Source organism: Oceanobacillus saliphilus (assembly GCF_023522835.1).
GTDB lineage: Bacteria > Bacillota > Bacilli > Bacillales > Amphibacillaceae > Oceanobacillus > Oceanobacillus saliphilus.
On sequence record NZ_JALCZU010000007.1, the window covers coordinates 57,672 to 115,342 of the forward strand.

63 protein-coding genes, 1 tRNA gene, 1 pseudogene and 2 riboswitches (2 of these 67 cut by a window edge) are annotated in these 57,671 nt (G+C 39.0%); of the genes and pseudogenes, 38 read left to right on the forward strand and 27 right to left on the reverse strand.

From position 1 onward, the window contains the following. The 8 genes from MN204_RS12475 to lipA form a co-directional block, all read left to right on the forward strand. Positions 1-573, forward strand: partial view of an anthranilate synthase component II gene (locus tag MN204_RS12475; RefSeq protein WP_249871418.1) — the 3' portion only. The gene continues 30 nt to the left of window position 1, outside the view; only the last 573 of its 603 coding nucleotides appear in the window; its start codon lies beyond the left edge, outside the window; the stop codon is at positions 571-573. Continuing rightward, the gene (gene trpD / locus MN204_RS12480) at positions 557-1,582 is read left to right on the forward strand and encodes an anthranilate phosphoribosyltransferase (RefSeq protein ID WP_249871419.1); all 1,026 of its coding nucleotides are present in this window, start codon (positions 557-559) and stop codon (positions 1,580-1,582) included. Before MN204_RS12475 ends, trpD begins: the two co-directional genes overlap by 17 nt. Beyond that, the gene (gene trpC / locus MN204_RS12485; RefSeq protein ID WP_249871420.1) at positions 1,583-2,368 is read left to right on the forward strand and encodes an indole-3-glycerol phosphate synthase TrpC; all 786 of its coding nucleotides are present in this window, start codon (positions 1,583-1,585) and stop codon (positions 2,366-2,368) included. After that, entirely contained in the window at positions 2,369-2,980 is a 612-nt protein-coding gene (locus MN204_RS12490) for a phosphoribosylanthranilate isomerase (protein WP_249871421.1), read from the forward strand. A gap of 6 nt (positions 2,981-2,986) precedes the next feature. Then, complete coding sequence (gene trpB / locus MN204_RS12495; protein ID WP_249871422.1) at positions 2,987-4,186, forward strand: tryptophan synthase subunit beta; 1,200 nt, start codon at positions 2,987-2,989, stop codon at positions 4,184-4,186. Continuing rightward, positions 4,186-4,977 (forward strand): tryptophan synthase subunit alpha, encoded by a 792-nt coding sequence (gene trpA / locus MN204_RS12500; protein WP_249871423.1) that lies wholly within the window; start codon positions 4,186-4,188, stop codon positions 4,975-4,977. The genes trpB and trpA overlap by 1 nt, the downstream gene beginning before the upstream one ends. A 126-nt stretch (positions 4,978-5,103) precedes the next feature. Next, positions 5,104-5,208, forward strand: a riboswitch (TPP riboswitch). A 118-nt stretch (positions 5,209-5,326) separates the two neighbouring features. Beyond that, the gene (locus tag MN204_RS12505) at positions 5,327-6,142 is read left to right on the forward strand and encodes a lipoate--protein ligase family protein (RefSeq protein ID WP_249871424.1); all 816 of its coding nucleotides are present in this window, start codon (positions 5,327-5,329) and stop codon (positions 6,140-6,142) included. A gap of 20 nt (positions 6,143-6,162) precedes the next feature. Continuing rightward, the gene (gene lipA, locus MN204_RS12510) at positions 6,163-7,107 is read left to right on the forward strand and encodes a lipoyl synthase (RefSeq protein ID WP_249871425.1); all 945 of its coding nucleotides are present in this window, start codon (positions 6,163-6,165) and stop codon (positions 7,105-7,107) included. Positions 7,108-7,456: 349 nt separating this feature from the next. On the opposite strand, the gene MN204_RS12515 is transcribed toward lipA, so the two are convergent. Beyond that, positions 7,457-7,669 (reverse strand): YczO family protein, encoded by a 213-nt coding sequence (locus MN204_RS12515; protein ID WP_249871426.1) that lies wholly within the window; start codon positions 7,667-7,669, stop codon positions 7,457-7,459. Positions 7,670-7,797: 128 nt separating this feature from the next. Between MN204_RS12515 and MN204_RS12520 the strand changes: the two genes are divergently transcribed. Further along, positions 7,798-8,133, forward strand: a complete 336-nt coding sequence (locus tag MN204_RS12520) for a thioredoxin family protein (protein ID WP_249871427.1) — start codon at positions 7,798-7,800, stop codon at positions 8,131-8,133. A 53-nt stretch (positions 8,134-8,186) separates the two neighbouring features. On the opposite strand, the gene MN204_RS12525 is transcribed toward MN204_RS12520, so the two are convergent. Genes MN204_RS12525 through MN204_RS12540 form a run of 4 tightly spaced genes read right to left on the reverse strand, consistent with a single transcriptional unit; the run spans position 8,187 to position 11,315 of the window. Further along, positions 8,187-9,398, reverse strand: coding sequence for a hypothetical protein (locus MN204_RS12525; protein WP_249871428.1), 1,212 nt, complete (start codon positions 9,396-9,398; stop codon positions 8,187-8,189). Positions 9,399-9,413: 15 nt separating this feature from the next. Next, positions 9,414-10,244, reverse strand: a complete 831-nt coding sequence (locus MN204_RS12530) for a hypothetical protein (RefSeq protein WP_249871429.1) — start codon at positions 10,242-10,244, stop codon at positions 9,414-9,416. Then, a complete protein-coding gene (locus tag MN204_RS12535; protein ID WP_249871430.1) occupies positions 10,241-10,930 on the reverse strand; it encodes an ABC transporter ATP-binding protein in 690 nt (229 codons plus the stop codon). Before MN204_RS12535 ends, MN204_RS12530 begins: the two co-directional genes overlap by 4 nt. A 10-nt stretch (positions 10,931-10,940) precedes the next feature. Beyond that, the gene (locus MN204_RS12540; RefSeq protein ID WP_249871431.1) at positions 10,941-11,315 is read right to left on the reverse strand and encodes a GntR family transcriptional regulator; all 375 of its coding nucleotides are present in this window, start codon (positions 11,313-11,315) and stop codon (positions 10,941-10,943) included. An 807-nt stretch (positions 11,316-12,122) separates the two neighbouring features. Here MN204_RS12540 and MN204_RS12545 point away from each other — a divergent pair. After that, positions 12,123-12,884 carry an exodeoxyribonuclease III gene (locus MN204_RS12545; RefSeq protein ID WP_249871432.1) on the forward strand — a complete coding sequence of 254 codons (762 nt, stop codon included), beginning with the start codon at positions 12,123-12,125 and terminating at the stop codon, positions 12,882-12,884. A gap of 51 nt (positions 12,885-12,935) precedes the next feature. Here the strand turns inward: MN204_RS12545 and MN204_RS12550 are convergent, their stop codons facing one another. The 3 genes from MN204_RS12550 to MN204_RS12560 form a co-directional block, all read right to left on the reverse strand. Beyond that, positions 12,936-13,886, reverse strand: a complete 951-nt coding sequence (locus MN204_RS12550) for an MBL fold metallo-hydrolase (protein WP_249871433.1) — start codon at positions 13,884-13,886, stop codon at positions 12,936-12,938. 155 nt (positions 13,887-14,041) lie between these two features. Further along, the gene (locus MN204_RS12555; RefSeq protein WP_249871434.1) at positions 14,042-15,397 is read right to left on the reverse strand and encodes a tripartite tricarboxylate transporter permease; all 1,356 of its coding nucleotides are present in this window, start codon (positions 15,395-15,397) and stop codon (positions 14,042-14,044) included. A 2-nt stretch (positions 15,398-15,399) separates the two neighbouring features. Continuing rightward, positions 15,400-15,669, reverse strand: coding sequence for a hypothetical protein (locus MN204_RS12560; RefSeq protein WP_249871435.1), 270 nt, complete (start codon positions 15,667-15,669; stop codon positions 15,400-15,402). Between the two features lie 165 nt (positions 15,670-15,834). Between MN204_RS12560 and MN204_RS12565 the strand changes: the two genes are divergently transcribed. From MN204_RS12565 to MN204_RS12590, 6 genes are all read left to right on the forward strand, one after another. Beyond that, positions 15,835-16,449, forward strand: coding sequence for a spore coat protein (locus tag MN204_RS12565; RefSeq protein ID WP_249871436.1), 615 nt, complete (start codon positions 15,835-15,837; stop codon positions 16,447-16,449). A 163-nt stretch (positions 16,450-16,612) separates the two neighbouring features. Beyond that, positions 16,613-16,783, forward strand: coding sequence for a YfhD family protein (locus tag MN204_RS12570; protein WP_249871437.1), 171 nt, complete (start codon positions 16,613-16,615; stop codon positions 16,781-16,783). Positions 16,784-17,000: 217 nt separating this feature from the next. Next, on the forward strand, positions 17,001-17,456 hold the full coding sequence (locus tag MN204_RS12575) for a YueI family protein (RefSeq protein ID WP_249871438.1): 456 nt from the start codon (positions 17,001-17,003) through the stop codon (positions 17,454-17,456). Between the two features lie 172 nt (positions 17,457-17,628). Next, positions 17,629-17,877 carry a DNA alkylation repair protein gene (locus tag MN204_RS12580; RefSeq protein WP_249871439.1) on the forward strand — a complete coding sequence of 83 codons (249 nt, stop codon included), beginning with the start codon at positions 17,629-17,631 and terminating at the stop codon, positions 17,875-17,877. 103 nt (positions 17,878-17,980) lie between these two features. Next, complete coding sequence (locus MN204_RS12585; RefSeq protein WP_249871440.1) at positions 17,981-18,505, forward strand: type 1 glutamine amidotransferase domain-containing protein; 525 nt, start codon at positions 17,981-17,983, stop codon at positions 18,503-18,505. 22 nt (positions 18,506-18,527) lie between these two features. Then, on the forward strand, positions 18,528-19,670 hold the full coding sequence (locus MN204_RS12590) for a conserved virulence factor C family protein (RefSeq protein ID WP_249871580.1): 1,143 nt from the start codon (positions 18,528-18,530) through the stop codon (positions 19,668-19,670). Positions 19,671-20,188: 518 nt separating this feature from the next. Here the strand turns inward: MN204_RS12590 and panF are convergent. The 3 genes from panF to MN204_RS12605 form a co-directional block, all read right to left on the reverse strand. Further along, positions 20,189-21,631, reverse strand: coding sequence for a sodium/pantothenate symporter (gene panF / locus MN204_RS12595; protein WP_249871441.1), 1,443 nt, complete (start codon positions 21,629-21,631; stop codon positions 20,189-20,191). Between the two features lie 6 nt (positions 21,632-21,637). Beyond that, complete coding sequence (locus MN204_RS12600; protein ID WP_249871442.1) at positions 21,638-21,919, reverse strand: YhdT family protein; 282 nt, start codon at positions 21,917-21,919, stop codon at positions 21,638-21,640. A gap of 238 nt (positions 21,920-22,157) precedes the next feature. Further along, positions 22,158-25,865 carry a 5'-nucleotidase C-terminal domain-containing protein gene (locus MN204_RS12605; protein WP_249871443.1) on the reverse strand — a complete coding sequence of 1,236 codons (3,708 nt, stop codon included), beginning with the start codon at positions 25,863-25,865 and terminating at the stop codon, positions 22,158-22,160. A 366-nt stretch (positions 25,866-26,231) separates the two neighbouring features. Here MN204_RS12605 and MN204_RS12610 point away from each other — a divergent pair. From MN204_RS12610 to MN204_RS12620, 3 genes and pseudogenes are all read left to right on the forward strand, one after another. Then, positions 26,232-26,366: pseudogene (locus tag MN204_RS12610) on the forward strand (SulP family inorganic anion transporter); the annotation flags it as partial. Positions 26,367-26,401: 35 nt separating this feature from the next. Further along, positions 26,402-26,758, forward strand: a complete 357-nt coding sequence (locus MN204_RS12615; protein WP_249871445.1) for an STAS domain-containing protein — start codon at positions 26,402-26,404, stop codon at positions 26,756-26,758. Positions 26,759-26,772: 14 nt separating this feature from the next. Beyond that, complete coding sequence (locus MN204_RS12620) at positions 26,773-27,192, forward strand: universal stress protein (protein WP_249871446.1); 420 nt, start codon at positions 26,773-26,775, stop codon at positions 27,190-27,192. A gap of 138 nt (positions 27,193-27,330) precedes the next feature. On the opposite strand, the gene MN204_RS12625 is transcribed toward MN204_RS12620, so the two are convergent. Next, positions 27,331-27,654 carry a DUF4870 domain-containing protein gene (locus MN204_RS12625; RefSeq protein ID WP_249871447.1) on the reverse strand — a complete coding sequence of 108 codons (324 nt, stop codon included), beginning with the start codon at positions 27,652-27,654 and terminating at the stop codon, positions 27,331-27,333. Between the two features lie 149 nt (positions 27,655-27,803). On the opposite strand from MN204_RS12625, the gene MN204_RS12630 reads away from it, so the two are divergent. The 9 genes from MN204_RS12630 (at position 27,804) to MN204_RS12665 (ending at position 32,856) form a co-directional block, all read left to right on the forward strand. Beyond that, positions 27,804-27,876, forward strand: a tRNA-Ala gene (locus MN204_RS12630). Positions 27,877-28,267: 391 nt separating this feature from the next. Further along, positions 28,268-28,384, forward strand: a riboswitch (TPP riboswitch). An 83-nt stretch (positions 28,385-28,467) separates the two neighbouring features. Continuing rightward, on the forward strand, positions 28,468-28,953 hold the full coding sequence (gene thiW / locus MN204_RS12635) for an energy coupling factor transporter S component ThiW (RefSeq protein ID WP_249871448.1): 486 nt from the start codon (positions 28,468-28,470) through the stop codon (positions 28,951-28,953). A gap of 15 nt (positions 28,954-28,968) precedes the next feature. Continuing rightward, the gene (locus MN204_RS21300; RefSeq protein ID WP_306798698.1) at positions 28,969-29,106 is read left to right on the forward strand and encodes a hypothetical protein; all 138 of its coding nucleotides are present in this window, start codon (positions 28,969-28,971) and stop codon (positions 29,104-29,106) included. Then, positions 29,070-29,645 (forward strand): thiaminase II, encoded by a 576-nt coding sequence (gene tenA, locus MN204_RS12640; RefSeq protein WP_368858666.1) that lies wholly within the window; start codon positions 29,070-29,072, stop codon positions 29,643-29,645. Before MN204_RS21300 ends, tenA begins: the two co-directional genes overlap by 37 nt. Continuing rightward, positions 29,642-30,460: a bifunctional hydroxymethylpyrimidine kinase/phosphomethylpyrimidine kinase gene (gene thiD / locus MN204_RS12645; RefSeq protein WP_249871449.1), complete on the forward strand. Its 819-nt coding sequence runs from the start codon at positions 29,642-29,644 to the stop codon at positions 30,458-30,460. Before tenA ends, thiD begins: the two co-directional genes overlap by 4 nt. Continuing rightward, entirely contained in the window at positions 30,444-31,199 is a 756-nt protein-coding gene (gene thiM, locus MN204_RS12650) for a hydroxyethylthiazole kinase (protein WP_249871450.1), read from the forward strand. Before thiD ends, thiM begins: the two co-directional genes overlap by 17 nt. A 14-nt stretch (positions 31,200-31,213) precedes the next feature. After that, positions 31,214-31,834, forward strand: coding sequence for a thiamine phosphate synthase (gene thiE, locus MN204_RS12655; RefSeq protein WP_249871451.1), 621 nt, complete (start codon positions 31,214-31,216; stop codon positions 31,832-31,834). Between the two features lie 265 nt (positions 31,835-32,099). Continuing rightward, entirely contained in the window at positions 32,100-32,588 is a 489-nt protein-coding gene (locus tag MN204_RS12660; RefSeq protein WP_249871452.1) for a hypothetical protein, read from the forward strand. 67 nt (positions 32,589-32,655) lie between these two features. Then, a complete protein-coding gene (locus MN204_RS12665; RefSeq protein ID WP_249871453.1) occupies positions 32,656-32,856 on the forward strand; it encodes a hypothetical protein in 201 nt (66 codons plus the stop codon). A gap of 610 nt (positions 32,857-33,466) precedes the next feature. Here MN204_RS12665 and MN204_RS12670 read toward each other — a convergent pair. Both MN204_RS12670 and MN204_RS12675 read right to left on the reverse strand, forming a co-directional pair. After that, positions 33,467-35,020 (reverse strand): BCCT family transporter, encoded by a 1,554-nt coding sequence (locus MN204_RS12670; RefSeq protein ID WP_249871454.1) that lies wholly within the window; start codon positions 35,018-35,020, stop codon positions 33,467-33,469. Positions 35,021-35,404: 384 nt separating this feature from the next. Next, on the reverse strand, positions 35,405-36,223 hold the full coding sequence (locus tag MN204_RS12675) for a squalene/phytoene synthase family protein (protein WP_249871455.1): 819 nt from the start codon (positions 36,221-36,223) through the stop codon (positions 35,405-35,407). 340 nt (positions 36,224-36,563) lie between these two features. Here MN204_RS12675 and MN204_RS12680 point away from each other — a divergent pair, with 340 nt between their 5' ends. Then, positions 36,564-37,754 (forward strand): MFS transporter, encoded by a 1,191-nt coding sequence (locus tag MN204_RS12680; RefSeq protein WP_249871456.1) that lies wholly within the window; start codon positions 36,564-36,566, stop codon positions 37,752-37,754. Positions 37,755-37,825: 71 nt separating this feature from the next. On the opposite strand, the gene cuyA is transcribed toward MN204_RS12680, so the two are convergent. Both cuyA and MN204_RS12690 read right to left on the reverse strand, forming a co-directional pair. Next, complete coding sequence (gene cuyA, locus MN204_RS12685) at positions 37,826-38,821, reverse strand: D-cysteate sulfo-lyase (RefSeq protein WP_249871457.1); 996 nt, start codon at positions 38,819-38,821, stop codon at positions 37,826-37,828. A gap of 269 nt (positions 38,822-39,090) precedes the next feature. Next, entirely contained in the window at positions 39,091-39,249 is a 159-nt protein-coding gene (locus MN204_RS12690; RefSeq protein ID WP_249871458.1) for a hypothetical protein, read from the reverse strand. 200 nt (positions 39,250-39,449) lie between these two features. Here MN204_RS12690 and MN204_RS12695 point away from each other — a divergent pair, with 200 nt between their 5' ends. Genes MN204_RS12695 through thrB form a run of 3 tightly spaced genes read left to right on the forward strand, consistent with a single transcriptional unit; the run spans position 39,450 to position 42,687 of the window. Beyond that, entirely contained in the window at positions 39,450-40,751 is a 1,302-nt protein-coding gene (locus MN204_RS12695) for a homoserine dehydrogenase (RefSeq protein WP_249871459.1), read from the forward strand. Further along, a complete protein-coding gene (thrC, locus tag MN204_RS12700; protein WP_249871460.1) occupies positions 40,748-41,809 on the forward strand; it encodes a threonine synthase in 1,062 nt (353 codons plus the stop codon). The genes MN204_RS12695 and thrC overlap by 4 nt, the downstream gene beginning before the upstream one ends. Continuing rightward, a complete protein-coding gene (gene thrB, locus MN204_RS12705) occupies positions 41,806-42,687 on the forward strand; it encodes a homoserine kinase (protein WP_249871461.1) in 882 nt (293 codons plus the stop codon). The genes thrC and thrB overlap by 4 nt, the downstream gene beginning before the upstream one ends. A 179-nt stretch (positions 42,688-42,866) precedes the next feature. On the opposite strand, the gene argF is transcribed toward thrB, so the two are convergent. After that, on the reverse strand, positions 42,867-43,832 hold the full coding sequence (argF, locus tag MN204_RS12710) for an ornithine carbamoyltransferase (RefSeq protein ID WP_249871462.1): 966 nt from the start codon (positions 43,830-43,832) through the stop codon (positions 42,867-42,869). 170 nt (positions 43,833-44,002) lie between these two features. Here argF and MN204_RS12715 point away from each other — a divergent pair, with 170 nt between their 5' ends. Together MN204_RS12715 and MN204_RS12720 are read left to right on the forward strand one after the other, a co-directional pair. Continuing rightward, a complete protein-coding gene (locus MN204_RS12715) occupies positions 44,003-44,323 on the forward strand; it encodes a winged helix-turn-helix transcriptional regulator (RefSeq protein WP_249871463.1) in 321 nt (106 codons plus the stop codon). 18 nt (positions 44,324-44,341) lie between these two features. Continuing rightward, positions 44,342-45,265 carry a DsbA family protein gene (locus MN204_RS12720; RefSeq protein WP_249871464.1) on the forward strand — a complete coding sequence of 308 codons (924 nt, stop codon included), beginning with the start codon at positions 44,342-44,344 and terminating at the stop codon, positions 45,263-45,265. 51 nt (positions 45,266-45,316) lie between these two features. On the opposite strand, the gene MN204_RS12725 is transcribed toward MN204_RS12720, so the two are convergent. The 5 genes from MN204_RS12725 to MN204_RS12745 form a co-directional block, all read right to left on the reverse strand. Beyond that, complete coding sequence (locus MN204_RS12725; RefSeq protein ID WP_249871465.1) at positions 45,317-46,513, reverse strand: class I SAM-dependent rRNA methyltransferase; 1,197 nt, start codon at positions 46,511-46,513, stop codon at positions 45,317-45,319. Between the two features lie 61 nt (positions 46,514-46,574). Continuing rightward, positions 46,575-47,141 (reverse strand): GNAT family N-acetyltransferase, encoded by a 567-nt coding sequence (locus MN204_RS12730; RefSeq protein ID WP_249871466.1) that lies wholly within the window; start codon positions 47,139-47,141, stop codon positions 46,575-46,577. 142 nt (positions 47,142-47,283) lie between these two features. Continuing rightward, positions 47,284-47,580, reverse strand: coding sequence for a DUF3219 family protein (locus MN204_RS12735; protein WP_249871467.1), 297 nt, complete (start codon positions 47,578-47,580; stop codon positions 47,284-47,286). An 82-nt stretch (positions 47,581-47,662) separates the two neighbouring features. After that, complete coding sequence (locus MN204_RS12740) at positions 47,663-48,094, reverse strand: acyl-CoA thioesterase (RefSeq protein ID WP_438804706.1); 432 nt, start codon at positions 48,092-48,094, stop codon at positions 47,663-47,665. Positions 48,095-48,652: 558 nt separating this feature from the next. Next, on the reverse strand, positions 48,653-49,150 hold the full coding sequence (locus tag MN204_RS12745) for a GNAT family N-acetyltransferase (RefSeq protein ID WP_249871468.1): 498 nt from the start codon (positions 49,148-49,150) through the stop codon (positions 48,653-48,655). A 215-nt stretch (positions 49,151-49,365) separates the two neighbouring features. Between MN204_RS12745 and MN204_RS12750 the strand changes: the two genes are divergently transcribed. Further along, entirely contained in the window at positions 49,366-49,818 is a 453-nt protein-coding gene (locus tag MN204_RS12750; RefSeq protein WP_249871469.1) for a YaiI/YqxD family protein, read from the forward strand. A 324-nt stretch (positions 49,819-50,142) separates the two neighbouring features. On the opposite strand, the gene hflX is transcribed toward MN204_RS12750, so the two are convergent. From hflX to MN204_RS12775, 5 genes are all read right to left on the reverse strand, one after another. Next, on the reverse strand, positions 50,143-51,402 hold the full coding sequence (hflX, locus tag MN204_RS12755; RefSeq protein ID WP_249871470.1) for a GTPase HflX: 1,260 nt from the start codon (positions 51,400-51,402) through the stop codon (positions 50,143-50,145). Between the two features lie 348 nt (positions 51,403-51,750). After that, positions 51,751-52,458 (reverse strand): polyprenyl diphosphate synthase, encoded by a 708-nt coding sequence (gene uppS / locus MN204_RS12760; RefSeq protein WP_249871471.1) that lies wholly within the window; start codon positions 52,456-52,458, stop codon positions 51,751-51,753. Positions 52,459-52,478: 20 nt separating this feature from the next. Next, the gene (locus tag MN204_RS12765; RefSeq protein ID WP_249871472.1) at positions 52,479-53,945 is read right to left on the reverse strand and encodes a DUF4153 domain-containing protein; all 1,467 of its coding nucleotides are present in this window, start codon (positions 53,943-53,945) and stop codon (positions 52,479-52,481) included. A gap of 102 nt (positions 53,946-54,047) precedes the next feature. Beyond that, positions 54,048-54,677: an HAAS signaling domain-containing protein gene (locus MN204_RS12770; protein WP_249871473.1), complete on the reverse strand. Its 630-nt coding sequence runs from the start codon at positions 54,675-54,677 to the stop codon at positions 54,048-54,050. Further along, positions 54,674-55,006, reverse strand: a complete 333-nt coding sequence (locus MN204_RS12775; protein ID WP_249871474.1) for a PadR family transcriptional regulator — start codon at positions 55,004-55,006, stop codon at positions 54,674-54,676. Before MN204_RS12775 ends, MN204_RS12770 begins: the two co-directional genes overlap by 4 nt. A 694-nt stretch (positions 55,007-55,700) precedes the next feature. Here MN204_RS12775 and MN204_RS12780 point away from each other — a divergent pair. From MN204_RS12780 to MN204_RS12790, 3 genes are all read left to right on the forward strand, one after another. Further along, the gene (locus tag MN204_RS12780) at positions 55,701-56,432 is read left to right on the forward strand and encodes an ABC transporter ATP-binding protein (RefSeq protein WP_249871475.1); all 732 of its coding nucleotides are present in this window, start codon (positions 55,701-55,703) and stop codon (positions 56,430-56,432) included. Further along, a complete protein-coding gene (locus tag MN204_RS12785) occupies positions 56,429-57,196 on the forward strand; it encodes an ABC transporter permease (protein ID WP_249871476.1) in 768 nt (255 codons plus the stop codon). Before MN204_RS12780 ends, MN204_RS12785 begins: the two co-directional genes overlap by 4 nt. Before the next feature lie 325 nt (positions 57,197-57,521). After that, on the forward strand, positions 57,522-57,671 hold the 5' end (the start) of the coding sequence (locus MN204_RS12790; RefSeq protein WP_249871477.1) for a MarR family winged helix-turn-helix transcriptional regulator. Its footprint extends 285 nt past the window's final position; only the first 150 of its 435 coding nucleotides appear in the window; the start codon lies at positions 57,522-57,524; the stop codon falls past the right edge of the window.

A 57,671-nucleotide genomic window follows, 5' to 3' on the forward strand; every position in this document is an offset into this window, starting at 1 on the left:
TTCACCTATAACCTTTACCAATATTTCACGGAACACAATGTCGAGGTAATGGTAGTTAGGAATGACAAAATCACAATAGCCGACATTCAGCAGTTAAGCCCTGAAGCAATCATCATCTCACCAGGTCCAGGATTGCCAGATAAAGCAGGTATTTGTATCGAAACGGTACAAAATTTTTATAAAACAATACCGATATTGGGAATATGTCTCGGTCACCAGGTAATCGGTGAGGCACTTGGTGGCAAAGTCAGACCTGCAAAACAAATAAAGCACGGGAAAACTTCCCTTGTAGCACATAATGACTCCGGAACTTTCAACTATTTGCAAAACCCTGCAGAAGTCATGCGCTATCATTCTTATGTTATCGATCATAAAACACTACCCAATGAGTTGGAAGTAGTTGCGAGCTCCATCGATGATGATGAAATCATGGCAGTAAAACATCGGGAATATCCATTATACGGACTTCAGTTCCATCCGGAATCAATTGGTACGGTTGCCGGAAAGCAAATAATCCAGAACTTTTTATTAGAAATTAGAAAGGGGATTTCTGCAGATGAAACAGTATCTTAAGAAAGTAATTAATGGTGAGAATTTAACAGTAGAGGAAATGAAGGAAGTAGCCAATTACTGTTTTACAAATGACGTGACCGAATCTGAAATTGCTGCACTTCTTACTGCTCTTCAGGCAAAGGGAGAAACCGCAGATGAGGTTGCAGGTCTTGTCGATGTCATACGAGGGAAATCTTCTTTCCATACGGGTCCGATATCGGATGCAATTGATAACTGCGGTACAGGTGGCGACCAATCCTACAGCTTTAATATTAGCACTACTTCTGCATTTGTCATGGCTGGAGCTGGCCTAACCGTTGCCAAGCATGGGAATCGGAGCATTTCCAGTAAAACAGGAAGTGCAGATGTACTAGAGCATTTAGGTGTCTCTCTTTATTTTACGAAAGAACAAGTAGAAGAAATCCTACTTGAAAATAAGATTGCTTTTCTTTTTGCACCACACGTACATGAAGCATTGAAACCTTTTTCAATTGTACGCAAAAATCTCGGATTACCAACTATATTTAACACAATTGGACCACTGACAAACCCAATTGAACTCGATACACAATTAATGGGCGTTTATCGTAAGGAGATGCTTCCAATGGTAGCTGAAGCATTAAATAAATTAGGTAGACGTCGTGCAGTAGTAGTTACTGGAGCAGGTTCCATGGATGAAGCTTCTCTTGCAGGTGAAAATCATCTAATTATCCTGGACAAAGGAAAACTTACTCCGATCACGTTAAATCCTGAGGAGGTTGGTTTGCCAGTATACTCCAATGAGCAAATCCGAGGTGGAGATGCGAAGAAAAATGCAAAAATTCTCCTTTCTGTTCTGAATGGGGAGCAAGGCGCCTATTTAGATACCGTACTATTAAATGCGGGGCTTGGCATCTTTACGAACGGCAAAGCAGCAACAATCAAAGACGGGATAGAACTTGCACGCGAAAGCATCCAGTCCGGAGCAGCGCTAGCGAGATTACAGCATCTAGTCGATTACAGCAATAACATTCCAAGTGAGGTGTATTAAATGACTTTCCTAGATAAAATTTTAACTGAAAAGGCAAAAGAAATTGTGCAATTAATCCATATTCCTTTATTGGAAGGAAATCAAAAATCCGTTCCTACTTTTAAAAGCAAGGTTGCAGCTTCTTCCAATATGACTATTATCGCTGAAATAAAACGCTCCTCCCCTTCCAAAGGAGCAATCGATATGGAAGTAGACCCTGTCAAACAGGCAAAACAGTATGAAGAATCGGGTGCAGCAGCCATTTCTGTGCTAACTGACAAACCCTTTTTTAACGGTAGTATGGAAGATTTGCAAGCAGTTAGAGAAGCGGTTAACCTTCCCATTCTATGTAAGGACTTTATAATCGATTCCATTCAGATAGATCATGCTAAAGCTGCTGGTGCCAATATTATTCTGCTTATCGTTGCTGCACTATCCGATGAACAATTTAAAAGACTCTATAACTATGCAACCGAACTAGATTTGGAAGTTCTGATTGAAGTCCATAATGAGGAGGAAATGGAGCGGGCGCTGGAAGTGAATCCAGAAATCATCGGAATTAATAATCGCAATTTAAAGACATTTGAAGTTGATATGCAGACAACCGAAAAACTTGCATCCATGATCAAGAATCCAGAAACCATCCTAATTAGTGAGAGTGGAATGAAGACGACTAAAGATGTGCTACAGGCTGCAGATGCAGGTGCAACTGCTGTCCTTATTGGTGAAACATTGATGCGAGCGAAAAATGTGGAAGAAACCTTTCAACAATTTCAAATTCCGTTACCTGTGAAGGGAGTGGGATAAATGTTTGTAAAAATCTGTGGAATAACAACCCAGGAAGCTGCAGATGCCGCAGTAGAAGCTGGTGCGGATTTTATCGGATTCCTTTTTGCAGAAAGCAAGCGTAAAATTTCGCCGGCAGATGCTGCTTCAATCGCTGAAACCATTCCCGTTACTGTTAAGAAAGTTGGCGTATTTGTCAATGAAACCCTTGAAAATATGAAGCGGACAGCAGAGATAGTTGGGCTTGATGTGATTCAATTACACGGTGAAGAACCTTCTGAAGTAGCGGAGCAATTGCCATATGAAATTATAAAAGCATTCCCTGCTACAAAGGAAGCTCTTCAAAAACTGAACAACTATCCATGTCATTATTTCTTATTGGATACCCCAAGCAATAAACGCCGAGGCGGCAATGGGATTACATTTGATTGGAGTTTATTGGATACGCTGCAAGTAGACAGAAGTAAGATGATACTTGCCGGTGGACTGACACCTGAAAATGTCAACGATGGGATTAATAAAGTAGCTCCCGCGGGGGTCGATGTTTCAAGTGGAGTTGAAACGGACGGAAAAAAAGATATAACTAAAATTAATCTGTTTATTGCAAATGCTAAACAAACTAAGGAAGGATGATGTTTCATGACAGCTTATACCATGCCAGATAAAACCGGGAAATATGGAGATTTTGGAGGAAGATTTGTACCGGAATTGCTAATGCCCGCTGTAATTGAGCTGGAAGAAGCATACGAAACAGCAATAAAGGATCCCGATTTCATTAACGAATTAAACTATTATTTAAAGCAATATATCGGTCGGGAAACCCCATTATATTTCGCAGAACAAATGACCAAGCAATTAGGCGGAGCTAAGATTTATCTAAAACGGGAAGATCTCAACCATACTGGTGCACATAAAATTAATAATACAATCGGTCAGGCACTTTTAACTGCTCGAATGGGTAAGAAAAAGGTCGTCGCTGAAACAGGAGCTGGTCAGCACGGTGTGGCCACTGCAACTGTTTGTGCACTATTAGGCCTTGAGTGTATCGTTTTTATGGGAGAAGAGGACATAAAAAGGCAAAAACTGAATGTCTTCCGAATGGAATTATTGGGTGCAGAAGTAAGAAGTGTTTCCCAAGGAAGCGGAACACTAAAAGATGCTGTCAATGAAGCATTACGCTACTGGGTCAATCATGTGGAGGACACACATTATATTATCGGTTCTGTTGTCGGGCCACATCCGTTCCCTAAAATCGTCCGTGACCTGCAATCTGTCATTGGCTCGGAAACGAAAAAACAGATCATTGACCAAAATGGCAAGCTTCCCGAAGCGATTATTGCCTGTGTTGGTGGCGGAAGTAATGCAATGGGAATGTTTTACCCCTTTATTGAAGACAAAGATGTTAAATTATTTGGAGTCGAGGCTGGTGGTGCAGGCATCGAAACAAATCAACATGCTGCCACGTTAACCGGTGGAAATAAAGGTGTATTACACGGTACATTGACTTATCTGCTGCAGGATACGGATGGGCAAATTGAAGAAGCCTTCTCCATCTCTGCAGGTCTTGACTATCCTGGAGTGGGGCCAGAGCATAGTCATTTACATGAAACAAATCGTGTCACATACACATCGATCACCGATAATGAAGCACTAGAAGCATTTCAATATCTATCCAAAACAGAAGGCATTATACCGGCATTGGAAAGCGCACATGCAGTTGCATATGCAATGAAACTGGCAACCGAAATGAAACCTGAGGAGACGATTGTCATTTGTCTGTCAGGTCGTGGAGATAAAGATGTAGAACAAGTTAAAGATCGGATTGGAGGTATACAATAATGGGAAAAGCAAAACTGGAAAAAGCTTTACAGGCAAAAATAAATTCAAAAGAAAATATATTTGTTCCCTATATTATGGCTGGGGATGGCGGGCTTGAGATTTTAGAAGAACAAATAGATTTCTTACAGAAAAGCGGAGCATCAGCAATTGAAATCGGTATTCCCTTTTCCGACCCGGTTGCAGACGGACCAATTATCCAAGAGGCTGGAATACGCGCACTTAAAAATGGCACTACTTTAGCAAATGTTTTAGAGGTCTTAAAAGACTCCAATGAACGTCGCTCCATTCCAATTGTCGTCATGACTTATTTAAACCCTGTCTTCGTCTATGGAATTGAAAGGTTTGCTAAAGACTGTGTCGAAGCAGGTGTGGATGGTGTTATCATTCCTGATTTGCCGATGGAGGAGGAAAGCATCATCGCTCCTTCGCTAAGCAATCATGAAGTTGCATATATCCGACTTGCGGCAATGACAAGTCCACAAGAAAGAATAAGGGAACTGGCAAAAAGATCAGAAGGATTTCTCTATGCGGTAGCTGTTAATGGCACAACTGGAGAACGGACAGCACACGATAAAAAGGTAACATCCTATCTGGAAAACCTAAAAAAACAAAGTAATGTACCGGTTTTGGCGGGATTTGGAGTATCATCGACACAGCAAGCAAAAAATCTCGGTGCCCATTGTGACGGTGTCATTGTCGGAAGTAAAATCGTTCAACTTTTACATGAAGACCGTTTAAAAGAAATTAGAAGTTTAATAGAAGGAAGTATTTTATCTGAAATTACAAATTAGTATAATCAGTTTTTCCTATTATAGGAAAGAAAGATATAATTCTAAAAATTTACGTTAATAATTTCATTTATCTTTACATTCCCAATTATTAGAAGTAAACTTTAGTAGTAAAACAATTTAGAATTTCATAAGCACTGGGGGAGCTTTTTGCTGAGAAAGACTATTTATTGGTCTAACCCTTTGTACCCGATATAGATAATACTATCGTGGGGAATGTGCAGTCGTGTAAATTTATTAATCTTCAGCTTACGAAAAGACTGCAGTCTACTTCATGCAGTCTTTTTTTGGTTTAGAAATGTACAAGTTTTCTAGAGCAAAAGCGATTTAAAACTAAATGGAGGTGATGAAGATGAATAATCAATGGGCTTTCATTGATACCGGTTTTAATGATGCCGCAATCAATATGGCGTTTGATGAATGTTTGATTAATTGGCATCGTGAAGGAATAATCCCGCCAACACTAAGATTCTATGGATGGTCGGCACCAAGTTTATCTGTTGGTTATTTTCAGAAGGTAGAGAATAAAATTGATTTTGACGCGTTGCATCGCCATCAATGCCAATTTGTTCGCCGTCTAACCGGTGGCAGCGCAGTACTGCATGATGATGAGCTAACCTACAGTTTGGTTATTTCAGAAAGTGATCCGGATATCCCTTTATCTGTGCAGGAAGCATATTATGTTCTTTCAAAGGGAGTATTGGAGGGCTATAAAAATTTAGGAATTCCCGCTGAATATGCGATTGTTGACAAGCAATCAGGAAAAGAAAGAACTCCGATTTGCTTCGAAAAACCGGCATTCTATGAAATGGTTGCGGATGGGAAAAAGTTATCAGGTAATGCACAAACAAGAAAAAAAGGAGTATTACTGCAGCATGGATCCCTCCCAATAAGTATCGATACGGAGATGTTATTTGATTTATTCCTATTTCCATCAGAAAGAGCAAAGGAAAGGAAACGTAGTGCCTTTTCAAAGAAAGCGATTACGATAGACCAATTGACCAGTAAAAAGCACAATTTTGAAATGTTAAAGGGCGCCTTTAAAAATGGATTCGAGAAAGGTTTAAATATTGATCTCCATCCTTTGGAATTGTCGGAAAGCCAATGGGATGAAGTGAAAAAATTAGCAGAGGCAAAATATGAATTGAACGCATGGAATACCAACTAAAAACAAGGAGCGTGCTACCATTGGCAAAACAGGCAGAATATATTCGCAAACCAGAGTGGCTAAAGACAAAAATAAACACAAACGATTCCTATAAACAACTAAAACACCTGATGCGCGACAAAAGATTAAATACCGTTTGCGAAGAAGCGAAATGTCCAAATATATATGAATGCTGGAGTGAACGGAAAACCGCTACATTTATGATACTGGGTGATACTTGTACACGTGGATGCAGGTTCTGTGCAGTCAAAACTGGTCTTCCGAATGAACTCGATTGGGGAGAACCAAAGAGGGTTGCTGACTCCGTTGAAATTATGGGACTCAAACATGTTGTCGTAACTGCAGTCGCCCGTGATGATTTAGCTGATGGCGGAGCAGCAGTTTTTGCCAATACTGTTCGTGCCATCCGTGCACAACGCCCCGGATGTACTATTGAGATTCTCCCGTCAGATATGAAAGGAGATTATGATAGTTTACATACCTTAATGGACAGTAAACCAGACATTTTCAATCATAATATTGAAACGGTTCGACGATTGACAAAGCGTGTTCGAGCGATTGCAAAATATGATAGGTCTCTTGAGCTGCTTAAACGTGTAAAAGAAGTTGCACCACATACGCCAACAAAATCCAGTATAATGGTAGGACTAGGCGAAACGAAAGAAGAAATTATCGAAGCGATGGACGACTTGCTGGCTCATGACGTCGATATTTTAACCATCGGACAATACCTTCAGCCAACAAAAAAACATTTGAATGTGGAACGTTACTATCACCCGGATGAATTTGAAGAGTTGAAAGAAATTGCTTCGGAAAAAGGGTTTTCACATTGTGAATCAGGTCCGCTCGTTCGTTCATCCTATCATGCCGATGAACAAGTGAGCCAATCAGCAGCTCAAAGAAGGATTGACTATATGAAAGGTGTCGAAACTCAGGAAGATACGGAAGTTGATTTCAAATTTTAATATAGACTAGACGATCAAAAGACCCCATGCACCATTTGCTGGGGTCTTTCTCGGTAAAAGTAATTAGCTTGCCAACGAAACTTGCAAATGCCTATGTTTCCCTTATGGAGATTGGTAATTTTAAAAAGAAGAAGCCGATTATTATCAGCTTCTTAATTTCATGGGTTGTTGGCTAAATCTTAGACTCCAATTGTCTAGACTTATATTATTTATATGAAATAGCAAGAATGATTGTATCGTCATTTTAACCACTGTAAACGTACAATTTTTATTTTCATATAGACTCAATATTGATATTTATCACGCATAATCAGACATTTTTACCTCAACCTAGTGAATTTTCTCTTTATCATTTATCCTCTCTTTTGTTAAATTTCCGTTCACTTTGCGAATCATCTTTTGTCTTCTTCTTTTTCTTCTCATCTTCCATTTCAATTTTCAGGTCTTCCATTGGGATATCGTCTGCGAATTTTTGATTGTCAAATTTATCTAATTCTGTTCTTTCTTCTTCATTCCACTTCGTCTTTTCTTTGCCTGGTGATTTCTTATTGTGATTACTCATCTACATTCACCTCAATTATTTCGTTTTATTTTCTTTATCCTTTCTGACACCGTTATAAACATCTTTTCTGACTAAAATCTTGTTTATTGTTATACTAAGATCAGTATACTTCACACTGGAGGGTAACAATGAGGGAATTCGAGGAACTGACTTCGATTGATTCAGCAGAAAATTTTATAAAGGATAATAAACTGTCTTTTCTCTATATATCAAGGCCCAATTGTAGTGTTTGCCACGCATTGCTTCCACAGGTTCAGGAATTAATGGAAAAATATCCGGAGATAAAACTAGCTCACATAAACGCACAATCAGTTGAAGAGGTAGCTGGGAGATTTTCCATTTTTACTGTCCCTGTACTTTTACTCTTTGTAGAAGGGAAAGAATTTGTACGCGAAGCACGTATTGTACATTTGGATCTTTTTGAGGGAAAGCTTGATAAAATATACAAAAACATGGTTGGATAACGTATCCCACCATGTTTTTCACCTAGTTAGCTCTGATTATAGTTCTCACGCTTTTAACGGAATTCAATATCATAAATATACAAATCACTCATTCGCTGCTGATCGGAGTTATCCATTTCAATGGTCCCTTCAAATAACGTTTCTCCCGTATTAATATCCGCAATGAATATGCTGCCGCTCGCTGCAAATTTATAATAAGTATTGATTATATAAAGCTTTTCATCTTTAATTTTATAAAAAGAATCATATAATGGATCATTATTTGAGAAATTAAAGGTTTGATTTCTTTCTACTTCTTTGGTTGCTACGTTATAAATTACTATTTTCAGTTCTCCTTCATCTTCCTGTAAAAAATAGATAAATGCATCGTTAATAAATATTGGATAGGCATTCATTAAATAATCATTCGACAAATTTATTGGTTCAAGCTCATTTGTTCCAATATCGTATAGGAAAAGTTCTGCATCGGTTAGCTCATAATACGATTCCCTTTCATCGGACACTTCCTTATGAATTTCTCTTTTCAATAAGTAATTAGTTGTATCCGTTTCGTCCAAGTTTCCAGGAATATGGATCCCGGCAATTGTTTTCGGAGATGCATCTTCTGTATTTAAAATAACGTCATCGTTAACAAGTTTTTCAGCAGAAATATCGATACTGTACACATGCACCTCTGTTCTTTCCTTTCCGGCTTGACTATCATAGTATGAATTATTCGTAAGGATCTTCATCTCTTCATCAACATAAACAGCATAGATGTACATGGACTGATAATTATCATCAACGATAGAAATATCAAAAGAAGTTTCCTTTTTCGTTTCCTTATTCAAAATGCTAATATCAATGGAATGCGGCTGATAGTTACTGACTGACATGGAATCCATTCCGAGTTTAGCATAGGCCACAATGGATTCATTTTCAAAAAATGTACCCATTCCGTTATTTTTCCCTCTCATAAAATTGCGATAATTCTTCTGTAGCCGTTTCACTTCAGAACTTGTATAATTTCCGCTCAATTGCCTTAGGAAAGAGTCCCCACTAGCATACTCTGTACCGGATTCAGTGATTTCCAGATAATCAATCAGTCCTCCAGAACCGTAATGACCAAGTAGAGCTATCCGATCTAGCTCTGCTTCATTCCCACTTATTGTTTTTATATCAAATTCAGGCAGTTCACTTTTTGCAATACCCGTCTGAATATAAAACGTTCCTATTACGAGAACGGTAATTAGTACAATAGAAATTAATTTCCAATAACGTTTCATCTATAATCCTCCCACTCATATCCTAATTTTTTTGTTTAAAAGAAAATTACCTACCCAAACCGATAATCCCATGACAATGAGGCCTGTTACAAAGTGCAGAGCAAGCAATTCCAACGGATAGAAAAATTCGTATAGTATAGTAGATTGTAAAATCATTGGCATAAAGAATAGCACTACGGCAAATGCGCCATATATTAATCCAAATAAAATTCCCTTCCATCGGTAGCTTCTTTCAAATAATATTGCTGTAAAAACAATGAAGACAACCATTAATCCAGTTCCATAATTAATAATAAATTCTGTAATTGTCAGCGGAATTAAGATTGTCATATAATTAGTCATTAAAATCTCATAGATGGACATATCCGTTCTGAAATCAAGCGGCACCATCCATTTCAGCAGATTGATTTCTATTGGAAGCAATACGAGCTGCAGAGCGATTAAACCTAATACCATTAAAAAGATTACAGTTGCCTTTGACAGGTAAATATTAATACGGGCTGTAGGAAGCATTAATAATCGATATACAAAAGTGTTCTTTCCAAGCCAGTCACGATACCAGATAAAGAACACATAAATGAGTAATGATACGATAGAAAGTGCAATCGGCCCGTCAAACCAGATAGATTGTGTAATTTGATAAAAGGACATTGTCCCATACTGGTTGATAAATTCACTTCTGGACAGCATTTCCACATTAATGATCTCGCTGGCCATACGGAGATAACTATTCGCTTGTAATATTACACCGGCAATTTGGGAAAGTATGATTACTCCCGCCAATACCAAGTAGATTTTTATAAAACGGTTCAGTTCAAAATTAACGAGTTTAAAATACCTGCTCATCCTTGGTACACCTCTCTCATCACATCAACTACAGATTTCCCTTCATTTTCACGAATCTCTTCTGTGTTGAATTCTTTGGTCACAACCCCATTATCCAGCAGTACGACCTTATCTATTAAATGCTCAATATCATTAATCTCATGTGTTGTAATAATTACGCCCCGGTCTTCAACGAGATGGCTGGAAAACACATTTGCAATTTGTTCACGACTAAAAATATCAATCCCGGAAAAAGGCTCATCCATTAATAAATAGTCAACATCCATCGCGAGTCCGAGCAAGAGATTTACTTTAGCTGTATTTCCCTTAGATAATTCAGAAATACGGTCGTTTTCCTTCAGCCTAAAAAATTGAAGGATCTCATCTGCCCGTTTTTGATTCCAACAATCATAGAAATCAGCCATAAATTGCATCGCTTCTGATATCCTCATTTGAGGAAGCATGATGGTTGCATCTGGAATAAAGGTAATTTTTTCGTAGCTTTCCTTATGAATTTTCTCCCCATCAATTAATATTTCACCACTATTAATTGGTGTAAGTGCCATAATTGCATTCAGTATTGTTGTCTTTCCAACTCCATTGATTCCAATTAGACATGTGATTTGTCCTTTATCAGCAGTAAATGAAATCCCGTTCAATACTGTTTTGCTCCCAAATTTTTTTGTCAACTCTTTGACCTCAATCATAGATATTCCCCTACCTTTTCTCATCATCTTTATATTTTTCTTTAATTAATCCGACTAGCTCATCAACTGGAACATTAATTGGACGTATGGATGTAATAAACTGATCAACCGCTGTAACGATCAGTTCATTGCGCACTGTACCTATCATCTTTTCGTCCCTTGTAATCCTGCTTGGGTTGTTCCCCTCCGTAAATATCAATCCTTCTTCCTCCATTTCCTTGTAAGCACGTTGTGCAGTATTGGGATTAATCTTAAATTGATTTGCTAATTCGCGTCGTGATGGAATTTCCTGTCCGGGTTCAAATTTACCAGTAGCAATCTGTTCTTTGAAATGCCTGACTACCTGGACATATACAGGTTCTCGTTTGTTTAAACTCAGATTCATAGCCCGCGCTCCTATATTTTTCTTGTGATGTATATCCTCGGCGTATTAATACCTTCATACACAAATCGCGTAAGAGGTGTACTAACCACTTAATACGTTCTCATGGTGTATTATATTGTTAATACACTACGATGTCAATATATATTTTGAATTCATTATTCGACAATATATTTCCCGGGAAATTAAATTTCTACAAAAAACACTTATTATGAACCAACTTTCGCACTTACCTCGCATTTCATATGAACTCCGAATTAACTTAATTAATTACAATTGGATTTGATATAAGCTGTGACGCGGGATAAGTAGCTTCGGCTATCGCTCTGGGAAATACACTGCGCTTTCCACGGGCGGCTGGTGAGCAAACTTGCGCTAAAGCGCAGCGCCGTCTCACCGATGCCTCTCTTCCCGTAGGAGTCTCCGTGTATTTCCCAGAGCTATTTTTACACTTGCTGAGAAATTACCTGAATTCCAATACAATAAAAATCATCTCAGTTTTACCATTCCAGGCAAGCGGTGGGCAGTGAATACGGGCTGCGGTTGCCTGAGAAACTATTTTCGATTATAAGTGCTTTACATTTAACATTGAAGTTAAGTCGAATTTTCTATCAAATACGATGAAAGCCTAACAGTTAAAACTTAAGCTCTGTATCTCCAATCATTCTAATTCTACCAAGTCACATCTATCCATTTCACTATTGCTAAGCTACGTTATGATTAATAGATCCGTATTTTCGAAAAGACTCTCTCCTTTTCCTATGTTAAAATAAACAAACAGAACGAAATAGAGGGGAAATTAAATTATCTATGAAACTTGTATCTTGGAATGTAAATGGAATCCGTGCATGTGTAAAAAAAGGATTTCTAGATTATTTTCATGAAGTGGATGCTGATATTTTCTGTATTCAAGAATCAAAATTACAGGAAGGTCAAATCGAATTGGAGCTTGAGGGATATTATCAGTATTGGAACTATGCAGTAAGAAAGGGTTACTCCGGCACAGCTGTTTTCAGCAAGAAAAAACCTATACGCGTGAAATACGGATTAGGTCAGGAAGACTTTCAAGAAGAAGGAAGGATCATTACGCTCGAATATGAGGAGTTTTATTTGGTAAATGTTTATACACCAAACTCCAAAAGAGATCTTACACGGCTGGATTATCGGCTCGAATGGGAAGATGAGCTATTTAATTATTTAAAAGAATTGGATGCAGTAAAGCCTGTTATCTACTGTGGTGATTTAAATGTTGCACATCAAGAAATCGATTTGAAAAATCACAAAACGAATCATGGAAACTCTGGTTTCACTACGGAAGAACGAGGAAAAATGACACGATTACTGGAATCAGGATTTGTGGATACACTCCGCCATTTTTATCCCGACGAGGAAGATATTTATTCCTGGTGGTCTTATATGAAAACAATCCGGGAGAGGAATATCGGATGGAGAATTGATTATTTCATCGTTTCCGATAAATTAGTATCTTCCCTAAAGGATTCACAGGTACACTCGCTTGTTATGGGAAGTGATCATTGTCCGATTTTACTTGAAATAGAAGATATGGATTAAGTAGCTTAAATAAATAAGTAAAGCACCTATATTCTAAGGTGCTTTACTTATTTACTGCTTTAATTTTTTAAAGTAATCGACTATACCCAATGAACCGACCTGTAAGTCAAGATTAATAAGAATATATACTTCATGGTCATCGTCTATCCCTTTTTCCCTCAGATAAACTCTAATTTTCTCTAGTAGACGCTGTGAAACCGTATCATAGCCTCTTCCTTCAATGATGGCCTGTTCTCCTACCTCCATAAATACGTCAAGCCAGTCAGACACCTGATTCAAGGCTTCTACGGTTTTCTCCGTCATGCCAAAATGACCGTAATAAATTCTATCGAGATTTTTTTCGCGGAATCGGTTGATCGATGCCTCCATATCATTTGGGTTGAAATGATTTGGAGAAGTAGAAGGCAAAGTTAAATCGACACCATTTGGAACAAGCTGTTCATAACGTACGCCAGCTGTATCACCAGTGAACATTCCATTGCTTACAGGGTCATAAATACTTAAGTGGTGTTTCGCATGTCCAGGAGTGTCCCAAAATTCAAGCATACAATCCTGTCCAATTTCCAACGTATCCCCTTCCCCTTTTATCAGCAATCTATCCGCAGCAACTGGAATGATTGGATCAAATAATTCCGAAAAGCTTTCACCATATACCGCTCTCGCACCGGCAGCCAGTTTAGTAGGATCTATCAGATGTCTTTCACCCCTGGGATGTACAACTATTTTTGCGTTTGGACATTCTCTTATTAACAAACCAGCTCCACCTGCATGGTCCAAGTGAATATGAGTAAGGATAATGTACTTAACCTCGTCCAATGAATGGCCAAGTTCCTTCAAACCAGCCTTAATATACTTAACAGATGGGCTGGGACCAGTTTCCACTAGTGTCAGATTTTCTTCGTTAATCACATATATTCCGGTACGATTGGATACATCTAAATCAAAGCCATCGATTAAATGGATCCGATTATCTAATCGAATGGGATCTTTTTCCCGCTGCATTGTTCAACCTCCCCTTATTTTTAATCGTTTTAATTTATTATAAATTCATCATAGCATAATTCAAACAACTTTTAAAAAATTGGTTTTGCAGGTTTGTAAGTTTATCCTTTACGAACAAATAAACATCTTTAAGTAGAGGTAATAATGTAAAGCAGCTATAAAACGAGATTGCTTACAATCCAAGGTGCTGCATACAGTACCATAAACTGTACGCCATAATTAACTCCCCATCGATGTAAAATACCTGCAACAAGTCCAATCAATATGACACCACCGATATTAATTAATCCTGCATCCATATATGCAAGCATAATAACAAGTGCCAAAAAGACTCCAAGCAGAGCTTCATGAGGTATATACTTAAAGACGAATGTACAAATTTGCTGTGCATATTTTACCGTAACAAAATAAGTTATACTTATCGCAATAGCAGCACCAATTACTGTAGCAACAACAAAATCACTCATGGAAAGCAAATGATGAAGATTATGATCTTCCGAAAAGACAGGAGGTGCATTAAACAGCGCCATACCAGGTCCCAATGCTGTTGGCGATAATGGGACACCAATAGCAATTAAAGGTATTAATATACCCGAAATATAGGCAGCATTCGTAACACCATCCATACTGGAAATAGCCCTTGTTGCTCTTTTGATAGGATCCTTAATTCTGCTTGAAATTACCTCTCCAAGAAAGATCGTCATTCCCGCGGGACTCATAAAAAATGTGAATACTCCAAGTACCGATGCTAAAGCAGAGGAACCGGTCTCTTTTTTGTCCAATATCTTAAACGGGTTTGGAAATCCCTTCACCTTCTTTTGGCGCTTTAAAACAATATCATTTGTTGTTCTTCTTGGTAGATTTTTGCGAATGTCATTATTAAGTAATTCGAGCAGTTTCAATATAATAGGCCCTACTGTAATCCCAAGGAAAAAAGAAGTGAATACGGTCGTATCCTCAGGCACAGCTCCAATTCCCCAATACAAATGCCGCAGCCCTTGAATAAGCAGCGCAAAAGGAACAATTGAGAGCAGTGACAGCCATCTGTTTTTTGTCATTAGTGCCAGAAATACCGCTCCGGTAAAAAATATTTGGTTCGAATATTGAGAAATCGTATCACCAAAAGGAATAAGTAAATTAGCAAGCAATAAACTTAAAGGTACTGCAATAATCGTTCCAATTACCGATCCAGATGCCATTTTACGAATGCTTACATCCGGCATACCTTGATTTTTCAATACCATTGCGTGTTCAACCATCGGTGCAGATAAAACTCCCCCTGGTATACCAGCAATGGCAACCGGTATGGAATCGGTCAATTTTTTGGCGACAATCGCGGAAATGAAAAATGCCAAAACAGAAATCGGCTGCATTCCAGATAACACCAAGATTAGTGTAACCGGCATTAATACTGCAGTCTCATCTGTTCCAGGTGCTATACCAATGATGGTATAAAGTACTGCGCCAAAAATAGATACTGCGATTAATTCCATAATTAAAGATAAATCCATTTTTACTTCTCCTCGTCCTCAAATCTAAGTGTCCGTTTTGGCTTAATAATCATACTGCTGATCAGAAAACCGATGACAACCCCAGCCAATCCATACAGCAATGGTTTCTGCGGGTCATCCGGAGCAAGTAAATACCCTCCCATTGCTGATCCTGTACAAATAAGCATGCTTAACAGTAAATCCTTTATATTGACAACATCTTCCCAAACTTCAATATTATTAGCCTGTTCCAAATGATCGCTATCCTTATTTAAAGTCTTGTTCTCTCGCATGACCTATCCCCTTCATTGAATTTTTTTAAAAATATTCAATGGTAAGATTATAACGTTTTTTAATAGGAAGGGCAAAGTAGTTCTTTGCTATTCACATAATTGTAATGAATAACTTATTTTCTTTAGTAAAAAATATCATTGATTAAATAAAGGAGGTTTATCATATTGCTTAATGAACAACAAAACCAAAACTTACAGGGATCATCCCAAATGCCAGCTCAGCAGAGCCATGGTGGACACGAAATGTTTGATGTACATGAAGCAGTTTCAGGTCTCGTCGGAAGTATGGAACAATCTTTGCTTTATGAACAGCATATCCAGGACCCTGAATTGAAAACGATGCTTCAGAACCACAAAGCATATATGTCTCTAACGTATAATACGATTGTCGAAACACTAAAAACCGGTAATGAGCCTAGTGTCAAAACACAAACCTACAATATGGCACAGAGTAATGATGTCCTGTATGGTATGAAGCCATCACAACCAAAGACACCTGCCCAATCAGCTACCGAACTCAATGATCAGTGTATCTCTAGTTTTATGTTGGGGAATTTAAAATCATCAGCTACCGCTTTTACAATGACCGCATTGGAAACAACCAACCCGGTTTTAAGAAGAGTATTCGCAGATAGTGTGCCCCATATCATAGAAATGGCCTATGAGGTCTTCTTATACCAAAATAAACATCAGTATTACCAGGTTCCACAATTAAAACCGGAAGATATGCAAATTTATAGGAACAGCTTCTCCCCTACTCAAAATACAATGCAGCATTAGATTGAAGCGAAAGAGCCCTCACAATGTGTCGGGCTCTTTCACTATTTGGTTGGATATACGGGAGATTCATTTGACTTTAGAACTTATAAAAATTTGCATGTAATAAAGACGTTTATCGGCACATACTAACCATGTAACCCTTTATGAAAAAGAGGTGATTTACATGGGTAGAGACGATCATAACAATAGAAAAAACAATTATTTAGCGCAAACTCCAAAGAACCAAAAAAGCGATGGAATTGATGTCGAATTCTCCGAAGAATTTGCTGATGCCGACGATAGGGAAGCTCAGGAAAGAAGTCGTGCTGCAGATAAACGCGCACATAAAAAATAATTTTTTAGATGCTACTGAACACTTGTTGAATACAAATTGTTTTCGGTATAAATTTTGAAAATAAAACCGTGTGAAATCAAGGTTTTCAAATTGATTTCACACGGTTTTCATGTTTATAAGGTTTTGTCCCACTCTCATTGAATTTAGTTTATATTGGTAACTGAATTTAGAATGTTGTACATTAAGAATAACCTAACTACAAGAGGATGATTAGTCAATGAGCAATAAAAACGTTGATGATTATTTAACGGAAGGATTATATGGAACCCGCCTGCCTAAAGAACAAGAAAGGATTCAATTCCTTGGAACTTTACGGGAACGGATTGTCCTTGCACTTACTATCGGGCAAGTGATGAGTGATTCAGGTATAAGCAAGTTAGAAGAGGCAATAAGCGAAAATCCTAATGCAAAATTACTCATAAATGGGCATGTTCCCTACCGTTTTTTGAAAGCAGAAAAAGCATTAGCAAATAAATATAACATTCCGTATACAACGATTACCAACAAGGAAACGGATACCGATATTGGAGCCGTTCTAACTTATGACCATGCAATTGATAAAGAAAATATTTTCATTGAAGATGAAAAATCTGACGACAATAAGGAAAAGATTGCTGATCAGGATGAGCAACACACATTCTTAAACAAAGTTAAAAAATGGTTCGGCTCTTAAGAAGCTCTTCCTATTCTAGCCAGAAGAGGAAGGGCTTCTTCCTTACTTTATTCTGGTCATTCATCAACTCTACGCCATGATAGATTAGCGCAGGGTTATTTTTATTCGGTTTGATTTATGCTGTCATAATGTCTGCAAAACATTGGAATACTAAACTTTGGAGGTGTTTAGTATGAATCAACCTTATCGATGTCCTAATTGCAAAACAAATCGTTCTAGGTTTAATATTATTGAACAAGTTGCAAAACCAGTGAAGTTGAATCCACAAACTGGTGAAATGATAACGGAATATACAAATGAAACCGTAGAAGTTTTCCATCATGTCTACAAAGGGCCAAAACACAAAATTCAATGTGCATCCTGTGGGCTTGTAGAGAATGAAAATACGTTTATACGTTTTGCAGAATACAATGGTCAGTAGTAGCCTGTTGCCTAAATAGCTGCTTATACTTCCACAGCATCTGGATCGAAATCTTTCTTCCCCTCTGTTACACTGTATATATTAACTTTATGGAGGGATTTGCATGCGACTGCAAGATAAAAAGGTTATTGCATTGGTTGAAAATGACTTTGAAGATCTGGAGCTCTGGTATCCCATTTTACGTCTGCAGGAAGAAGGGGCACAGGTTGACCTGGTAGGAAAAGAAGCAAACAAAACATACATTGGAAAATATGGTGTCCCTGCGGAATCAGCATATGCTTTTACCAATATAAAAGCAGATGACTATGATGCAATACTTGTCCCCGGCGGTTGGGCACCGGACAAATTAAGGCGCTATCCCGAAGTAATTCAATTCATTAAGTCGATGGATGAGGCAAAAAAACCAATCGGACAAATTTGCCACGCAGGCTGGGTACTGATATCTGCGGATATTTTACGAGGTAAAAAAGTAACCAGTACACCTGGCATTAAAGATGATATGACTAATGCTGGTGCAAAATGGAGCGATGAAGCAGTTGTAGTTGATGGTCATATTGTGTCAAGCCGCCGTCCACCTGATCTCCCACCATATATGAAAGCTTTTGCTGATAAGCTTGCAGATGAATAGATGAGGTACGGAGGTATAGATGATGAAAATTGTATCGATTGAACCAACACCAAGTCCACATTCCATGAAAATAAACGTAAATGAGGAATTACCAGCTGGTGAGAACTATAATTTTAACGAAAAAGACGACTTAGAAAATGCTCCGGAATATGTAAAACAGCTTTTTGAAATTGAAGGAGTCAAAAATATATACAGGGTTGTTGATTTTATCGCCTTGGCCCGAAATCCTAAGACTCCATGGGAAGAACTGCTACCAAAAGTACGTGAAGTTTTAGGCGCTGAAGTGGAAACGGAAAATGCTTCCCTAAAGGCTAATCCCAAAACGGAAGATGCCTTTGGAGAAGTTAAAGTCTTTGTGCAAATGTTTCGCGGCATACCAATGCAAGTCAAATTGGATGATGGCGATGAAGAGAAGCGCTTTGGACTACCTGAGCTTTTCACAGAGGCAGTCATCAAAGCTTCCCCTTCCTCACCCAATGTAATCATGGACAGAAAATGGATCGAGGTGCATCCACGCTATGGCTCTATGGATGAAATTGGCTCAGATGTTGTAGAGGAACTGTCCGCCAGTTATGACCAAGATCGGTTGGATATGTTGGTTAAACTGGCATTTGAAAACGAACACAGCTCTGATTCTAATTTAAGACAAGCTAAGAAAAGCATTACACTTGAAACACTCGATCACCCTGATTGGAAGAAGCGCTATGCGGCACTTGACAGACTCGACCCTTCTTTTGACGACTTACCACTGCTAGATAAGGCGTTGAAGGATGAAAAATCATCAATCAGAAGGCTGGCAACCGCATATTTAGGAATGATCGAAGAACCGGAAGTACTTCCATATTTATATAAAGCATTACAGGATAAGGCTGTTAATGTAAGACGTACAGCCGGGGATTGCATTTCCGACCTCGGATTTAAAGAAGCAATGCCAAAGATGGTCGAGTCGTTGTCTGACCCGAGTCGAATCGTACGTTGGAGAGCAGCTATGTTTTTATTTGAAGCGGGAGATGAAACAGCAATTCCAGCATTGGAGGCTGCAGCTGATGATCCAGAATTCGAGGTTCGGATGCAAATAAAACTTGCTTTGGAACGGATTAAAGGCGGAGAAGAAGCAAAAGGTTCCGTTTGGCACCAAATGACACAAGCGACAAACAGAAGCTGATTGAGTTAAAACTCTATCAGCTTTCTTTTTGGCATAGCACAATATATGTGAACTGCGACATAAGCGACCGCTCTAGGAAATACATTTACGGTTCACGTTCACGGGCGGTGGAGTCGGATTTGGAGTGCTCAGAAGCAGTTCTCGAGAGCTTGGATTCAAAAAAAGAATTCTAAGCAAGAACAACCGTTGATTTGAGATGAACTTTAAAGCGTATTCAGAACTTTTATAACAAGCGACAAAATTCTTCCTTAATCATTAACTATTACATCTGTATTAATTGGCAGCAACCTTCTAATCAGCTCTGGGGAATACACGGAGACTTCTGCGGGAGCAGAGGCATCGGTGAGTCAGCGCAGCGCTTTAGCGCAAGTTGGCTCACCAGCCGCCCGCGAAAATGCGCAGTGTATTCCCCAGAGCGGTTGCCTGAGATAATATTTCCCATTATCAGTTCTATAGATTTAACATAAATACCAAAAAAATAAGGAACCATTCCGATAAGAAATTGGTTCCTTTCCTAATTATCTTCCTGTAGTTGCAGCAATGCTTTTCCCAGAGGCCAAACTAAACCCAACATAAGCAATAAACGCCAATATAATGGAGGTAACTACAGAATGCATACCAAATGGCTGCGGGTAAAAATATTCAAAAAGGATATAACTGGAAACACCTGTTAGCATGGAAGCAATCGCCCCGTACTTATTCCCTTTTTTCCAATAGAGCCCCATCACAATCGGCCAAATAAATGTAGCCTCGAGACCACCCATTGAAAATAGATTCAGCCAAATAATTAAATCTGGAGGGTTCAGTGACATGACAATGACTATTATTCCAAGTATACCGGTAATCCACATACTTAGCCCTTTTACTCTGCTTTCCCGAGCTTGGGGTTCGATATAATTTAAATAAATATCCTTTACGATCGTTGAACTAACCAATAACAACAACGAATTCACGGTTGTCATGATGGCTGCCATCGGTGCTGCCAATATTATCCCCGCAAGCCAGTTCGGCAATACTTGCTGTGCGACGAGAGGCATAACAGTATCCCCAATTTCCACACCAGGCATTACAGGTCTTGCAAAGACACCGATTAAGTGCATATTCAGCATAATAAATCCAACTACGATGGTACTAATAAGAATCCCCCGATGCATCGATTTGGAATTTTTATAGGACATCGCACGGACAGCAATTTGGGGAAGCGCTACTACCCCTACACCGACCAATACCCAGAAAGAGGAAACATAGGCTGGAGTTAAATCACCATTTGATCCAAACGGTGTTATTAAATTAGGATTTTCTTCTGCAAGATCTGCAATAATGGAAGGAACCCCTCCCCCAGCTATAATCAACGCAATCAATAAGACTAACGTTCCGAGGAACATTACAACTCCTTGAAGTGTGTCAGTTATAGCCACCGCGCGGAATCCTCCTATAACAACATATACGATTACCGATATGGAAAAGATGAACAATGCTGTCATATAGGAAAAACCTGTCAGTGATTGTATTAACCGGCTCCCACCTATCCATTGTGCAGACATAGCGGAAAAAAGAAATAATAAAATACTGGCAGAAGACAAGATTACAACCCATTTGGATTGATATCGTTCTTTTAAAAAATCAACAATCGTAACAGCCTTGTATTTACGTGTAACAATGGCAAATTTCTTACCTAATATCATGAGGACAAAATAGCCTGTTGTTAACTGAGACATCGATAGAAGAACCCAGCCAAGCCCCTGATTATAAGCCGTTCCCGGACCACTCAGGAAGCTGCTGGCACTTCCATAAGTGGTTACCATCGTCATTGCTAGTACAAATCCACCAAGGCTCCGTCCTCCAAGGAAATATTCCTGTAGAAATGAATTTGTCGATTTTACGTATTTTCCAGCCCATATCCCAACTGCAAAAATAATAATCAAAAATAATAATAAAGGGAAAATAGCTTGCCAATTCATAACCTCTTAAATCTCCTCATCATCTTCTAATGGTATATCTATAAAAAATAACTTCAACACAACTGCGATCAATATAATCATAACGATAAAACCTAAGACACAGCTGTAAAAAAACCATGATGGCAGTCCAAGCACATACGTATAATCGGATGGATCTTTGGTTCCCAATCCATATGCGAACCCATACCACCAGACAAAATTAAACAGAACTAACCCTATTCCAATAAGTGCTTCTCTATTTGCTATTTTAAATCGGTAATCATCCTGATTGATATCGGGTTTATCCATATAAAAAACCTCCTCAGGTACTGGTCGTTCATGAAGCATTCTTTTTTGACATAGTTACAATATAATGTAAATTAGTCATACATGTAAACTACAAGATAAAAAAGGACCTAACCAAGACGGTTAAATCCTAATAACTACCAATAATGGAAACTCCACTCAGTGGGGTCAACTTGCGGGATAAAATTGTAAAAGAAACCAAAGGACCCGGCCCATGATAGCGGACCGAGCCCTTTATTGATTAATTTTCCAGACTGATTTTGAGAACTTTGCTTTGTACATCCACCATTTCAAACGTCACTGAATCCGCACCATTTGTAACGGTTAATGTCACTTCTTTTTCTTTTAGTATATCTACCTGATTTTTATTGAGCAGTAGAGATCTTGGTTTTTTCTCGTTATAAATATCAATTGATACATATGCACCTTGTTCAACAGTAGTCAAATCCTTTGTATGAACAGTGGCTGTTCCATTATTTTTTGAGGGTGTAATATCGATTACTGGTTGCACTTCCTCCCCAGGCTCACCGGGAAGCTCATCCGTTTGTGCGATTCTGCCCTCAGAACCATATACAATTGGATTGGATTCCGAGCTGTTCAGACTTTTCACAAATTCAACTGTTGCAGTAACATCTTCTGGTCCCATCGTTGGATTTTGTCCGAGATCTTTAATTGGCCCCTCTGATGTTCCCATATAATTATTGACGACCAACGTGTATGTCGCATTTTCATCAATCGGTGTCCCATCTGGAAATGTTATAGTCACTGCTTCATTCAGCTCCGGATTCCACGTATAGTGGAAGCCACTAATACTATAATCCGGTCCATAGACTGGATGTAACTGTTCATTAATAATTGGATAAAGGTCTGCACCTTTAATTTCAAAAGTCATTAATGTATTACCAAATGGTTGGATATTATATAATTCACCCCAGGTAATTTCACCTGCTAGTAAATCATCCCTGATTCCACCACCATTCATCATTGCGAAATCACTATCCATTGCCCAATTCATGCCATCTGCAATTAGGTTACCAAGGCCGTGATCACCATCATTTGTATAGCTACCAGTAAGATCCTGAGCATTGAAACCAACCACTTCATTTATAATTGGCGCAATTTCTTCGGCATACTTCTCAAGAATCCCTGCCACCGCTTCATCAGGAGTATAATCACTTTGCTTCACAAATACGATTTCAGCTTCTTTTTCCACAATATCACCTGTAGTGCGGTCAATGACCAGATCAACGTCAGCGAAAGCTTTTCCATATTCGGATGCCTGAACGATAAGTTTATTATCAACTACCACATTATTAACAGCATGATTATGGGCTGCAAAAATAACATCTACTGCATCATCTACTGCTCTAGCCAAATCTGCAGCTTCACCTGAGGCTTCATCACCTGACTGGTAAGCTGGCATATGTGCAAGTACGATAATTGCCTCAACACCCTGTGCTGTCAATTGCTCAACAGCATCATTTACTGCTTCTGCTTCATCAGTAAATGCAATATTTTCCAATGAAGATGGCATCACCATATTTACCGTTGTTTGTGTGTTTACACCTATAAAACCGATTTTCTCACCATCAACATCTTCTATTGTATATGGATCGAGGAACAGCTCCCCTGTATCTTCATAAACACAATTTGCACAAAGTACTGGGAAGTTCATGCCATCGTAGCCTTCTGTACCTTTGCCTTCCGGATGTTCTCCACCTTCAATCATACGCAGTAATTCATCCAGTCCTTCATCAAATTCATGATTTCCAACTGTACCAACATCAAATCCGATTTCTTCCATAATTTCAACAGTTGGCTCATCCTGCAACAACCCGGAGATTGGAGAGCTTCCTCCAATCATATCACCTGCATGTACAATTAACGTATTGGGATTCTCCTGCTCACGTTCTTTTATTGCCGCAGCAGTATAATCCATTCGGCCATACATATCCGAAATTCCATCCCCATTCAAATCAAGCATATATTCCTGATCAATTTTACCGTGCAAATCGTTCATGCTTAATAACTGTACCTCAAGCATATTTTCATCTGGAGTTCCTTCTCCAACTGGAGTATACCCATAGGATTCGGCCTCTTCAGCACTGGAGAAGAAGATTCTTTTCTCAACAGGAACATCTTCCCATTCATTTGGCTCCACATATTCCATTGTGTCAGAATTACCAACATATCTTAAGAACCCTTTTTGATCATCATTCGCGCGGAAGGCAAATGGTAATTCCAATAATGGATCTTCAGGGTTCCAGATTCCAAGCCCTGCTTCCTTAGCTTCTTTTACAGCCTCCTGGTAAACAGGATATGCCTCCTCATCAATTGGTGCGAGGAAGTACGTTGCTGCGTAACCCGCCGCAACCATTTCCAGGTTAATATTTAGGCCATCATCTTTACGGATAATCTCGGCTAAAATCCTTCCATAATCATCTGTCGGCTCATCACCGATTTTCAAATAAATTTCATCTCCAGCCTCGATTAGTTCGCTTATATGATCTGTCGCTAAATCACCATAATATTTTTGGTTCTCATTTATTTCCTGTCTTTCGGGATCTTTATTTTTTGCTGTATACGTCTCAGCAGTATCCATATTCAGAAAACGAACTCTTGTTTCTCCGAAAACCGGATCAGCAATTCTTATAGTATCCCCATCTGTTACTCTGTCAACAGTAGCTTCATAGTATCCTGCTGCAGTTGGAGCTTCCGGTTGCTCAGCCGCTACTTGCAAATCAGCCTGTTCTGTCGGAATCAGCTGATAATCATCGTATTGGCTTACGATAGCTGTAATGTCATACCATAAATTCGATTCCACTTGGTTCATGTCGAGTGCATTCTCCATTACACGCAATATTGTTCCATTAAAATCAGCATCGACCAAGGATACATTATATCCACCACCGGCAGGGCTCCCTGGAATATGATTAATAAATCCATTCAATTGTACCAACTGTCCTTCATAGGATTCCGCGACAATTGGATCTTGGAGGTCTTCAAGCGTAATTTGCTTCGCCTCTGGCAATGCTTGTCCTGTTTCCAATACTTCAATTTCAGCAGGAATAACTTCTTTTAAACCCCTATAGGTTGCCAGTTCACCAATAACTTGTACACGATCACCTTTTGTAAGGTCAGGCAGTTCACCTTGTGTGTATGAAAATAGATTAATGCCACCAGTATCATCCTGTATGTATGTTGTGAACTGGTTGCCATTACTGATTGCAGCATTATCCGCTGTTACAATTCCTTCAACAGTTACTACTGTTCCATCACTTAAATCTCGAGCTTCACCAATGGTATATGCTTCACCAGGTTCTAAAGGTTCACCTGGCTCTTCTGGTGGATGAGTTGGCTCAACACCATCCATTGTATGACTGCCTAAGTATGCGAATGTATCCTTTGCATATTCAATCCATTGTTCTACGTCATATGTTTCAGAAGGTGCTGTAACGGATGGTTGCCTTACTAGAGTTACGTCCGTACCGAAGTCCCATCTCTCACCAATTACACCAAAAACGTCAATTACGTTGTCGTTTTTAGATAAAGTAACTGCGTCGTCTCCATTAAAATTAATCACTGAATTATTCATGATATCTGTTTGAGCGAGTATTCTAGAGTCAGCATTACTATTTGCCAGCACAAGTACATCACCATGTTGAAGTGTGCCAGTAAGCGCCAGTGTCTGACTTGCTGAAGAAGCTCCATTACTGTATAACGCTAACGAATACGCTGATAGCTCAACCTCACTTCCCGTACCGTTATAAATTTCAATGGCCTTATTAAAAGAACTTCCTTCAATATACTCCGAAATAAATAAATCCTCTGCGGTTACATCATTTGTTTCCGCTGCTACAGATAAAGAAAATACAGGTGTAAAATTCATAAAAATCATTGCAACAATAAGAAACATACTGACTGCCTTTTTAAAAGCTATCTTCTTCATTGGTACCCTCCATTTGGTTAAGAATATTTAGACCAGATACGTGATTTTAAGCCAAAATCCGCACCAACTCTCCCTTAAATATGTCATAGATACAAGAGGGAAACCATGTAGCACATGTAAATTTATTGTAAATTCGGACCATTCGAACTAGAAAATAACAAAAAGGGTTAATAAGTCCCATGTACTATATTTGAACCTTTTACTATAAGGTTACTAATCTTCTCCATACAACAATCTTTCTTTTTAACTCGAATATAGGAACATTAACCTTCCTGTATTTAATTGTAAATTTTACTAACTTTGAGAGATTGTTAACAAATCAGTTGATCCTCTTATATAAACCAAACCTCAGGTAATTACTTTAGCGGACTTCAATATTTATTGGCTGCAACGATATTAACAGGTATAATTCAAGTTATATACGGTATATTTAAATTAGCAAGGTATATGAAGTTTATTCCGCGCTCCGTTATGGTCGGATTTGTAAATGCTTTAGCCATCCATCATGATATTTCTACCACAGCTGCAGCATTTTGTTGGAGAATCCTAATTTAGCGATAGGCGTTTTTACGGGGATCATATTAACCAAAATATCCCGCGTCTATGCGGAAAGTGCTGTCGAAGGAAATAAAAGAATATATGTGATTCAAGGAGAACTATTTTTTGCATCTGTTACGGAATTGCTCCCTAAATTTAATTACGAAGAAGACGGTATTGAAGAAGTGGAGATAAACTTAAGCCACTCCCATATTTGGGATGATTCGGTGTTTATTGCAGTACAGAAAATTGTAACTAGGTTTAGAGAAAGCGGTAAACAGGTAGCAGTAAAAGGAATGAATGAGGCAAATACCGAATTGGTGGGTAAGTTACGAAATAAACTGGGACCACATTAATGGGGGGAATAAACGTGTATAAAAATATCTTACTTGCTACAGATGGATCAGAACATTCAAAACGAGCATTGGAGAATGCAATCCATATAGCTAAATGCACGACTGGATCCAAAGTTGATGTTGTTTATGTGATAGACGCCAGCAAGGCTAAATCTGATGTAATCAATAATTGGAATTCTTTCGATGTAAATGATTCACGAATGAAACAACTCAAAAATGCTGAGAGACTGGCAAAGGATGCAGGAGTATCTTACGAAATAAAAATATTACATGGTGAACCCGGTCCTACCATTGTAGAATATGCAAATGAAAATAAAACAGATGTAGTCATTATTGGAAGTAGAGGACTGAATGGATTACAGGAATTTATGCTTGGTAGTGTAAGTCATAAGGTAGCTAAACGGGCAAATTGTCCCGTACTGATTGTAAAATAAACTTCTGAATAATAAAGCTAACTAGTTTTGAAAACCAGTTAGCTTTTTTGGTTTTATGAGAACACTATTATTTCTCCTGACTAAAGTAACGGTGTTCTTGGCGAGTTTAATAAAAAATAAGAGAACCGAGAAGGCCTCTTACTTTATAAAGTGGAAAATAAATGGGAACCTGTACCTCTCTCCCTGATAAGACTTAACTGCCGCAATTATCGTTAAGACAAACGCCATGATACCTATTATGATCAATAAAATAATGCCAACTACTAAAATTACTAAGATAGAAGCTATCGCTCCGAAAATAAAGTAAGATACAAAGAAGTTAAAATATTCTTTCCCATGGTAATCGACGAATTCAGAGTCTTCCCGCTTTAGAAGCCAAATCAGTAATGGTCCAAGTATTGGAAAAGGAAAACTTAGCACATATATTAACATCGCAAATAATCGATCATCGCTCGAAGTCAAAAAAGTCACCTCCTTCCATTATATTATACAAAAGTCACGAGTGTTCTAGGCGAGTTATTACTTACTCCTCCTTAAACATTCAATACCATTATATACCACATTTATTAGGGCTTGAAAAATGGGTCATAAACGTCTATAATTTAAAGGACGGGGCATTAGCTCAGCTGGGAGAGCGCTTCGCTGGCAGCGAAGAGGTCAGCGGTTCGAGCCCGCTATGCTCCATAAACAGGTTGGATGGGTAACGTGAAAAACGTTCCATTCCAACTTTTTTTATTATCTATCCCTTTTTCCAACTGCCTCAATACGCTGAGCAATATAAATCCATCCACTCCTCCATCATACTGTTTGTTTGTCAACTCGTCACACTAAAAAGTTTCAGTCATAAAAACAAAAAGAACAGAACACAATAAACCTCTCCAAATTCAAGGGTTGATTCCTATTAAGGTAGGCGTTCACATAGCAATACGAGTTATTTCCTAACAACTAATCAAACGTTTGATTAGGTATCCTTGCACCTTTACAACGAACAACATTCTAAATATTAACTTTAATTAAGTGACAAACAACATTTCTTTTGTTATGCTTACTTAGAAGCGTTAACAATTTCATATCGCAAAACTACTAGGGGTGCCCAAATAGTGTGGGCTGAGAGGAAAGCATGTAGACACTTTCCGACTCTTATGGACCTGATCTGGTTAATACCAGCGGAGGGAAGTAGTCGGACATTACGTCTATTCTATTTTCAGCTTATCAAGCCAGGTCCATTGTGGATCTGGCTTTTTTGTGCATTTCTTTAAAGGAGGGGAAGAAATTTTGAATCGAACGCGTTTGTTAACAACGATGGCGGTTTTTGTTGCAATTGGAACAATCGGGGCACAATTATTGTGGTTTCCAACAGGTATCGCAAGGGCATATCCTGTTCAGCATGCGGTCAATGTAATGGCAGCTGTCATGCTTGGCCCCGGTCCTGCTGTAGCCATTGCCTTTATGATTGGCTTGCTTCGAAATATGCTCGGGATTGGAACGATATTGGCATTTCCAGGTGGAATGATCGGTGCTTTTTTTGCGGGCTATTTGTATAAAAAGTTTGGCAAAAATTCAGGAGCTGTCATTGGTGAATCATTTGGATCCGGAATAATCGGATCATTGTTTGCTGTACCTTTTGCTCAACTATTTATGGGAACCTCAGTCGGTGCATTTGCCTTCCTTCCGGGATTCCTTGTAAGCAGTATAACCGGAGGATTCATAGGTTGGTTTATCATTTCACGAATTAAAACTGAAAATCTATCACGTATTTAATTAGGAGGCTATTCAATGACTTTTACAGATGTTTTAAGAGAAGAAAACGAAGATATTTTTGAAATGATTTTTGATCATCCATTTGTTCAAGTAAAGGAAAACTTCCACATAAAGCAGTGGAACACTATGTTAAAGCTGATTTCGAATATTTAAATGCATTTATGCAAATTTATGGCGTGGCCCTCTCGAAATCTTCAAAGCGGGAAGATATTCGCTATTTCCATGAACGGATTCAATTTATTTTACATGACGAGATTCACCCGCATCATAATTTCTGTGATTATATTGGGGTTGGTTATGATGAACTTCAAGGTCATCCTCTTCCCCCTACTGCCGATCATTATGTAAAACATATGATGTATCATGCACATACGGGGACTTTAGCTGAAACGATAAGTGCATTATTGCCCTGCCCCTGGACATACCTCGAAATTGGGGAGAGGTTGGTCAAAGCGTATCAGCCAGAGAAAGACCATCCTTTCTACAAATGGATTACATTTTATGCTGAAGCGGGCAGTACTACACATCAAATGCGGAAACAGTTGGATCACCTGGCTGCCGAAGCTCCACCGGAAGAACAAATCCGAATAAAAGATGCATTTCGCAAAAGTTGCCAGCTTGAATTAGCATTCTGGGAAATGGCTTACACATGCGAAGAATGGCCGTCAAAAAGGACGGTGTCAAATCAATGAAACAAGTATCATGCGCACTTACCATTGCCGGTACAGACCCTAGTGGTGGTGCAGGAATTCACGCTGACCTAAAAACGTTTCAAGAATTAAAAAGCTACGGTATGTCGGTCATAACATCTGTAGTCGCCCAAAATACAACGGGCGTTCAGGCCATTCAGCATGTTTCACTTAAAATGATTGAACAACAGCTGGATTCCATTATCTCGGATATGCCTATACACGCATTTAAAACTGGAATGATAGCAAATATCGATATGATGAAGTTGGTAGCTAATAAAATTCAGGAGATAGACGCCCCTTACGTCATGGATCCGGTTATGGTTGCAACAAGCGGAGATGCTCTAATCGAACAGGATGCACGTGATTTTTTACGTGAACATCTTTTGCCATTAACATCGATTGTCACTCCTAATATTCCAGAGGCTGAATATCTGACTGGAGAGACGATTGAAACTGTTGATGATATGAAACAAGCTGCAGAACTTATCGTTAAAAAATTTGGAGCTGGAGCCGCCCTTGTAAAAGGCGGTCATTTGACAGGTGAAGCAGTCGACCTCCTCTTTGATGGTTCCGTGATGCACACTTTCTCTGCAAAAAGGATAGAAACCAAAAATACACATGGAACTGGCTGTACGTATTCTGCAGCAATTACAGCCTATTTAAGTCAAGGGTTACCATTACCCGATGCTGTCGACAAGGCAAAACGATTTGTGACAGCTGCCATTCAATATTCCTTCCCACTCGGATCCGGTAATGGTCCAACAAATCATTGGGCAACACGGGAAGGAGAATTTACACATGGAACAAATTATTAAACAAGTTAGAAAAAAAACGCCATTAATTCATCATTTAACCAATCAGGTAGTGATGAATTTTACAGCCAATGGGCTCTTAGCTTTTGGTGCTGCACCTATAATGGCAAAGTCTGTGGAAGAAGTACGTCATATGGCCTCCATTTCTAATGGTGTTTTAATCAATATCGGCACATTGACACCTGAAGATCTCACCGCTATGATACTCGCTGGGAAAGCAGCAAATGAAAAAGGGATACCTGTCGTCCTGGATCCGGTAGGTGTTGCGGCAACCCCATTTCGAACGTCAGCTGTAAGGCAGATTTTAGATGAAGTAAAGCCGACAGCAATTAAGGGCAATGCTGGTGAGCTCGCCCACCTTGTTCAAATTCCTTGGGAAACAAAAGGGGTTGAGTCTGTTGGGGATGGAAATAGAGAAGAAATTGCATTGAAAGTTGCTGAAACCTTTGATACTACCGCTGTAATAACAGGAGAAATCGATATGATTTGCACAAAAAAAGATTTGCTTCGGAATCGTACAGGTCATCCGATTTTAACAAAGGTGACTGGCGCAGGATGTTTATTAGGTTCTATTCTAACCGCATGCTTTACGACAGATGATGAACCCCAAGCACAGGCGCATGCCGCCCTTAAGTTTTATGGATTAGCCGCAGAGCATGCAGCGAATCATCAGGATGTATCCGGATCAGGCACTTTTGTCCCAAGATTTATCGATGCACTCTCGATGGAATTTAAGTTATGAAGAGGAGATAGTTTATGTCACCAATAAAGCAATCTTTACGTAAATACTTTATTATGGGCAGTCAAAATTGTGACCGTCATCCTGTAGAAATACTGGAGTCTGCAGCACAGGCAGGGATTACAGCCTTCCAGTTTCGTGAAAAAGGCGACGGTTCCTTAACTGGCAATGCAAAACTGGAACTAGGCAAACAATTACGTGACATTTGTGGCCATTATGATATTCCATTTATTGTTAACGATGACATTGATTTAGTAACTCCATTAGAAGCAGATGGCATTCATGTTGGTCAAGATGATCGTTCTGTTGAAGAAGTGAGGAAGCTTTTCCCTAATAAAATTATTGGACTTTCTGTATCAAGTCGGAGTGAACTCATTAACAGCCCCATCCAATTGGTTGATTATATTGGAGCAGGCCCAGTTTTTACTACGAATACAAAGAAAGATGCCAAAACTGCCGTTGGTTTAGAATGGATCACTTCATTGAGAAAGCAGTTCCCCGATCTTCCTATAGTCGGAATAGGTGGGATCAATTCGGATAATGCTGCTTCCGTAATTGCTGCTGGGGCAGATGGTGTATCTGTTATTTCAGCAATTACACACGCAACGGATATTAGAAATTCGGTGGAAAACCTTTAATTTACTAACATTCATATTTTATAGACTTTCACCTTCTACAGCTGCAATTTAAGGAAGAAGAACGGTGGCAAGCGTTTTATTCGCTTTTGCCACCGTTCTCTTTATTTAGAGATGTAGTAATTATAGAAAGATTTTTACTTTCCTATCTGCCACGTATACTTTTCCTTCCGCTTTCGCCCATTCTTAAAAAATCACTATCCAACTAGACGAATCCCCCATATATTGAAGAGAACGATTTTTAAGTTATAGAGGAGGAAAAGAATAGATGAATTATAATCAGCCACCATATGATGATGACGAAAGACAATTTGGCTTACCTGGTTATTTATTAGGACAGCTGTTTGGCCCGGGGGGGCAGCAATTTCCTGGTGCTCCAGGTACTTTCCCAGGTGCTCCAGGCGTTTTCCCGGGCGCTCCAGGGACGTTTCCAGGTGCTCCAGGTACTTTCCCGGGCGCTCCAGGGGTGTTCCCCGGTGCTCCAGGGGCATTTCCGGGTCAACAGTTCGGGGCACCGACAACCCCACCCCCAAGTTTCACACCAACTCAGCCGGATTTTCAACTGTTAGCTGTTGATCCTGGTGCAATACGTGGATGTTTATACAGATTTACCTTTATATGGTTGAGAAGGGATGCTTTCTGGTTCTTCCCAACATTCGTTGGCAGAACTTCTGTCGCAGGATTCAGATGGACCGGATTTAGGTGGGTGTATTTCGGTATTGACCTTCAACGAATACAGTCCTTCCAATGTTACTAGGAATATACTGAGCTAGCCATCAACGCCACCCCTTCCAATTCCTATGATGAACAAAGGAGGGATATTCATGAATCAGTTAACGTTGGTTTTTTTGGCAGCAATTCTTGCAGGCCTTGCATTACTCGTTGTAACCAACCTTGCAGCAACTTTTCTGTCAGCCACAGTAATTAGCCTTTTAATTGCCATTGGAGCCATTGCTGTAATCGTTTTTGCATTGGCATTACTCTACCTTGCTTTAAAAGCGCTGTTTAAGGGGCTTTTAAGCTAATAAATCCCTTTGTAGATAACATGATACTTCATCCAAGTGGTAGTGTCATACTCAATCGGCATATACAATTCTTCAGATCTATCTATTGCTTGAATAAGGGGATTAAAAGGTCTGTTATTATGGGATCAAGCTTTCACTTGAAAGTTTTACCAGTAAACTGAATGATGTCAGAAAAAGCAGGTATCCTTTGTTGGGTTGCCTGCTTTTTTCATTTCTACAAGTAAACATACTCAATCAAATTTACAATACTTTATATTGTTTTGCATGCTTCATAAAATGGATTATGGAAAGGGAAAGGATACACAAATTCTGAAAGTTACTGTTCCGGAAAACCTTAATCAGGAAAACCCTCTGGATAACGTTTTTAAACAATACACATGAAGCCGCCAAACACTGCGTCAAGTGGAAACTACGAATCTGGGAACAATGATTATGTACACCTATGCAATTCGCAGCAAAAATGAGACCAAAGATAAAGAATTACTTGATCGCATACGTGAAAAAAATGCCAACTTGAAAGTATCCATCACCTATATGGAAAGCCAGAACTAACTGTAAAAGCCACACAATCCTCCTTATGCATCCGGTAGATTGTGTGGCTTCGTTTCATTTAGTATTTTTTATCTTCTTTTTTTCTTATCTCACGTTGCCAAATAAGACCTTGTTCCAACGCCATTTTTTTCGCTATTCTTGGCGCATTCCATAAAGGCGGCAGTAACAATAATGACACTGGAACTGCAGTTATTACGATAGAATTCTGAATCGACGCGATGCTGTCTTCTCCGATCGTCAGAATCACCATCGTAGTTGCCCCAAATATCAATGCCCAGAACACGCGTAACCAACGTTTTGGATGATCTGTTCCAGTAATTGTAGCCGCAACGGTATATGACATGGTATCGGTTGTGGTTGCTACGAATATGATCGATACAAGCAGAAATCCTAAGCCCATTAATGTCCCCATTGGAAGTTGATCCGTAATAGCCATAACTGCTGCGGGCATCCCACCTTCACTCAATGCATTCGATACAGAACCAGGATTTTCGTTTTCAAAAAACACGCCCGTACCTCCTACAACAGAAAACCAAAAGTTGTTAACAAGGGGGGCCACAATCGATACGGCAATAATTAATTCACGAATTGTGCGCCCACGCGAAATTCTGCTAATAAAGACGATAAGCATAGGAGCATATCCGATAAACCAACCCCAGAAAAAGATTGTCCAGAATGAAAGCCATGCCTCATCCCCTCGATACATACTCATTGTGAAGAAATGTTGCAAATGGAACCCGGTACCTGCTACAAATGCATCCATGATAAACATCGTAGGTCCCAGTACGAGTATAATGGCAGCCAGTAAAATAGTAAATTTTACATTCCAATTGCTTAGATGGTAAATTCCACGATCCACCCCTGTTGCTGCTGAAATTGCTGCAATCAAAACAAGTACAAAAACAACAAGAATACTTACGGTTAATGTATTGGGCACGCCAAATAAATGATTTAGCCCATATGAAATTTGCAATCCTAAAAATCCAAGCGGCCCTAATGTTCCGGCAACCGTTGCGATAATAGAAAATATATCCGCAGATGAACCGAGTATACTATTATGATAAATTTTTTCGCCAACTATCGGAAATAGCAAACCTCTTGGCTTTAGAGGAAAACCTCTATCGTAATGGACATACATCATCACAACGACAGCAAGTGTCCCTAAAATAGCCCAGGCCGTAAAGCCCCAATGCATAAATGCTTGAGCAAATGCAGCGCCCATATTATTGAACTCCCCACCACCAAATAATGGAGGAGTATCCATGTAATGATACATCGGTTCAGCAGCAGCCCAGAATACACCACCACTTGCAAGTAAGGTAACCAAAATCATGGAAACCCAACCGAAATAACTGTACTTTGGCTTATCCTGCTTACCCAATCGCACCTTACCATATTTTGAAATTGCCAGCCCAAGACCGATGAAAAAGTTGGCCAGCAATAGTATTTGCCAATAAGCACCAAAAAGGTCTGATGAGTAGGCGAATAATATATTTACTACATCACCAACTTTTTCATTATTAATCAACGAAAATAAAATAATTACGATCAAAAATCCACCACTAATGATGAATACCGGCCAATCAAGTTTCTTTTTCTTATCTGAGTCCACACTTTACCTCCTATTTTGTCAGGAGCAAGTGTCCATAACAGGTGTTCTTTTTGTCATTAAAGACCATTGGATGGAAATTAATCATATGAATTGTTGTAAAAAAATGATTAACGACTGTTTCCACCAACTTGCTCATTTTAGCAACACAGCTTTCAATTATAGGTATTTATCATAAATCTTACAAGTAATATACCCAATGTGTTACAAATGGATTCAAAACATCTTCTCTAATGAATGCACGAGTTAGTTGAAAAATTTGGGAACGATTTTAGAATACTGGGTTGTTTCCGAGCCTTTCGGTGACAGCCTTCGTTGAACTTATGACGATAGAAGCGTTTTATACTTTCCTAAGCAAAGAAAAAACACGACCGATGAGCCGTGTTTTTAGTCATTTATTATTTGATTTACTGTGCTCTCAACTTCTTGACGGGACATCTTTTCTCTTCCGCTCTTCAGTGCTTTAAGGGTTCTGTGGGCAAGTGCCAACGGAATTTTACAAAATAAAGTAATATTTTTGGTTTCGATTTGTTTTAAATATTGATCTGCTTTGTTCAAATTATTATCTGCATATGCAAACATATCGTCCCGCGTCCAACCATCCGGGAAAAATCGGACACCACGCTCGGCATCTTCATCCTTATTTCGAAGGATATTAACAGCCTGAAGACCTCTACCATATCCAATAGCCAGTTCACGGTCCGTTTCTGTTCCATCATACCAATTCCAAATATCTGACAGCATTACTCCTACAAGTCCTGCGACATAATATGTATACTCATCAAGGTCTTCCTTGGTATTTACAACCCAATCCTTCTGTACCCATTTTGCCATTCCTTCTGCCATCTCACTGGTAGATTCTTTAACCTTGCCAACTATTTCAGAGGGGCAGAATTCCAGCCAGTCTCCAAGACGCCGTGTAACTTCGGGTAATAATGATTGATATGGTCTTATCAGTTCTTCATATGCATTTGCATCAAAGTCTGTCTTTAGTAATTTGCTTGTTCCCATAAGCAATCGCTGCTTCACTTCAGCATCGAGTTGTTCATGATCTTCAATTTCATCAATTGCTCTCATGCATAAATAAGCAGAACCCACTGTCTTTTTCAACGTAGAATTCAATAATTTAATAGGAATATAAAACGTCCTGCTCGTAAGTTTCAGGACATGCATCGCTTCTTTTTCCAATTTCGTTTGGCTACTCAACGGTTTTCCTCCTTTAGACTTTCACGAGGTAATTTAATTATAACAAAAACCCTAACCTTTTTCCCGTATTATGGCGCAACTGTCTCTCCAAGCATTTTATCGAAATACATTTGGACATAGGCATAAAATAGCAACGGCTATGTTTGGCTTGTTTCAACTTGAAATTAAGTCTACTATAGTAATATTGCATTTCGCTTCAACAACTGGCATCAGGATTTCCCAATAAGCTTTTTAATATACAGGAAGATCAACTTAAAGTATAAGTCTGATTCAATCCAACCAACCGCAAGTGAACATTAAAGATTGTAACGTTTTACAATCACAAGAGAGGCGTATGAACATGGACAAAAGAGTTTATTTATTAACGATTGTTTCTTTCGTTGTAGGGATGGTCGAATTAATTATAGGTGGTATTTTAGATTTGGTTGCAGCCGATCTCAATGTGAGTGTAGGACAGGCAGGTCTTTTAATAACGATATTCTCACTTGTATTTGCCGTTTCATCACCAATATTACTATTTTTAACATCAAAAATAGAAAGAAAACGGTTGACCCTCTTCACATTATTTATTTTCTTTTTAAGTAATGTACTGGCTGTTATCAGCCCTGTTTACAGTGTATTATTCCTAAGCAGAATCATTTCAGCCGCAAGTGCTTCATTACTAATCGTCTTGTGCGTAACCATGGCCTCAAGTATTGTAGAGCCAAAATATCGCGGACGTGCAATAGGGGTAGTGAATATGGGTGTCAGTGGGTCACTTGTTCTAGGTATTCCATTTGGGCTTATGCTCGGTAATACATTTGGTTGGCGCGCACCATTTATTATGATTGCCATATTAACGTTATTTTCAATTGCTGGAGTATACTTTTTCATGAAACCGATCATTCCAGGACAGGTTTCTGTTTCGTTTGGGGAACAACTGAGCACATTAAAAAACAGTAAGGTGCTCTTTGCGCATGCGACGACATTTTTAGTGCTGGCAGGTCATACGACACTGTACGCCTATTTGACGCCTTTTGTAAAAGAAATGATGGGGATGGATGGCATTTGGATTAGTATCGTCTACCTTATATTTGGAGTAGCAGCTGTCAGCGGTGGAGCGCTAGGCGGCGTTTTCTCAGACCGTTTCGGCTCCAAATCAACGATTCTTTCCGTTATTATGATTTTTATCATTTCCATAACAGCAATTCCCTTCACTACATTTTCCATACCATTTTTCTTTATCGTAATGGTCATATGGGGAACAATGAGTTGGGCAATTACTCCGCCAATGCAGAGTTATTTAATTGAATCTTCCCCTGGAAATTCCGATATTTTGATTAGCTTAAATAATTCATCGTTGCATTTAGGAGTTGCTGTAGGCTCATTTGTCGGGAGTATCGCAGTAGACCAGGCCGGCATTGAAAATAATGCCCTCATCGGAGGAATCATCGTCACCCTCGGCCTCGTTACCGCTATCCTCTCCACAAGGGTGCCTGTCTCTCCCCGAAATATGTCGAATGAAATGAAGAAAAAAACCACTGATAGTTAGTGGTTTTTTTGAGGTTGTCACACCCTCGAATTTCACACCCAAAATATGAATATCATTACATACAAAATATCTTATTTAAAAAGATCGGTATTTGCATATAATGCTGGTGAACCACCAGAATGTACGAATAATATGTTATCCTCTTTCTTAAAATACCCTTTTTTAATTAAATCAATAAGACCGGCTGCTGCTTTACCAGTATACACTGGGTCTAGTAGTATTCCTTCTTCTTTGGCAAATAATTTAACTGCATCGACCATTTCCGGTGTAGGAAGCGCATAACCTGGTCCGACATACTCATCGAAGCACAGTACAGCCTCACGAGGAATCACTTGCGGAATTCCGATATATTCTGCAGTTTCCTTAACAAGTTGAGAGACCTTCTCTTCTTGTTCTGCTTTCCCTCTGCTTACATTGATACCGATCACTGGAATCCCCGTCTGATTTCCATAGAATCCAGCAATTAATCCGGCATGCATTCCCCCACTGCCACTTACACAAACAACAGCATTCACATCCAGCCCCTGCTCATATGATTGTGTCATAATTTCCTGTGCGCCTGCAGCATAACCTGTTGCTCCGATAACATTTGATCCACCAACAGGAATAACATAGGCTTTACGTCCTTGCTCTGTTAACTGATCAGCAAGTTTATGCATCTCATCCATTAAATCAGAACCATTGGGAACAACCGTAACATTCTCTGCACCAAGCAACTGATACAAGAAATAATTACCATTAAAATCCGGGTGCTTCTCGTTTGAAATCCCCTCTTCCAACACAAGAATGCACTTCATCCCCTCTTTAATAGCGGCAGCAAGGGTCAATCGACAATGGTTTGATTGGATACCACCAGCTGTGATCAATGTATCCGCACCTTTTGCCAATGCATCAGCAACAAGAAATTCTAATTTACGTGTTTTATTCCCTCCGGCCACAAGTCCCAGTAAATCGTCTCGCTTCATATATATGGAAGGACCTCCAAAGCTTTCTGAAAGACGATTTAATTTTTCTATTGGTGTGTATGAAGCTGTATATCTTCTTCTGGGAAATTTGGCTAAATTCATTAAAATCTCCTCCTGAATCATCGTAGAAATATAGATACTTTTAATATAGCATATACGTATTTTCAGGATTAATAAAATATCTGTAAATAAATCGAGCTGTTCATTATCCGCATGAAACGCTATATCGTCTGAAATACTCCCATCTTCCCTTGAGTGGATCTAGTTTCATTATATTAACTGCTCTCTAGCTTACATCCTAAAAGATTATTCGGTTTATACGTTGGCATCGTTTGGGCCTTTCTAGTATACTTTGAGAAACGATGATGGTATCATCTATATCTATTTGTTATACGTAACGTGACAATACTAATTAACCCTGCTCCGAAACCGATTGCACCGCCAACCTCGATTGATCCGAAAATAAGCCCTATACTGAACCCGAGTCCCAGACATATGATGAAGATAGCCCCTGCAATTGCTTCACTCATATACACTCCTCCAAAATTTTCTATATTTATAATAGTTTATTGGCTCGTTACGCTTTTTGTTCGAAAACCTTCCTTATTATGAAGGCGCTTCAATAAATTGATTAATAATTCTCTATTGCCATACTATGTTTTTCATGTTTAAATGAATTAAATATACAAATTGAGGTCTTTCCGAAAAAGGCTATCTATGAGGTGATTATATGGAAAATAAAGTGTCTGTAGGACTTTTAGGCTTAGGTGTTGTCGGTTCAGGTGTCATTAAACTTATAAAAAGCCATCAGGAAAAGCTTGCACATCAGCTTGGCTGCAGTGTTCAAGTTAAAAGTGTCCTTGTTCGTGACTTGGAAAAAACACGTGACGTAGATATTAATGGAACAAAACTAACAACCAATCCGGATGATGTTATAAACGACCCGGAAATTGATATTATTGTAGAAGTGATGGGCGGAATTGAAGAGACGAAGCAATATATCTTGAATGCTTTTTCAGCTAAGAAGCATGTTGTATCCGCCAATAAAGATTTGGTTGCATTGCATGGGCCTGAACTGCAGGCTGCTGCGAATGATAATAAATGTGACTTTTACTATGAAGCAAGTGTTGCTGGTGGTATCCCAATCTTAAGAGGAATTGTGGAAGGTCTTTCATCCGACCATATCCAACAGGTAATGGGAATTGTCAACGGGACAACAAATTACATATTAACGCAAATGGATAGTGAAGGTGTCAGTTATGAAGATGCATTAAAAGAAGCTCAAGAACTCGGTTTCGCTGAAGCAGATCCTTCTTCTGATGTAGATGGTCTTGATGCCGCAAGGAAAATGGCAATCCTTGGAAGACTGGCATTTTCTACTTCCGTCGACCTTGAGGATGTGGAAGTTACTGGTATCAGAGGCATTGAACTGGAAGACTTACAATATGGGAACAAATTAGGTTACACGATGAAGCTGATCGGTTTCGCAAATTTTGATGATCATGAACTGGAAGTAAATGTTCAGCCTACACTTCTTTCGAAAAACCATCCACTGTCCTCTGTGAAGAATGAATTTAATGCTGTATATGTATATGGTGAGGCAGTTGGTGAAACGATGTTCTACGGACCTGGTGCAGGGAGTATGCCAACAGCAACGGCAATCGTTTCCGACGTCATTTCAGCAATCAAGAATATGAGATTGGGTGTGACTGGAAATCAGTTTATTGCACCACATTTCAAAAAAGAATTGAAAACACCGGATAAGCGCAATGCACAATATTATGTGAGACTATATGCAAAAGATGAAGCAGGTGTGTTCTCTACCATATCTTCTCTTTTCCATGAGCAGGATATCAGCTTTAAACGAATTCTTCAAACACCGGTTAAAAAACGTGATTTTGCAGAAATTATTTTTATTACACACCACACATCACTTGAAAACTTCCGTATCGCACTTGAGAAGCTAAAAGGTCTAGATGTCGTTCTGGAAGTAAAAAGCTATTACAAAGTTGAAGGAGATGCTGTTTCATGAGCTGGCAAGGTCTTCTAAGTCATTACAAAGAGTATTTACCCGTAACAGAGGATACACCTAACCTCACTTTATTTGAAGGAAACACACCACTGGTTCACTTTCCCACATTGTCAGAAGAACTGGGAATTGAATTGTATGGAAAAGTGGAAGGGTTTAACCCAACAGGATCCTTTAAAGATAGAGGGATGGTTGTTGCCGTTGCGAAGGCAATTGAAGCTGGAAGCAAATCAATAATCTGCGCCTCTACTGGAAATACATCTGCTGCCGCTGCTGCATATGCAGCCAGAGCTGGTTTACGGACGATCATTGTCATTCCAAAAGGTAAAGTCGCTCTTGGAAAACTGGCACAGGCAGTTATGTATGGAGCTGAAATTGTCGAGATTGATGGGAACTTCGATGAAGCTTTGACAATGGTCAGAAAAATAAGCGAAGTAGCACCCGTCACACTCGTAAATTCCGTTAACCCTTATCGTCTGGAAGGACAAAAAACAGCAGCATTTGAAGTCTGTGATCAATTAGGCGCTGCCCCTGACATTCTTGCTATTCCGGTCGGTAATGCAGGAAATATCAGTGCATACTGGAAAGGCTTTAAAGAATATAACGAGCACAAACAGACAGGGCTTCCTAAAATGTTTGGCTTTGAAGCGGAAGGTGCCGCAGCAATCGTACAAGATAAAGTTATTGCTAATCCGGAAACAGTTGCAACTGCAATCCGTATTGGAAATCCTGCCAGCTGGAATTTGGCCGTCCAGGCGAGAGACGAATCAGAAGGAATGATTGGTTCGGTAACCGATGAGGAAATACTGCATGCATTTAAATTGCTCCCAAGTAAAGAAGGTATTTTTGCTGAGCCAGGTTCCTGCGCTTCCATTGCAGGTGTTATTCAGCAATGTGCGAATGGGACAATCCAAAAGGGTAGCAAGGTTGTCGCTATTTTAACAGGCAATGGATTAAAAGATCCACAGACCGCTATTGATCAAATGGAAATTAAGCCAGTTTCCCTGCCGAATGATGAACAAGCTGTTATAAGCTTTATTGAAGAGATGGTAAAAAAATGAAATCAGTTAAAATTTCCGTTCCGGCAAGCTCCGCCAATATCGGACCGGGATTCGATTCTATGGGATTAGCTGTAAATCTTTACCTAACATTGGAAGTAACGGAATCGGATGAATGGGAGTTCAATCCCCAGTCATCCGATTCCAACTGCAACTATAAAGACCATTTTATTTATCAGATTGCAAAACAAACAGCAGAACGGCATCATAAGCAGCTCCCCAAGTGTAAAGTAATCGAAACGAGTGATATTCCTTTGGCTCGTGGACTTGGCAGTAGCGCTTCCGCAATACTTGCAGGAATTGAATTGGCCAACCAAGCTTGCGGTCTTGCTTTGACTTCTGAACAAAAACTCCGTTATGGTACAGAAATTGAAGGACACCCAGATAATATTGCCCCGGCACTATATGGTGGTCTGATCATTTCAACGGTAACCGAAGATGAAATTGATTGGATTCAACTGCCTTCATTGGATATAGATTTAGTCTTGTATATACCAGAAGTCGAGCTGAAGACAGAGGAAGCCCGAGAAGTTTTACCTGACAGTTATTCGAGAAATGATGCAGCCATTGCAAGTGGTATAAGCAATATGGTTGTCGCCGCATTGTTATCTGGAAATTATGATCTTGCTGGTAAAATGATGGAGCGTGATCAATTTCATGAACCCTATCGTGCCGCGCTTATTCCTAATTATAATAAAATACGATCTGAAGCAAAGAATAATGGGGCATATGGTACGGTCATCAGTGGAGCGGGGCCAACGATGCTCTCTCTTGTTCCAAAAGGTGATGGACAATCTATAGCTGAAAAGATGAAGAATCAGTTGTCTGGTTATCGTGTAGAAGTATTAGACATTGATGTTCGAGGCTTGTATGCAGAATAAGATTAGATTGCATTAGAAAATACACAAGAGGTAAATCCAATCTTCTGGATTTACCTCCTTTCATGTCCATATATAATCCAAAAATAACTGCCGATTATCTCAAATCGGCAGTTATTTGCTATCCCAGCATGATGAGGTTATAGAATCTCATGTTTCGTTGTCTTAAACATTTATATATTCTACCCCATTAAAGCAGTCATTAAAGCCTTTTGGGCATGCAAGCGGTTTTCTGCCTGCTGAAAAACAACGGAATGCTTTCCGTCAATCACTTCAGCAGATACCTCTTCGCCACGATGCGCCGGTAAACAATGCATAAACGTAACGTCTTTTTTTGCTTCAGATAATAAGGCCATATTTACCTGATAACCAGCAAAGTCCTGCTCTCTTTTCAATTGTTCCTCTTCCTGTCCCATACTCGCCCATACATCCGTATAAATGACATCGGCATCTTTCACCGCTACCGATGGATCTACCTCTATACTGATTTTTGCATCATGCTCGCCGGCTATTTGAATCGCTTTTTCAGTAACCGTTGCATCCGGTTGATAACCTACAGGCGCAGATACGACAAGCTCCATTCCCATCGTTGCCGCTCCAATCATCAAGGAATGGGCCATATTATTTCCATCACCAATATAGACCACTTTCACACCTTTCAGTGCACCTTTTATTTCTTTTATTGTCTGCAGATCAGCCAAGACCTGGCATGGGTGATATAAATCGGTTAAACCATTAATAACTGGAATACTCGCAAATTCTGCAAGTTCCTCTACCGTTTTCTGGGAAAAAGTACGAATCATAATACCATCCAAATATCCAGATAGCACTCGTGCCGTATCTGCTATCGTTTCTCCTCTTCCAATCTGAATATCTTTTGAACTTAGGAATATGCCCGAACCACCCAATTGATAGATTCCCGCTTCAAAGGAGACCCGCGTTCTTGTAGAAGATTTTTCAAAGATCATGCCTAAGGTTTTTCCCTTAAGCGGCTCAAAAGCTATTCCCTCCTGTTTCTGTTTTTTTATATAATCTGCCAAATCAAGTAATTGGCTGATTTCATCTTGTGTATAATCTGCAAGTGTTAGAAAGTCCCGACCTTTTAATTCCTGCTGCTGGAAGTTAATTTCCTCTGACTTCGTTATCATAAATGAGCACTCCTCTTAATAATGATTGTATGAATTATTATGCAATAAAAAGAATAAATATACAATAGTTTTCATTAACTTTCATGAGATTATTTTATAATTAAAGTATAAATTTTATACTTGATATATTTTTTATACTTGTTATAATATTTATTAAGAGGTGGTCGCTAATGAAAGTTTGTCCTTATATTGAAGCTTCCTTTCAGATCTTGGGAAAAAAATGGAATGGTCAAATTATTCACTACTTATCGCTATGCAATCGTGAAACAGCACATTTTTCTGAAATAAAACGTGATTTGCCGGGAATCACTGCCAGAGCCCTTTCTTTAAAGCTTTCGGAACTTTCCGATGCTGAATTAGTAAAAAAGGTAGTTGAAACAGGACCACCAGTAGTTATTTCCTATCATCTGACTGAAAAAGGCAGTGCACTCGCAGAAAGTCTTAAACCACTTCAGCAATGGGCTCAGAAAAATATGGATGTAGACGTCTAATAGAAAGAAGGTACTCTAATGACGAATAACAAGAATATGTTTTGTGATATGGAAACAGGCATTTGCGGGACACCTGGAGAGGAAGCAATAGAAATGATCGATTTTAACAAACCAACTAAAACAGTAGACCTTTATTATGTGACAGACCCTATCTGTTCGCACTGCTGGGCTATCGAGCCCCAGCTCCGGAGGTTTTTCGAGCAGTACGGCGATTATTTTAACGTTCACACTGTTATGGGTGGATTACTAGAAAAATGGGATGGTGGTTTTGCCGATGTACAAAATGGAATCACTGGACCCGCTGATGTTGCCGGTCACTGGCGGGAAGTAGGGGAACAAACACACATGCCAATTGATGGTTCATTATGGTATGACAATCCTGTGGAGTCTTCCTACCCACCATCACGCGTGTTTAAAGTCGTTCAGAAATACGATGAAAAACTTGCAGTGGTCTTTCTCCGCCGTGCAAGAGAAGCGGTTTTTGTCTTTAATGAAAACATTGCAGATGAGAGGATATTGACTAACCTTGTCAATGGTATAGGGCTAGATGGGAAGGAAATTTTAAAAGAAGCTGAATTGCCTGCTAGTCAACAATTACTGAACGAAGATTTCCAACTCGCTGGCAGTCTTGGTGTACGCGGGTTCCCTACAATCATTATGGTAAACAAAGAAAAGAAAGGTGCTAAGATTGTTGGCGGACGCCCTTTAGAATTTTATGTAAGTGGATTACAACAGGTACTGGGAACAGAAGAATTGTACCCGAAACAGCAACCAGCACTTTTCAATCTGCTTGCTAAAGAAAAACTGCTGTTCTCAAAGGAAATTGAAGTGATGTATGACATCGAACAAAAAGATATCCAAACATTTATCGAAAAAGAACTTTCAGCTGATGACTATGAATCAAAAGAGATATTGGGCGAAATTTATTTTTTGAAGAAATAGCCTCCCCGAAATAGGAAAACCCGCTTTGACCATCAAGTCAAAGCGGGTTTCTTAATTCACCTTCTGTACAATAACTACCTTCAAATAATTACCTTGATTAAAATTCCGATTCACCTGAAAATCTGTTGGAAGCGAATATTCTTCCAGGATTTTGTATGTCACTTTCATCTCTTTAAAGCCTTTATCAATAAAGCTTTTGAATTTCTTCATCCCAAAGGAGGCATTATTTGTGGAAGCTACGATAATACCGTTTTTCTCAAGAATTGCGAGTGTATCTTTAATCAAATCCGGATAATTTTTTGCTGTACTGAATGTATGCTTTTTCGAGCGGGCAAAGCTTGGTGGATCCAATACAACTAGATCAAACTTCATTTCTTTGCGCTTCGCATATTTAAAATAATCAAAGACATCCATTACAATGATATCCTGCTGTTCAAAATCAATACCATTGACACTGAACTGTTCGATTGTTTTACTTTTACTCCGCTTGGCAAGATCCACACTCGTTGTTTTGGTAGCCCCTCCAAGAGAAGCAGCAACAGAAAATGCACCAGTATAGGAAAAAGTATTCAGTACCTGTTTTCCTTTCGCATATTTTTCATGGATAGCCTGACGGACATCACGCTGATCCAGGAAAATTCCGACCATAGCGCCATCGTTCAAGTATACAGCATAATTGATTCCGTTCTCTTTAATGATGATTGGAAATTCGCTGCGCTCTCCCTTCACAAAGTCATCATCATCCATATATTGGCCCTTCGTATCAAAGCGCTTCTTTTCGTAGATAGCTTTGTAATCGCCGAGCTCGTCTAAAACATGGATAACCTTTTCCTTAAAGGAATAAATCCCTTCACTATACCAGCTAAGCAAATAATAGCCGTCAAAATAATCAATGGTCAATCCGCCGATTCCATCACCTTCTCCATTAAAAATACGGAATGCGGTAGTAGATTCATCTTTATAATACGATAGTCGTTTATTAATTGCAGTCAATATTTTGTTCTTAAAAAAGATGGAATCAATTTTTTCACTTTCATCAAAAGAGAGAACCCAGCCAAGTCCTTTGTTTTGCTTTCCATAATACCCTTTTCCAAGAAAATTACTATTTCCATCTACCAGATGTATAAGCTTACCTTCTTTTGACAAAGCTTCGGGATTCATAATTGCATCCTTGGTTATCAATGGATATTTATTTTTATAGTGACCGATATAATCCGGTCTTACTTTTAAATCAATTATTTGTGTCATTTCTTCATCCAATCCTATTTTTTAACATTATCGCACGTTAACTGAGAATGTGGAAGCAATTCTAATCTTTTCTGATTTTCGCATAGATGCACGTGTCCCTCAGTTCTTTTTGATCGGCAGACAGACTATCTTTTCTTAAGATACCTTCCAGGTCAAATGCCAACCTTTCAGCTACAGCACGGCTTTTTATATTTTTGGCATCACAGCGAATTTCAATTCGGTTTGCTTTCAGTTGCTTAAAGGCAAAATCAACCAGCCCAGCTATTGCTTCGGTAACATAGCCTTTTCCCGTATAGCGGGTGTCAGCCCAGTATCCTATTTCAAATTTCCTCACGTCCCAATCGATTCGATGCAGCCCTGAAGAAACAACGAATTCTCCGGTTTCTTTTAAAAATACGTGAAACCTTAAATCATCTCTGGATAAAAAATTTATGTAAGCCTGCCGCACATTTATTTCTGTTTCTTCCTCAGTCGGTTCCACTTGAGCAAATGGCATCCAAGGCTTTAATTCATTGATGGAAGCTTTAATTGCTTGATTTGCGACTTTCCCATCGCCTGGTTTCGGTGCCCTTATCCATAAACGCTCTGTCTCAAACTCATCTGGAAAGTCAAGTAAAAATGGATTCATCCATATATCCCCCTTTAGTAAATCTATTTATTATTTATTCGACATTTCCGCAGTAAATACCTTCGATAATATTTAGAAAACTTGGCAACTGGCTTAGTTGCTAAGAAATCCTATGATTTAATGAAAAATCATAGGAATATAGTCAGGATTTTTCAATCAGTTCCAGTCTGAAATCACCGACAGTACCTTCCTCATACAAATTCGTAATCGAGGTCGAATAATTATAAATAACTGCTGGAAATTCAAGGTTTTTCAGGGGAATCTTTACGATGAAATCATTTTTGTACAGCAATGTGGTAACATCATGATAGTCCTCACTTGTCACTTTGAAATCGAAGCGCACTATCTTTAATTCACTTCCACCATTGCTTGTCTTTGTCTCTACTTGCAGGTTTAAAGCATCAATTGTTAAGTCATTTATGATGACTTTTCCATTCATTAAGATCACTCCAGACAAATTAGTATATGTAAATACGAACAGGTTCAGGTCCATTTGTTTAACACAACACATTGCTTAAGCTCTATAGCTGATCTTGTCTAAATGCACTGCGCCTCATCCGATTCTTTTTTCTTGCTGGCGCAGTAGAATATAAAATCTTTTCCTCATCACTTTCCGGGAATACGCCGGGTACTGGAACAGGTTTTCCATCTTCGTTTACTGCAACCATTGTCAGGAATGATTCCGTTGTAAGTTTCTTTTCATTCTTGATCAAATCATGTGCGGATACTTTTACAAACACTTCCATGGAACTTTTCCCTGTATACGTTACAAAAGCCTCCAAAGTTAATGAATCACCAACTTTTGCCGAAGACAGAAAATCAACCGAATCTATGGAGGCTGTAACTACTGCACTATTTGCGTGCTTCATTGCGGCTAAGGCTGCAATTTCATCGATATATGCTAGTACTTTCCCACCGAAAATAGTGTTTAAATGATTGGTGTCCGGTGGCATTACCAGCCTGGTCTGAATCGTTTTCGTATCTTTTATTGCTATTTTTCCCAAAGAAATCTCCCTTTCATAACTAAAAAACACCTTCATTATTTGAAGATGTATGGGAATGACACTGATCATACAAATGCACTGCATCTAAACAAATCAGCGTAACATCCTCCTATCTCCCGTAGGAATAAATGTCCTTCCTTATGGCAGGTCTCCTGGCTCAGAATCATCAATTTACGGGCTGTTTATCCTTATCACTTCAAGCTTTGGTTTTGCCGCGTTAGAGGTATTACAGCCCGTTAATGCGAGATAAAGCAACTATTCATTTTATCCAGTATATCACATTAGAAAACAGGGGCAGGTAAGAAACTCGAAGCTTTCTTAGGAACAAAAGCAAGTGGCCGACTAGGTGTAAGAATTGATTGCTACCAAAATTTTATACTTTTATCTTTTTAAAAATGGTACCTAATATGAGACACCTTTTTAGTTATATGCCACCGATGAAGTTCGTCTTTTATGCGTTTCCTGCTTTTGATCTGAACTGGGACATGTGGTATTCCAACTTACCGATTAATCCATCCCAACAATCTTACTTCTGCGCTCCATCATGGCTACATCTCGCCACACACCATTCAGTTTACCCATACGCTCTCGTATACCGATGATACGGAATCCGGCTTTTTCATGCAGTTTCATACTTGATACGTTTTCCGGAAAGATTCCTGATTGCAATGTCCAAAACCCTGCTGCTTCACTTGCTTCTATCATCTTTTGAATCAGGAGGATGCCAATTCCTTTGCCGGCACTTTCCAAACGTAGGTATATACTTAATTCTGCAATACCTGCAAATGCTCTCCTATCAGAGGTTGGACTTAAGGCTGCCCAGCCATGGATTTTTTCTCCTTCTCGTACGACGAATCTGCACACTTCTATATGTCCCTTATTCCAGCTTTCCCAGGAAGGGGCCGCTTCTTCAAATGTCGCATTTTTTGTTTGAATACCTTGTATGTAAATAGCCTGTACCTGTTCCCAATCTGAGTCAATCATCTTATCAATTTTGTATTCCATATACTCACCCATTCTCTCAACAAATTATAAATATATTCTCGTTTATCATAATCAATCATGCAGAATTTGAAAACCCTTTTTACATTCTCTATTATTTATTGATTAATAGCTAGTCATTCTATTATTAAATCTTTCGGAATAAAGGATTTATATTGACAAAATTATGACCTGGTATTATTATCACTATCAATTGAGTTAATCAGGGGAGGTTTACAATGAAAATATATGTTGATGCAGATGCTTGTCCTGTAAAGGAAGTAATCATTGCTGAAGCTAACATGTTAACCATACCAGTAGTAATGGTTACAAGCCTATCCCATTTTTCCAATGCTGATGATCCCCCTGGTGTAAAAACCATCTATGTCGATACTGGGGCCGAGGCGGCTGACTACCGTATTATGAAGCTGGCAGAAAAAGAGGATATCATTGTGACGCAGGATTATGGGCTGGCATCATTGGGTCTTGCAAAAGGATGCGACGTGCTGCATCACAAAGGTTTTGTATATACCAATGACAATATTGATCAGCTTTTACAAACCCGTTATTTAAGTGCAATGGCACGCAAAAGTGGCAAGCGCACGAAGGGACCAAAGCCATTCACATTTGAAGATAAGGAAAAATTCCGCATTCTTTTAAGAAATATACTGTCTGAGAAGCTTTCTGACTGATTATTTCCGCTGTAACGATACTGGTAGGATAAATTGGCTTATCTTGGCAGGAACAGATAATTTACCAAACAGAAGGCTGACAAAAATAGAAATGCCCAGCAGTAATTCGGCTGCTGGGCATTTCTTTCCTATATCCATATTTATGAACATGTATCGTTCATCTGAAATGTTGTCTTTTTTGTTCTCTTTGATGGAAGATGTTTTCCCATAAATTTTCCATAGGGGATGCCCTCCATCAAGTTTAAGCCCAATAAACGAAGCGACTGTTTTCCCATTAATTCCATATCCTCCATGCCAGATTTAATCACGGGACAATGGCATCTTTTATCCGTTAATTACATACTGTTGATATTTAGCAGCATCTGCTAATTTACATTCTACTACCAGTCTGGTCCCTTCTGGATCGTATGCTTCTTCGAGGACGTTCGCATACTTGTTAAAATAGGCTACAATCTGGCCTTCTGCATATGGAATCAGAAGCTCACATGTAGTATACGATTTGAAAATGACATCTTTGATTGCATCCGTTAACTCTTTTACTCCTTCTCTTCTTTTGGCAGATAAGTAAATAGCGTCACCTTCCACACGAGGATATTTCAAGTTGGCAACATCCGCTTTGTTGTATGCGTTAATTACTGGAATTTCCTTAACACCGATATCACTCAAGATATTATTTGTGATTTTTTGATGTTGGGCATATTGGGGATTAGCTACATCCATCACATGAATGAGCAGGTCTGCTTCACGTACTTCTTCCAACGTAGAACGGAAGGCTTTCACCAAATGATGCGGCAATTTATTAATAAATCCAACTGTGTCCGTCAATAGAAAGGTCTGATTCGTGTCAAGTTCCACCTTTCTTACAGAAGTTTCCAGGGTAGCAAAAAGCATATCTTTTTCAAATACTTGTTTACCCATTCCCTTATTAAAGAATTCGAGCACCGCATTCATTAAAGTGGACTTCCCTGCATTTGTATATCCCACAAGAGAAACTACTGGTATATTATTTTTTTCCCGTTGTTTTCGCTGTATTATACGTTGATGCACCAAATTATCCAGCTCGCGGTTTAACTTCGTAATCTGTTCTTCAATTTTTCTTCGGTCTGTCTCCAGTTTTGTCTCACCCGATCCCCTGTTTGCGAGGCCAGAGCCAGCACCCTGACGTCCCAAAGATTCTCTGCTTCCGATTAATCGTGGCAGCATATATCTTAATCTCGCTACTTCAACCTGAAGCTTGGATTCTCTCGTTTTTGCGCGTCTTGCGAAGATTTCCAGAATAAGCATCGTTCGATCGACTACTTCACAGTCCGTTGCTTCCTCAATATTCCTAATTTGAGAAGGAGACAGCTCATCATCAAATATGATTACGTCCACTTCCTCTTCTTCAATCAGATTCCCTAATTCCTCTAATTTACCTTTACCCAAATAGTGACTCTGATTGATCCGATTGAGATTTTGCGTCAGTTTTCCTATCGTCTGAATTCCACAGGCATCCGCCAGATTTTCCAGTTCCTCCATCGAATAACTAAAGCCCTCTTCATTATGGGATGTATTAACGCCAACTAATATTGCATCATTTTTCATATTTTACCCTCCAATGTTGCTTACTAAAAAACACAGGCCTCTGCCTGTGCCATGTAAACGGAAATAAGTTTAATTGATCACTTATCCAGATTTTCTGTGGAGATTTAAAAATTGGACAACAAAAAAGAAGGTAGACTACTCCCCCTTCTCTTTAACGTTACGTATATTAAAAGGTTTCCTGTAAAAGGCAGACTGATCCCGTTTACTCTCTGTACAGACAGAGACTTGAACGTATGAAATTAACGATTCAAACCTTGGATACGAAGTCTGATAGATGCCATTGGGAAACCCTCCATTTCTGATTAGGTTACAATAAGTCTAGCACAAAGCCCTTTTCATAACAACAATTCACCTCGTCAAGCGATTCGACAAAATTCGGGGAGTGCCAGGCACCTGTATGGCTTGTTGCAGTAATTCTTTCGTGAAATCAGGAAAATATACATCACTGAAATAGAATTGTGATTTGGAGCACTGCCATAAAAGGAAATTACTTACCCTTTTCTCTCCGCCGGTGCGTATGACTATATCTGGATCGGGCAGTTCTTTTGTATAAAGAAACTGCTGTATCATTTGTTCATTTACATTATCTAGAGCTATTTTCTTATTCCGAACTCCTTCAATCACTTGATGAACAGCCTGTAAAATATCATCCCTGCCGCCATAATTAAAAGCGAAATTAACGATAATGCCATTATTGTTTTTCGTAGCCTCTACCGTCTTACGAAACACTTTTTTCGTTGGCTCCGGAAGTGCTTCTTGATTGCCGGAAATTAACACTCTAATATTTCGTTTCATAAACTCAGGCAGTTTTTTCTTGAAAAATCTTACTGGTAATTGCATGAGATAATTGACTTCATCCTGCGGTCTACTCCAGTTTTCTGAAGAAAATGCAAACAGCGTTACTATCTTAATATCCAATTCGATGCTGGCATCAATAATTTTTTCCATTGCCTGTGCCCCAGCATAATGCCCCTTACTTCGGGTAAATCCTCTTTCTTTTCCCCACCGTCCATTTCCATCCATAATGATGGCCACATGTGTTGGTGATGTATTCATTGGCTATCCCCCACTTTTTATTATAAGTCAAGTTCTTGAATTTTCCGGATAACATCCTGTCTTGTAAAATTAAAGGATTGCCATGAAGTTTCTGGCTCGTTCATTACCTGTTCTTGCCTTTGCTGCAATATCCTTCTTAACTCTGGGTAATCCGGTTCTGCCTCGAACAACTCCATTAATCCATCTACTCCTGCATAGGAAAGAGAGTCCAAATAATAGACATCCAGTTTTCCTGTCTCTTCATAGCGTTCCATATTACTGTCAACAATGATTTCTTCCAAGTTCATCGCGTTTAAAGTGATATAGAAAACCAATCCCGCAATGAAATAGAAATGCAATAGCGTTAACTTCTCGATCCAAACCTTTATCAATGTGTAAGCAAAAATAACGAATAGAAAAACCATGAATGATTGGGCTAAAATACGATCAATAGTGAAACCATAAGCCGCTTCATACATACTTAAACGCTGATATGCGGAGATTAGCATAATACCACTTACAACAATTAACAGAGAGTACATGATCTTTAACGTGATTTTGAGAGCCTTACTTACCGGATGCACAAATTTCAGGTAACTCAGTATAAGACTCCAGTTAATCAACGTAACGAGCATTAGCTCCATGAAGCCTCTTCTAGCATATTCCGCATAAGTAAAGCCATCTTGCAAACCATTGCTGAAAAAGTACCTAAACTGGATGACTGCAAATAATACATAGACGGTGTTAAGCATGATTAAAATGGTTATCGCCGTTATACTGTCCCAGCTCCATTCGAACCTTGTTGCAGGACGAGAATTTTCCTTTGGTTTGATTCTTACTTGCAACACTTGAAATAGTCCGAAAAACAATAACCCTAAAAAGATAACAACTAAGATTCGAAATGTCCCCTCCCAAAAATGAAGTTCCAAAATAAATTGCGGCAAGCGTAATACCACATCTTGAAAAACTGTATCAGCTGACATCAATAACCCTGTAATAACCAATAGTAAAGGAATACCTATCACCAGACCCGCTAGGACCCGTTTCAACGTTTGCGCTAGTTGGATGTTCATATTTTTAAATAGTTTATCAAACAAACTGTTGCAAAACCGAAAACTATATTTAATTCCTGCAATAAGCTTATCCCATAGTGTTTTTAAAAAGCTTGGTGCCGCCCAATCGAGCTTCTTCGGACCTGTAACCAATACGATATGGAAAAGGACTAATAACGGAAGGATAAATAAATTAAGATTATAAAAGAGAATATTGTCGTAGAAAACAAAACTTCCCGCCAATATCCAAATGGCCAGCATGAAGAGTAAACCTATTCTCCGATGATTAAAGGAAAGACGATATCTCACAAAAAACACAAGGTAAAACCCCGTTAGAAACACGATGTATGACAGACCAATTCTTCCATGCAGGAAACTTATCTCTCCCAATACACCCAAGCCTAAACATACAAGGAAAAACAAGCTAGCTCTTTGTTGCATTCTAATTCTCTCCATTTTAATACCACCTTTGCATTGTAAACCTATATACCTAGTAATTCTATGTATATAGGTAAAAAAATCCCTTTTCACAGGGACTCGAGTGAATACAAGCCCGCTTCATACTGAAATTTTCCTGCCCCATCTGTAACCAATCCAGCTGATTGGATAAAGCATTCCTGTAAAAATAATACATAATAGGATAAAAGGTATATTAAGAAAAGGCTGAAACCATTCATAAGGTAGGAGTTTAAAAACAGATAAATACATTAAGATTAAATTTGGCAAGAGTGAAACGATAAACGTTTTATTTAATAGCTTAAATCCTCCATATCCAAATTCTTTGCCTATTTCATATCCCAATAGACCCCAAAATGATGCGTAGACAACCATAATAATGAAAGTCGCATCTGTCAACGCTGCCCATAGTCTCTCCGCCCAGCCCCAATGAAAAACATGATTGCTTAACGTTAAAAGAATTCCACCGATAAAAATTGAAATGTTCAGCAGCACAAACAGCCACTGCGTCTTTTTTGGAGTCACCGATTCTTCCTGATGCCAAATTTTAGCAATCTCACTCGGAGTTCCCATTCTTTTGGTCAATTCCTCGTAAGTGTTAGTTTCATTCACTGGCATATCATTCAGTAATTCAACTACGTGCAACTCATATTCCGCTAATATTTCTTGCTTATCCGGATGGTTTCCGATCTCTTTATCTAAGTCTTGAAGAAATTGTTCCGCTAAACTCATGACTCATTTCTCCCGATTAAGTTGTTCATGACTTGAACATAACGATGCCATTCGGAAGTACGTTCAGCTAAAATTTCTTTTCCCTGGGCTGTAATCTGGTAGTATTTTCGAGCTGGGCCCTTCTCCTGATTTTGCCAATAGCATTCAATGTATTCCTGCTTTTCCATCTTATGGAGGGCAGGATATAAAGTGCCTTCTTTCATTTGCAGGTTATGATCACTGCGACGGTCCATTTCTTTAACAAGCTCATAGCCATACATGTCACGTTCGTTCAATAACTGTAAGACAAGGAGTGATGTACTCCCTTTTACCAATTCCCGATTAAACATATTTTCACCTACCTAGAATTATTAGGTATCTACACTATATACAAATACGTATAGGTTGTAAAGTGGTCAGGAAAAATTTTTGAAACAAAGGTTTAATATCCGCAAATAGGGGTATATATAAGTACAAGGCGAACTACCATTGGAAGGAATTTGAAAACGACTTGCGAATAGTTTTGCTTGCAACTTGTTTAAAAATGATTTCCAATGATGAAATGCACAGCCTTGGCGGAAAATTTGCTTTACTGACGTGATAGACGAAGTCAGGAACTGAAGTTTTAAACGTTCCAGAATTGAAGTGTCAAAGCGGTAAGTAGTTTTTTGTAAAAGTGCAACTGTTTAACTGAAAAGGTGAGACGGGATTGCGAATGTTCTTCGCAACGGTCTTTCGAAACAACTGTAAATAAGATGTTAGTTTTAATGACGGGTTGTAGAAATTTCGTCAGAAAAAGTGATTTGATTTAACATGCATTCCAAATTTTCCGCGCTCCCCTTTATGGGGGCAAAAAGCATGGTCCATAAAGGGATCATGCTTTTTGTAATTGCATTATTATTGAACCACCTTCACCTTCGACACATTCCGTCAAAAACCGGGGAGTGACAGGCACCTCAAATGTTTGGTAAACTCTATGAAGATAATATAGAAATAGAAAACACTTTTAAATAAATGCATTCGTAGGCCATTATGGAGGATATTATGACACGCAACAATAAAGCAGCACTGCAGTTTAATCATGTTTCGTATTCTGATCAGGATCTGACAATAATTAAAAATATTACAGGGGTGTTCCCGGACGGAAAAATCACTACACTCGTAGGGCCATCCGGAGCAGGCAAGACAACATTATTCAGGTTATGCAATGGGCTCATTTCCCCTGATAGTGGAGAAATTGCAGTAAATGGCAAAGACATTAACAGCTATGAACCAACAGAGCTGAGACGCACAGTAGGACTGGCACTTCAGAGCGCTACGATGTTACGTGGCAGTGTTCTAAAAAATCTAGCTATGCCACTCACTCTCCAAGGGGAGAAACTACCTGAAGATGAGGCAAAGAGGCTATTGGAAGATGTAAGCCTTGGTGAAGAATATTTACATCGGAATGTGAAGGATTTATCAGGTGGACAACGGCAGAAAGTATCGATAGCCAGAACACTGGTGAATAAACCAAAAATCCTGCTGCTTGATGAAATCACCTCATCGTTGGATCGAGTTTCCAAACAGGATATTGAAGAACTAATAACGAATATTAACAAAAAGTATCACGTTACCATCGTATGGATTACACATAATCTCGATCAGGCATTATCGATCGGTGATTATACGTGGGTGATGATGAATGGAGAACTCATCGAATCAGGAGATAGCTCTCTACTCAATAATCCTCAGAATGATCTCGTTAAACGGTTTGTGAAGGGGGAATTCGAATGAGCATTCTAGCCCTTTCCCTTTCACTGATTTTCGTACTTATTCCGATTATTTTATCGAAAACGTTAAACCTGGGTTTGGAAAAAGATACGACGATAGCAACAGTCCGCTCCATTATCCAATTGCTTGCAGTCGGGTATATTCTTACCTTTGTATTTGAGTCTGGAAATTACCTTTATATAATATTAATGGTCGTACTTATGATCGGAGCAGCAACACAAAATGCCAGGAAAAAAGGGGCTTCCATTGAGGGGATTACTTGGAAGCTAGTAGGTACTTTTATCTTTGTGGAGGTGCTGACACAAGGTATTTTACTTGGTTTTCACATCACCCCGCCAACCGCCCAGTACATTATTCCGATCAGTGGCATGGTGGTAGGGAATTCAATGGTACTTGCCATCCTTTTCCTAAACCGATTTACATCTGAAATTGAAACACGGCAGGATGAAACAGAATTGATTCTGTCTCTCGGAGGAACACCAAAACAAGCCATTCATACATCTCTAATCACATCCATAAAAGCGAGTATGATTCCGACAATTGAAAGTCAAAAAACGATTGGCCTTGTTCAGCTACCTGGTATGATGAGCGGACAAATTATCGCTGGAGCTGACCCTGTACAGGCCGTACAGTTCCAATTGCTGATTTTGTTCCTACTATTGACAACTGCCGCGGTCACAAGTGTAATGCTCGGTTTTATGTCATATCCCACTCTTTTCAATAAGAAAATGCAGCAGTTGAAACGAAGCGAAATTAAAAGTGATTAATTTCAGACAGCCCTTTTTAAAGGAACTAGGACATTAGCAGCGCTTTTCCATCATTAATAAGAGCCTGTACTGACAGCAGACTCTTATTATTTCCTTTGTATTTGGCTATTTCCATTTAAATAAGCACATCCTAAGAGTTGACATTATCGATACAACTCTGTATTATTATACTTAATTAAAACTATATTAATTAAAAATAAAATGATTCCTATTAGATAACTTGATTGTCACGAAGCTTTTCGGTGATAGCCTTAGTTGTACTAATACAGGTAGGTAACTTTATCCTTTGTTTCCTGCCAAAAAAACAAGATTGGAGGAGAACTCAATGAGCGAAAATTTTTCTTTAAAAGCTTTTGTTGTATTAATGAAAGCCTCAAAGACATTAGAGGAAATTATCAAAAAAGATATCAGCAGCCATGGAATGCGTACTTCTGATTTTACGATACTCGAAGCATTATATCATAAAGGCAGACAA

Excerpts from the sequence above, each read along its gene's own strand:
- MN204_RS12515 (WP_249871426.1), bottom strand. The coding sequence starts at position 7,669 with ATGAGTAATCACAATAAGAAATCACCAGGCAAAGAAAAGACGAAGTGG.
- MN204_RS12695 (WP_249871459.1), top strand. The coding sequence starts at position 39,450 with ATGGAAAATAAAGTGTCTGTAGGACTTTTAGGCTTAGGTGTTGTCGGT.
- MN204_RS12535 (WP_249871430.1), bottom strand. The coding sequence starts at position 10,930 with ATGATTGAGGTCAAAGAGTTGACAAAAAAATTTGGGAGCAAAACAGTA.
- MN204_RS12725 (WP_249871465.1), bottom strand. The coding sequence starts at position 46,513 with ATGACACAAATAATTGATTTAAAAGTAAGACCGGATTATATCGGTCAC.
- MN204_RS12680 (WP_249871456.1), top strand. The coding sequence starts at position 36,564 with ATGGACAAAAGAGTTTATTTATTAACGATTGTTTCTTTCGTTGTAGGG.
- MN204_RS12520 (WP_249871427.1), top strand. The coding sequence starts at position 7,798 with ATGAGGGAATTCGAGGAACTGACTTCGATTGATTCAGCAGAAAATTTT.
- thiD (WP_249871449.1), top strand. The coding sequence starts at position 29,642 with ATGAAACAAGTATCATGCGCACTTACCATTGCCGGTACAGACCCTAGT.
- MN204_RS21300 (WP_306798698.1), top strand. The coding sequence starts at position 28,969 with ATGACTTTTACAGATGTTTTAAGAGAAGAAAACGAAGATATTTTTGAA.
- MN204_RS12575 (WP_249871438.1), top strand. The coding sequence starts at position 17,001 with ATGAGCAATAAAAACGTTGATGATTATTTAACGGAAGGATTATATGGA.
- MN204_RS12600 (WP_249871442.1), bottom strand. The coding sequence starts at position 21,919 with ATGGATAAACCCGATATCAATCAGGATGATTACCGATTTAAAATAGCA.
- MN204_RS12780 (WP_249871475.1), top strand. The coding sequence starts at position 55,701 with ATGACACGCAACAATAAAGCAGCACTGCAGTTTAATCATGTTTCGTAT.
- thrB (WP_249871461.1), top strand. The coding sequence starts at position 41,806 with ATGAAATCAGTTAAAATTTCCGTTCCGGCAAGCTCCGCCAATATCGGA.
- MN204_RS12525 (WP_249871428.1), bottom strand. The coding sequence starts at position 9,398 with ATGAAACGTTATTGGAAATTAATTTCTATTGTACTAATTACCGTTCTC.
- trpA (WP_249871423.1), top strand. The coding sequence starts at position 4,186 with ATGGGAAAAGCAAAACTGGAAAAAGCTTTACAGGCAAAAATAAATTCA.
- cuyA (WP_249871457.1), bottom strand. The coding sequence starts at position 38,821 with ATGAATTTAGCCAAATTTCCCAGAAGAAGATATACAGCTTCATACACA.
- MN204_RS12785 (WP_249871476.1), top strand. The coding sequence starts at position 56,429 with ATGAGCATTCTAGCCCTTTCCCTTTCACTGATTTTCGTACTTATTCCG.
- trpC (WP_249871420.1), top strand. The coding sequence starts at position 1,583 with ATGACTTTCCTAGATAAAATTTTAACTGAAAAGGCAAAAGAAATTGTG.
- MN204_RS12740 (WP_438804706.1), bottom strand. The coding sequence starts at position 48,094 with ATGCCACCGGACACCAATCATTTAAACACTATTTTCGGTGGGAAAGTA.
- thiE (WP_249871451.1), top strand. The coding sequence starts at position 31,214 with ATGTCACCAATAAAGCAATCTTTACGTAAATACTTTATTATGGGCAGT.
- MN204_RS12775 (WP_249871474.1), bottom strand. The coding sequence starts at position 55,006 with ATGTTTAATCGGGAATTGGTAAAAGGGAGTACATCACTCCTTGTCTTA.
- MN204_RS12730 (WP_249871466.1), bottom strand. The coding sequence starts at position 47,141 with ATGAATCCATTTTTACTTGACTTTCCAGATGAGTTTGAGACAGAGCGT.
- MN204_RS12745 (WP_249871468.1), bottom strand. The coding sequence starts at position 49,150 with ATGGAATACAAAATTGATAAGATGATTGACTCAGATTGGGAACAGGTA.
- MN204_RS12660 (WP_249871452.1), top strand. The coding sequence starts at position 32,100 with ATGAATTATAATCAGCCACCATATGATGATGACGAAAGACAATTTGGC.
- MN204_RS12605 (WP_249871443.1), bottom strand. The coding sequence starts at position 25,865 with ATGAAGAAGATAGCTTTTAAAAAGGCAGTCAGTATGTTTCTTATTGTT.
- MN204_RS12555 (WP_249871434.1), bottom strand. The coding sequence starts at position 15,397 with ATGGATTTATCTTTAATTATGGAATTAATCGCAGTATCTATTTTTGGC.
- thrC (WP_249871460.1), top strand. The coding sequence starts at position 40,748 with ATGAGCTGGCAAGGTCTTCTAAGTCATTACAAAGAGTATTTACCCGTA.
- MN204_RS12765 (WP_249871472.1), bottom strand. The coding sequence starts at position 53,945 with ATGGAGAGAATTAGAATGCAACAAAGAGCTAGCTTGTTTTTCCTTGTA.
- thiM (WP_249871450.1), top strand. The coding sequence starts at position 30,444 with ATGGAACAAATTATTAAACAAGTTAGAAAAAAAACGCCATTAATTCAT.
- hflX (WP_249871470.1), bottom strand. The coding sequence starts at position 51,402 with ATGAAAAATGATGCAATATTAGTTGGCGTTAATACATCCCATAATGAA.
- MN204_RS12750 (WP_249871469.1), top strand. The coding sequence starts at position 49,366 with ATGAAAATATATGTTGATGCAGATGCTTGTCCTGTAAAGGAAGTAATC.
- MN204_RS12550 (WP_249871433.1), bottom strand. The coding sequence starts at position 13,886 with ATGCAGCGGGAAAAAGATCCCATTCGATTAGATAATCGGATCCATTTA.
- trpB (WP_249871422.1), top strand. The coding sequence starts at position 2,987 with ATGACAGCTTATACCATGCCAGATAAAACCGGGAAATATGGAGATTTT.
- MN204_RS12585 (WP_249871440.1), top strand. The coding sequence starts at position 17,981 with ATGCGACTGCAAGATAAAAAGGTTATTGCATTGGTTGAAAATGACTTT.
- argF (WP_249871462.1), bottom strand. The coding sequence starts at position 43,832 with ATGATAACGAAGTCAGAGGAAATTAACTTCCAGCAGCAGGAATTAAAA.
- MN204_RS12490 (WP_249871421.1), top strand. The coding sequence starts at position 2,369 with ATGTTTGTAAAAATCTGTGGAATAACAACCCAGGAAGCTGCAGATGCC.
- MN204_RS12540 (WP_249871431.1), bottom strand. The coding sequence starts at position 11,315 with ATGAATCTGAGTTTAAACAAACGAGAACCTGTATATGTCCAGGTAGTC.
- MN204_RS12770 (WP_249871473.1), bottom strand. The coding sequence starts at position 54,677 with ATGAGTTTAGCGGAACAATTTCTTCAAGACTTAGATAAAGAGATCGGA.
- MN204_RS12665 (WP_249871453.1), top strand. The coding sequence starts at position 32,656 with ATGAATCAGTTAACGTTGGTTTTTTTGGCAGCAATTCTTGCAGGCCTT.
- MN204_RS12590 (WP_249871580.1), top strand. The coding sequence starts at position 18,528 with ATGAAAATTGTATCGATTGAACCAACACCAAGTCCACATTCCATGAAA.
- MN204_RS12570 (WP_249871437.1), top strand. The coding sequence starts at position 16,613 with ATGGGTAGAGACGATCATAACAATAGAAAAAACAATTATTTAGCGCAA.
- trpD (WP_249871419.1), top strand. The coding sequence starts at position 557 with ATGAAACAGTATCTTAAGAAAGTAATTAATGGTGAGAATTTAACAGTA.
- uppS (WP_249871471.1), bottom strand. The coding sequence starts at position 52,458 with ATGAATACATCACCAACACATGTGGCCATCATTATGGATGGAAATGGA.
- MN204_RS12715 (WP_249871463.1), top strand. The coding sequence starts at position 44,003 with ATGAAAGTTTGTCCTTATATTGAAGCTTCCTTTCAGATCTTGGGAAAA.
- MN204_RS12545 (WP_249871432.1), top strand. The coding sequence starts at position 12,123 with ATGAAACTTGTATCTTGGAATGTAAATGGAATCCGTGCATGTGTAAAA.
- MN204_RS12530 (WP_249871429.1), bottom strand. The coding sequence starts at position 10,244 with ATGAGCAGGTATTTTAAACTCGTTAATTTTGAACTGAACCGTTTTATA.
- MN204_RS12580 (WP_249871439.1), top strand. The coding sequence starts at position 17,629 with ATGAATCAACCTTATCGATGTCCTAATTGCAAAACAAATCGTTCTAGG.
- panF (WP_249871441.1), bottom strand. The coding sequence starts at position 21,631 with ATGAATTGGCAAGCTATTTTCCCTTTATTATTATTTTTGATTATTATT.
- MN204_RS12560 (WP_249871435.1), bottom strand. The coding sequence starts at position 15,669 with ATGCGAGAGAACAAGACTTTAAATAAGGATAGCGATCATTTGGAACAG.
- MN204_RS12505 (WP_249871424.1), top strand. The coding sequence starts at position 5,327 with ATGAATAATCAATGGGCTTTCATTGATACCGGTTTTAATGATGCCGCA.
- MN204_RS12690 (WP_249871458.1), bottom strand. The coding sequence starts at position 39,249 with ATGAGTGAAGCAATTGCAGGGGCTATCTTCATCATATGTCTGGGACTC.
- MN204_RS12735 (WP_249871467.1), bottom strand. The coding sequence starts at position 47,580 with ATGAATGGAAAAGTCATCATAAATGACTTAACAATTGATGCTTTAAAC.
- MN204_RS12720 (WP_249871464.1), top strand. The coding sequence starts at position 44,342 with ATGACGAATAACAAGAATATGTTTTGTGATATGGAAACAGGCATTTGC.